General features: G+C 65.7%; 53 protein-coding genes and 1 tRNA gene. 26 read left to right on the forward strand and 28 right to left on the reverse strand.

All coding sequences use genetic code 11. From position 1 onward, the window contains the following. Nucleotides 1-129 precede the first annotated feature (129 nt). The 12 genes from rpiB to FBZ89_RS09480 all read left to right on the forward strand — a co-directional run bounded on the left by rpiB (nucleotide 130) and on the right by FBZ89_RS09480 (nucleotide 11246). Complete coding sequence (gene rpiB, locus FBZ89_RS09425) at nucleotides 130-564, forward strand: ribose 5-phosphate isomerase B (protein WP_145749734.1); 435 nt, start codon at nucleotides 130-132, stop codon at nucleotides 562-564. Nucleotides 565-635: 71 nt separating this feature from the next. Then, nucleotides 636-1916 carry a serine hydroxymethyltransferase gene (gene glyA / locus FBZ89_RS09430; protein ID WP_145749735.1) on the forward strand — a complete coding sequence of 427 codons (1281 nt, stop codon included), beginning with the start codon at nucleotides 636-638 and terminating at the stop codon, nucleotides 1914-1916. A 45-nt stretch (nucleotides 1917-1961) separates the two neighbouring features. After that, nucleotides 1962-2423 (forward strand): transcriptional regulator NrdR, encoded by a 462-nt coding sequence (gene nrdR / locus FBZ89_RS09435; protein ID WP_088871453.1) that lies wholly within the window; start codon nucleotides 1962-1964, stop codon nucleotides 2421-2423. 83 nt (nucleotides 2424-2506) lie between these two features. Then, entirely contained in the window at nucleotides 2507-3631 is a 1125-nt protein-coding gene (ribD, locus tag FBZ89_RS09440; RefSeq protein WP_246172109.1) for a bifunctional diaminohydroxyphosphoribosylaminopyrimidine deaminase/5-amino-6-(5-phosphoribosylamino)uracil reductase RibD, read from the forward strand. Between the two features lie 77 nt (nucleotides 3632-3708). Beyond that, the gene (locus FBZ89_RS09445; protein WP_145749736.1) at nucleotides 3709-4320 is read left to right on the forward strand and encodes a riboflavin synthase; all 612 of its coding nucleotides are present in this window, start codon (nucleotides 3709-3711) and stop codon (nucleotides 4318-4320) included. Next, nucleotides 4317-5453, forward strand: a complete 1137-nt coding sequence (gene ribB / locus FBZ89_RS09450) for a 3,4-dihydroxy-2-butanone-4-phosphate synthase (RefSeq protein ID WP_145749737.1) — start codon at nucleotides 4317-4319, stop codon at nucleotides 5451-5453. Before FBZ89_RS09445 ends, ribB begins: the two co-directional genes overlap by 4 nt. Nucleotides 5454-5465: 12 nt before the next feature. After that, nucleotides 5466-5930, forward strand: coding sequence for a 6,7-dimethyl-8-ribityllumazine synthase (locus tag FBZ89_RS09455; protein ID WP_145749738.1), 465 nt, complete (start codon nucleotides 5466-5468; stop codon nucleotides 5928-5930). Between the two features lie 300 nt (nucleotides 5931-6230). Next, on the forward strand, nucleotides 6231-6788 hold the full coding sequence (gene nusB, locus FBZ89_RS09460) for a transcription antitermination factor NusB (RefSeq protein ID WP_246172110.1): 558 nt from the start codon (nucleotides 6231-6233) through the stop codon (nucleotides 6786-6788). Nucleotides 6789-6822: 34 nt separating this feature from the next. Further along, a complete protein-coding gene (gene thiL, locus FBZ89_RS09465; RefSeq protein WP_145749740.1) occupies nucleotides 6823-7899 on the forward strand; it encodes a thiamine-phosphate kinase in 1077 nt (358 codons plus the stop codon). A gap of 144 nt (nucleotides 7900-8043) precedes the next feature. After that, complete coding sequence (locus FBZ89_RS09470; RefSeq protein WP_040847063.1) at nucleotides 8044-8496, forward strand: flagellar basal body-associated FliL family protein; 453 nt, start codon at nucleotides 8044-8046, stop codon at nucleotides 8494-8496. An 11-nt stretch (nucleotides 8497-8507) separates the two neighbouring features. Further along, on the forward strand, nucleotides 8508-8987 hold the full coding sequence (locus tag FBZ89_RS09475) for a GNAT family N-acetyltransferase (RefSeq protein WP_145749741.1): 480 nt from the start codon (nucleotides 8508-8510) through the stop codon (nucleotides 8985-8987). A gap of 135 nt (nucleotides 8988-9122) precedes the next feature. Next, nucleotides 9123-11246, forward strand: coding sequence for a sodium-translocating pyrophosphatase (locus FBZ89_RS09480; RefSeq protein WP_145749742.1), 2124 nt, complete (start codon nucleotides 9123-9125; stop codon nucleotides 11244-11246). 89 nt (nucleotides 11247-11335) lie between these two features. Here the strand turns inward: FBZ89_RS09480 and FBZ89_RS09485 are convergent, their stop codons facing one another. Then, the gene (locus tag FBZ89_RS09485; RefSeq protein ID WP_145749743.1) at nucleotides 11336-11821 is read right to left on the reverse strand and encodes an outer membrane protein assembly factor BamE; all 486 of its coding nucleotides are present in this window, start codon (nucleotides 11819-11821) and stop codon (nucleotides 11336-11338) included. Nucleotides 11822-11963: 142 nt separating this feature from the next. Here FBZ89_RS09485 and FBZ89_RS09490 point away from each other — a divergent pair, with 142 nt between their 5' ends. The 7 genes from FBZ89_RS09490 to FBZ89_RS31490 all read left to right on the forward strand — a co-directional run bounded on the left by FBZ89_RS09490 (nucleotide 11964) and on the right by FBZ89_RS31490 (nucleotide 17264). Beyond that, nucleotides 11964-12641: a ubiquinol-cytochrome C chaperone family protein gene (locus FBZ89_RS09490; RefSeq protein WP_211115162.1), complete on the forward strand. Its 678-nt coding sequence runs from the start codon at nucleotides 11964-11966 to the stop codon at nucleotides 12639-12641. A gap of 40 nt (nucleotides 12642-12681) precedes the next feature. Further along, nucleotides 12682-13332 (forward strand): YceD family protein, encoded by a 651-nt coding sequence (locus tag FBZ89_RS09495; protein WP_145749744.1) that lies wholly within the window; start codon nucleotides 12682-12684, stop codon nucleotides 13330-13332. Nucleotides 13333-13570: 238 nt separating this feature from the next. Further along, entirely contained in the window at nucleotides 13571-13762 is a 192-nt protein-coding gene (rpmF, locus tag FBZ89_RS09500; protein WP_145730284.1) for a 50S ribosomal protein L32, read from the forward strand. A gap of 36 nt (nucleotides 13763-13798) precedes the next feature. Continuing rightward, nucleotides 13799-14872, forward strand: coding sequence for a phosphate acyltransferase PlsX (plsX, locus tag FBZ89_RS09505; RefSeq protein WP_088871462.1), 1074 nt, complete (start codon nucleotides 13799-13801; stop codon nucleotides 14870-14872). 29 nt (nucleotides 14873-14901) lie between these two features. Then, entirely contained in the window at nucleotides 14902-15876 is a 975-nt protein-coding gene (locus FBZ89_RS09510) for a beta-ketoacyl-ACP synthase III (protein ID WP_145749745.1), read from the forward strand. Between the two features lie 260 nt (nucleotides 15877-16136). Next, complete coding sequence (locus FBZ89_RS09515; protein ID WP_040847058.1) at nucleotides 16137-16448, forward strand: integration host factor subunit alpha; 312 nt, start codon at nucleotides 16137-16139, stop codon at nucleotides 16446-16448. A gap of 48 nt (nucleotides 16449-16496) precedes the next feature. Then, a complete protein-coding gene (locus tag FBZ89_RS31490) occupies nucleotides 16497-17264 on the forward strand; it encodes a MerR family transcriptional regulator (RefSeq protein ID WP_246172111.1) in 768 nt (255 codons plus the stop codon). Nucleotides 17265-17295: 31 nt separating this feature from the next. Here FBZ89_RS31490 and FBZ89_RS09525 read toward each other — a convergent pair whose 3' ends face one another. From FBZ89_RS09525 to FBZ89_RS09535, 3 genes are read right to left on the reverse strand one after another with little or no spacing between them, the layout of a single operon-like run. Next, the gene (locus FBZ89_RS09525; protein ID WP_145749746.1) at nucleotides 17296-17730 is read right to left on the reverse strand and encodes a hypothetical protein; all 435 of its coding nucleotides are present in this window, start codon (nucleotides 17728-17730) and stop codon (nucleotides 17296-17298) included. Further along, on the reverse strand, nucleotides 17720-19171 hold the full coding sequence (locus FBZ89_RS09530; protein ID WP_145749747.1) for an RNA-directed DNA polymerase: 1452 nt from the start codon (nucleotides 19169-19171) through the stop codon (nucleotides 17720-17722). The genes FBZ89_RS09525 and FBZ89_RS09530 overlap by 11 nt, the downstream gene beginning before the upstream one ends. Further along, nucleotides 19172-20164, reverse strand: a complete 993-nt coding sequence (locus tag FBZ89_RS09535) for a hypothetical protein (RefSeq protein WP_145749748.1) — start codon at nucleotides 20162-20164, stop codon at nucleotides 19172-19174. A 557-nt stretch (nucleotides 20165-20721) separates the two neighbouring features. On the opposite strand from FBZ89_RS09535, the gene FBZ89_RS09540 reads away from it, so the two are divergent. The 3 genes from FBZ89_RS09540 to FBZ89_RS09550 all read left to right on the forward strand — a co-directional run bounded on the left by FBZ89_RS09540 (nucleotide 20722) and on the right by FBZ89_RS09550 (nucleotide 22062). Continuing rightward, nucleotides 20722-20798 (forward strand) — tRNA-Pro (locus FBZ89_RS09540). A 255-nt stretch (nucleotides 20799-21053) separates the two neighbouring features. Beyond that, the gene (locus tag FBZ89_RS09545; protein ID WP_145749749.1) at nucleotides 21054-21395 is read left to right on the forward strand and encodes a hypothetical protein; all 342 of its coding nucleotides are present in this window, start codon (nucleotides 21054-21056) and stop codon (nucleotides 21393-21395) included. A 241-nt stretch (nucleotides 21396-21636) separates the two neighbouring features. Next, the gene (locus FBZ89_RS09550; protein WP_145749750.1) at nucleotides 21637-22062 is read left to right on the forward strand and encodes a hypothetical protein; all 426 of its coding nucleotides are present in this window, start codon (nucleotides 21637-21639) and stop codon (nucleotides 22060-22062) included. Nucleotides 22063-22131: 69 nt separating this feature from the next. Here the strand turns inward: FBZ89_RS09550 and FBZ89_RS09555 are convergent, their stop codons facing one another. From FBZ89_RS09555 to FBZ89_RS09665, 23 genes are all read right to left on the reverse strand, one after another. Next, on the reverse strand, nucleotides 22132-22995 hold the full coding sequence (locus FBZ89_RS09555; RefSeq protein ID WP_145749751.1) for a hypothetical protein: 864 nt from the start codon (nucleotides 22993-22995) through the stop codon (nucleotides 22132-22134). 2 nt (nucleotides 22996-22997) lie between these two features. After that, a complete protein-coding gene (locus FBZ89_RS09560; RefSeq protein WP_145749752.1) occupies nucleotides 22998-23432 on the reverse strand; it encodes a phage tail terminator-like protein in 435 nt (144 codons plus the stop codon). Continuing rightward, on the reverse strand, nucleotides 23429-23827 hold the full coding sequence (locus FBZ89_RS09565; protein ID WP_145749753.1) for an HK97 gp10 family phage protein: 399 nt from the start codon (nucleotides 23825-23827) through the stop codon (nucleotides 23429-23431). The genes FBZ89_RS09560 and FBZ89_RS09565 overlap by 4 nt, the downstream gene beginning before the upstream one ends. Next, nucleotides 23824-24435 carry a hypothetical protein gene (locus tag FBZ89_RS09570; RefSeq protein ID WP_145749754.1) on the reverse strand — a complete coding sequence of 204 codons (612 nt, stop codon included), beginning with the start codon at nucleotides 24433-24435 and terminating at the stop codon, nucleotides 23824-23826. Before FBZ89_RS09570 ends, FBZ89_RS09565 begins: the two co-directional genes overlap by 4 nt. Beyond that, complete coding sequence (locus FBZ89_RS09575) at nucleotides 24426-24782, reverse strand: hypothetical protein (protein ID WP_145749755.1); 357 nt, start codon at nucleotides 24780-24782, stop codon at nucleotides 24426-24428. Before FBZ89_RS09575 ends, FBZ89_RS09570 begins: the two co-directional genes overlap by 10 nt. A gap of 13 nt (nucleotides 24783-24795) precedes the next feature. Further along, nucleotides 24796-26406, reverse strand: coding sequence for a terminase large subunit (locus FBZ89_RS09580; protein ID WP_145749756.1), 1611 nt, complete (start codon nucleotides 26404-26406; stop codon nucleotides 24796-24798). Next, a complete protein-coding gene (locus FBZ89_RS09585; RefSeq protein ID WP_145749757.1) occupies nucleotides 26403-26804 on the reverse strand; it encodes a phage terminase small subunit P27 family in 402 nt (133 codons plus the stop codon). The genes FBZ89_RS09580 and FBZ89_RS09585 overlap by 4 nt, the downstream gene beginning before the upstream one ends. Nucleotides 26805-26895: 91 nt before the next feature. After that, the gene (locus FBZ89_RS09590) at nucleotides 26896-27312 is read right to left on the reverse strand and encodes an HNH endonuclease (protein WP_145749758.1); all 417 of its coding nucleotides are present in this window, start codon (nucleotides 27310-27312) and stop codon (nucleotides 26896-26898) included. Between the two features lie 4 nt (nucleotides 27313-27316). Next, nucleotides 27317-27916, reverse strand: coding sequence for a head-tail connector protein (locus tag FBZ89_RS09595; RefSeq protein WP_145749759.1), 600 nt, complete (start codon nucleotides 27914-27916; stop codon nucleotides 27317-27319). Next, on the reverse strand, nucleotides 27906-28091 hold the full coding sequence (locus tag FBZ89_RS09600; RefSeq protein WP_145749760.1) for a hypothetical protein: 186 nt from the start codon (nucleotides 28089-28091) through the stop codon (nucleotides 27906-27908). Before FBZ89_RS09600 ends, FBZ89_RS09595 begins: the two co-directional genes overlap by 11 nt. Nucleotides 28092-28299: 208 nt before the next feature. Beyond that, entirely contained in the window at nucleotides 28300-28695 is a 396-nt protein-coding gene (locus FBZ89_RS09605) for a hypothetical protein (RefSeq protein ID WP_145749761.1), read from the reverse strand. A gap of 13 nt (nucleotides 28696-28708) precedes the next feature. Beyond that, nucleotides 28709-31165 (reverse strand): phage major capsid protein, encoded by a 2457-nt coding sequence (locus FBZ89_RS09610; protein WP_145749762.1) that lies wholly within the window; start codon nucleotides 31163-31165, stop codon nucleotides 28709-28711. Then, the gene (locus tag FBZ89_RS09615; RefSeq protein ID WP_145749763.1) at nucleotides 31158-32372 is read right to left on the reverse strand and encodes a phage portal protein; all 1215 of its coding nucleotides are present in this window, start codon (nucleotides 32370-32372) and stop codon (nucleotides 31158-31160) included. The genes FBZ89_RS09610 and FBZ89_RS09615 overlap by 8 nt, the downstream gene beginning before the upstream one ends. A gap of 141 nt (nucleotides 32373-32513) precedes the next feature. Further along, nucleotides 32514-32789 (reverse strand): hypothetical protein, encoded by a 276-nt coding sequence (locus tag FBZ89_RS09620; protein ID WP_145749764.1) that lies wholly within the window; start codon nucleotides 32787-32789, stop codon nucleotides 32514-32516. A gap of 9 nt (nucleotides 32790-32798) precedes the next feature. Further along, a complete protein-coding gene (locus FBZ89_RS09625) occupies nucleotides 32799-33104 on the reverse strand; it encodes a hypothetical protein (protein WP_145749765.1) in 306 nt (101 codons plus the stop codon). Beyond that, a complete protein-coding gene (locus FBZ89_RS09630; RefSeq protein WP_145749766.1) occupies nucleotides 33101-33304 on the reverse strand; it encodes a hypothetical protein in 204 nt (67 codons plus the stop codon). The genes FBZ89_RS09625 and FBZ89_RS09630 overlap by 4 nt, the downstream gene beginning before the upstream one ends. An 11-nt stretch (nucleotides 33305-33315) precedes the next feature. Beyond that, entirely contained in the window at nucleotides 33316-33657 is a 342-nt protein-coding gene (locus tag FBZ89_RS09635; protein ID WP_186457270.1) for a hypothetical protein, read from the reverse strand. Between the two features lie 11 nt (nucleotides 33658-33668). Continuing rightward, nucleotides 33669-34982, reverse strand: a complete 1314-nt coding sequence (locus FBZ89_RS09640; protein ID WP_145749768.1) for a DnaB-like helicase C-terminal domain-containing protein — start codon at nucleotides 34980-34982, stop codon at nucleotides 33669-33671. Continuing rightward, the gene (locus FBZ89_RS09645; protein WP_186457271.1) at nucleotides 34979-35680 is read right to left on the reverse strand and encodes a helix-turn-helix domain-containing protein; all 702 of its coding nucleotides are present in this window, start codon (nucleotides 35678-35680) and stop codon (nucleotides 34979-34981) included. The genes FBZ89_RS09640 and FBZ89_RS09645 overlap by 4 nt, the downstream gene beginning before the upstream one ends. A 69-nt stretch (nucleotides 35681-35749) precedes the next feature. Beyond that, nucleotides 35750-35947 carry a hypothetical protein gene (locus FBZ89_RS09650; protein WP_145749770.1) on the reverse strand — a complete coding sequence of 66 codons (198 nt, stop codon included), beginning with the start codon at nucleotides 35945-35947 and terminating at the stop codon, nucleotides 35750-35752. Nucleotides 35948-36034: 87 nt separating this feature from the next. Further along, nucleotides 36035-36235, reverse strand: coding sequence for a helix-turn-helix transcriptional regulator (locus FBZ89_RS30790; protein WP_186457272.1), 201 nt, complete (start codon nucleotides 36233-36235; stop codon nucleotides 36035-36037). A 284-nt stretch (nucleotides 36236-36519) separates the two neighbouring features. Then, nucleotides 36520-37800, reverse strand: a complete 1281-nt coding sequence (locus FBZ89_RS09660; protein ID WP_186457273.1) for a tyrosine-type recombinase/integrase — start codon at nucleotides 37798-37800, stop codon at nucleotides 36520-36522. Nucleotides 37801-38110: 310 nt separating this feature from the next. After that, nucleotides 38111-38443, reverse strand: a complete 333-nt coding sequence (locus FBZ89_RS09665; protein ID WP_145749773.1) for a hypothetical protein — start codon at nucleotides 38441-38443, stop codon at nucleotides 38111-38113. A gap of 213 nt (nucleotides 38444-38656) precedes the next feature. Here FBZ89_RS09665 and cutA point away from each other — a divergent pair, with 213 nt between their 5' ends. Then, entirely contained in the window at nucleotides 38657-38989 is a 333-nt protein-coding gene (cutA, locus tag FBZ89_RS09670; protein WP_186457274.1) for a divalent-cation tolerance protein CutA, read from the forward strand. A gap of 2 nt (nucleotides 38990-38991) precedes the next feature. On the opposite strand, the gene FBZ89_RS09675 is transcribed toward cutA, so the two are convergent. Further along, a complete protein-coding gene (locus tag FBZ89_RS09675) occupies nucleotides 38992-39465 on the reverse strand; it encodes a CoA-binding protein (RefSeq protein ID WP_145749775.1) in 474 nt (157 codons plus the stop codon). A 105-nt stretch (nucleotides 39466-39570) separates the two neighbouring features. On the opposite strand from FBZ89_RS09675, the gene FBZ89_RS09680 reads away from it, so the two are divergent. The 3 genes from FBZ89_RS09680 to rpsI all read left to right on the forward strand — a co-directional run bounded on the left by FBZ89_RS09680 (nucleotide 39571) and on the right by rpsI (nucleotide 41288). Then, complete coding sequence (locus tag FBZ89_RS09680; RefSeq protein WP_145749776.1) at nucleotides 39571-40053, forward strand: PaaI family thioesterase; 483 nt, start codon at nucleotides 39571-39573, stop codon at nucleotides 40051-40053. A gap of 287 nt (nucleotides 40054-40340) precedes the next feature. Continuing rightward, nucleotides 40341-40802, forward strand: a complete 462-nt coding sequence (rplM, locus tag FBZ89_RS09685; RefSeq protein WP_004273148.1) for a 50S ribosomal protein L13 — start codon at nucleotides 40341-40343, stop codon at nucleotides 40800-40802. 3 nt (nucleotides 40803-40805) lie between these two features. After that, on the forward strand, nucleotides 40806-41288 hold the full coding sequence (gene rpsI / locus FBZ89_RS09690; protein ID WP_050898408.1) for a 30S ribosomal protein S9: 483 nt from the start codon (nucleotides 40806-40808) through the stop codon (nucleotides 41286-41288). The last annotated feature ends 128 nt before the right edge of the window (nucleotides 41289-41416 follow it).

Raw genomic sequence — 41416 nt, forward strand, 5'->3', positions numbered from 1 at the left:
ACGGTTTTTAGCCCCCACTTCTTGTGGCGCCGCACTATTAGCGGGCGCCCGGGCCCGGGGGCGGCGCCGGAGGGGCGGGCCATGCGGGCGCGCCCCGGGTTCGCGCATTCACGAAACGGGTTGGGCCTCATGACCGCCAAGACGTTCGCCATCGCTTCCGATCACGCCGGCATCGAGCTGAAGGCCGCGCTGAAGGCGCTGCTGGAGGAGCAGGGCGTGACCGTCCTGGACCTGGGCACCGATGGCCCCGCCAGCGTCGATTACCCCAATTTCGCCGACGCCGTGGCGGCCGCCCTGGCCGACGGCCGGGCCGAGGCGGGCGTGCTGATCTGCGGCACCGGCATCGGCATCAGCATCGCCGCCAACCGGCACCGCCATGTCCGCGCGGCCCTGTGCCACGACATCACCACCGCCCGCCTCTGCCGCCAGCACAACGACGCCAACGTCCTGGTGCTGGGCGCCCGCATCGTCGGGCTGGAGGTGGCGCGCGATTGCACCTTGGCTTTCCTGTCCACGCCGTATGAAGGGGGACGTCACGCCCGGCGCGTTGCCATGCTGGGCTGAGGCGCTTCCCGGGACCGGCGCCCCGGCGCGGGTCCAGACGACGCGGATCCGCATTAGAGAGGGTTGTCAGAATGGCTTTTACTCAAAGCGCCGGCTTCTTCAGCGACACGCTCGCGGCGGCCGATCCCGAACTGGCCCGCGTCATCGGTGACGAGCTGCGCCGCCAGCAGGATCAGATCGAGTTGATCGCGTCGGAGAACATCGTCTCCCGCGCCGTGCTGGAGGCCCAGGGCTCCGTCCTGACCAACAAGTACGCCGAAGGCTACCCGTCCAAGCGCTACTACGGCGGCTGCGAGTATGTCGACGTGGCCGAGCAGCTGGCCATCGACCGCGCCAAGGCCCTGTTCAACTGCGCCTACGCCAACGTGCAGCCGCATTCCGGCGCCCAGGCCAATCAGGCGGTGTTCATGGCCCTGCTGAAGCCGGGCGACACCTTCATGGGCATGGACCTGACGCATGGCGGCCACCTGACCCATGGGTCCGCCGCCAACCAGTCCGGCAAGTGGTTCAACGTCGTCAGCTACGGCGTGCGGCCGGAAGACCACCGCATCGATTACGAGGCGATGGAGGCCAAGGCCCGCGAGCACAAGCCCAAGCTGATCATCGCCGGCGCCTCCGCCTACCCGCGTGAGATCGACTTCGCCCGCTTCCGCGCCATCGCGGATGAGATCGGCGCCTACCTGATGGTGGACATGGCCCATTACGCGGGCCTGGTCGCCGCCGGCGTGTATCCCAGCCCGGTGCCGCATGCCCACATCGTCACCACCACCACGCACAAGACCCTGCGCGGGCCGCGCGGCGGCATGATCCTGTCCAACGACCTGGACCTGGGCAAGAAGATCAACTCCGCGGTGTTCCCCGGCCTGCAGGGCGGCCCGCTGATGCACGTCATCTCCGCCAAGGCCGTGGCCTTCGGCGAGGCGCTGAAGCCCGAGTTCAAGGAATACGCCGCCCAGGTGAAGGCCAACGCCCAGGTGCTGGCCGACGTGCTGATCAAGGGAGGGCTGGACATCGTTTCCGGCGGCACCGACAGCCACATCGTGCTGGTCGACCTGCGTCCCAAGAAGCTGACGGGCCGTGATGCCGAGGTCAGCCTGGAACACGCCGGCATGACCTGCAACAAGAACGGCGTGCCCTTCGACCCGGAAAAGCCGATGGTGACCTCCGGCGTCCGCCTGGGCACCCCGGCCGCCACTACGCGCGGCTTCGGCACCGAGGAGTTCCGCCAGGTCGGCGAGATGATCATCGAGGTGCTGGACGCGCTGGCCAAGTCCAACGGCGACAACTCGGCCGCCGAGGCGCGGGTGCGGGAACAGGTTCAGGCGCTCTGCCGCCGTTTCCCGATTTACTGAAACAAGGCCGGTTGAACGGCCTTACACGGAGGGGGACCAGGAGTAATGCGCTGCCCGTTTTGTGGTAACGACGACACCCAGGTGAAGGATTCTCGGCCCACCGAGGATAACTCCGCCATCCGCCGCCGCCGCTTCTGCCCCTCCTGCGGCGCGCGGTTCACGACGTTCGAGCGCGTGCAGCTGCGCGAGCTGACCGTGGTGAAGGCGACCGGGCAGCGCGAACCCTTCGACCGCGAGAAGGTCTTGCGGTCGATGCGGGTCGCCTTGCGCAAACGGCCGGTGGATGCCGACCGCATCGACCGGGTGGTGAACTCCATCGTTCGCCAGCTGGAATCGTCCGGTGAGACGGAAATCCCGTCCAAGCAGATCGGCAGCATGGTGATGGATACGCTGGCCCAGTTGGACCAGATCGCCTACATCCGCTATGCGTCGGTCTACAAGGACTTCCGCGAAGTGGCCGATTTCAATGAGTTCGTCGGCCATCTTAAGACCGATCCTGAAGTCTGACGATACGTCCCACACTTTCAGGCGGGGCTTGAAACGGCCCCGCCTGACGGCCCATCCTGTGGACTGAGGAGAGGCCGCATCCCATGTCCACGCTCCATATCCAATTTGATTCCGACGATGTCGCGCACATGCGCGCGGCCTTGTCGCTCGCCGCGCGCGGCTTGGGGCGCTGCTGGCCCAACCCGGCGGTGGGGTGCGTCATCGTCAAGGACGGCCGCGTGGTGGGCCGGGGCTGGACCCAGCCCGGCGGGCGGCCGCATGCCGAGACCGTGGCCCTGGCCCAGGCCGGCAACGCGGCGGAAGGGGCCACCGCCTACGTCACGCTGGAACCCTGCAGCCATGTCGGCAAGACGCCGCCCTGCGCCGACGCGCTGGTGGCGGCCGGCATCAGGCGCGTCGTCGTCGCCATCGGCGATCCCGATCCGCGCGTCTCCGGCCGGGGCATCGCCCGCCTGCGCGACGCCGGCATCGCCGTGGAATTGGGCCTGCTGGAGGATGAGGCGCGGCTGGTGACCGAGGGCTTCCTGCGCCGCGTCACCGAGGGCCGGCCCATGGTGACCCTGAAACTGGCCACCACGCTGGACGGCCGCATCGCCACCAAGGCGCATGAAAGCCAGTGGATCACCGGGCCCGTCGCGCGCTCCTGGGGGCATGGCCTGCGCAGCATCCACGATGCCATCATGGTGGGCATCGGCACGGCCCTGGCCGATGATCCGGAGCTGACGTGCCGCCTGCCGGGGCTGGAGGACAGGTCCCCCATCCGCATCGTGGTGGACAGGCGCCTGCGCTTGCCGCTGACCAGCCGCCTGGTGTGCGACGCCCGCCGCGTACCGGTGTGGGTGGCGACCCTGGCCGGCGGCGACACCACCCGTCGCCGCGCCTATCAGGAATGCGGGGTGGACATCATCGAGATCCCGGCCGACGCCGACGGCGTCATGCCGTTGGCCGACGTGCTGGCGGCCTTGGGCACGCGGGGCCTGACCCGGGTGCTGGTGGAGGGCGGGGCGCAGTTGGCTGCCTCCCTCTTCAAGGAGGATCTGGTGGACCGCCTGGAATGGTATCGCACCGCCAAGGTCATCGGCGGCGACGGCTTGGCGGCGGCCCATGGCTTCGGGCTGGAGCGGCTGAACGCGGCCCCGCGCTTCACGCTGGTGGACGTGCGTCCCGCTGGTGATGACAAGGCCGAGAGCTATCGCCGCACCGGGTGACCGGTTTGCGGTTCTGCGCAAGAAACGCCGCCATTTTCTACTCGCCAGCCGGGGCGCCCCGGCCTAGTTTGTCGCCCATGTTTACCGGACTCATCACGGATGTCGGGCAGGTCACCGCTGTTGAACGGCGTGGCGATACCCGTTTCACCATCGCCACCGGGTTCGACCTGGACACGATCGCCATCGGCGCCTCCATCGCCTGCAACGGCGTCTGCCTCACCGTGGTCGAGAAAGGCCAGGGGGGCGGCCCGGGGGGAGGCCAGGGCTGGTTCAAGGTGGACGTGTCCGCCGAAACTCATTCCAAGACCACCACCGGCACCTGGCAGGCCGGCACGCCCGTCAACCTGGAGCGGTCCTTGCGCCTGGGCGATGAATTGGGCGGCCACCTGGTCTACGGCCATGTCGACGGCGTGATCGACATCGTCGACGTGCAGCCGGACGGCGGCAGCCAGCGCTGGTGGTTCGAGGCGCCGCCGCACCTGGCCCGTTTCATCGCCGCCAAGGGCTCGGTCGCCCTGGATGGCGTGTCGCTGACCGTGAACTCGGTCGAGGGCACGCGCTTCGGCATCAACATCATCCCCCATACCCAGGAAAAGACGACCTTTCAGTATCTGAAGGCCGGCGGGGTAGTGAACTTGGAAGTCGACATGCTGGCGCGCTACGTCGCCCGTCTCGCGGAAACGAAATGATGAGCAACACGCCGGTCTCCGTGGCCCTGTCCACCCCTGAGGAACTGATCGAGGAGGCCCGCGCCGGCCGCATGTTCATCCTGGTGGATGACGAGGATCGTGAGAACGAGGGCGACCTGGTCATCCCGGCGGAGTGCTGCGACGCGGCCGCCGTGAACTTCATGGCCCGTCACGGCCGCGGCCTGATCTGCCTGTCCATGGACACGGCCCAGATCAACCGGTTGAACTTGCCGCTGATGTCGCGGGACAACGCGTCCCGCCACCAGACGGCCTTCACCGTGTCGATCGAGGCGCGGGAAGGGGTCACCACCGGCATCTCCGCACCCGACCGCGCCCGCACCATCGCCGTCGCCATCGACCCCAACAGCGGCCCGCAGGACATCGCCAGCCCCGGCCACATCTTCCCGCTGGTGGCGCGCGATGGCGGCGTGCTGGTCCGCGCCGGCCATACGGAAGCGGCGGTGGACTTCGCCCGCCTGGCGGGCAAGCTGCCGGCCGGCGTGATCTGCGAGATCATGAAGGACGACGGCACCATGGCCCGCCTGCCGGACCTGCTGCCCTTCGCCGCCGAACACGGCCTGAAAATCGGCACCATCGCCGACCTGATCGCCTATCGCCGCCGCACCGAGACGCTGGTGGAGCGCACCTACACCACCGCCATCGAAAGCCGCCACGGCGGCCACTTCACCGTGCACGTCTACAGGAACCGCATCACCGGGGCGGAGCATCTGGCCCTGGTCATGGGCGACGTCGCCGACGGCCGGCCGGTGCTGGCCCGCATGCACGCGCTGGAGGTGGTGCACGACCTGCTGGGCGACGTGCGGCGCCAGGGCGCCGGCGACCTGGACATCGCCATGTCCACCGTGGCGCGTGAGGGCCGGGGCGTCATCGTCGTCATCCGCGACGCGCAGCCCTTCTCGCTGCTGGACCGGCTGCGGGCGCTGGACGGCGCCGGCGCGCCCGACGGCGGACAGCTGCGCGACTATGGCGTGGGCGCGCAGATCCTGCTGGATCTGGGGGTCAAGGAGTTGCACCTGCTGACCAACACCCCCAAGACCCTGGTGGGTGTCGAGGGCTACGGCCTGACCATCCTCAGCCAGCGCGCCATCCCGCCACGTCCGCCGGTCGCCTAAAGGAGCCGCCGCTTGGCCGAAGCCCCCCACATCATGATCGTCGAGGCCCGGTTCTACGAGGACATCGGCGAGGAACTGGTGCGCGGGGCCGTGGCCGAGATCAGCCGGGCCGGCGCGACGTACGAGCATTTCCAGGTGCCGGGAGCGTTCGAGCTGCCGGCGGCCCTGCAGTATGCCGTGAAGTCCATGGACTTTTATTCCGGCCGCCGCCGCTTCGACGGCTATGTGGCGCTGGGCTGCCTCATCCGGGGCGAGACCACGCACTACGATACCGTGGCCGCCGAATGCGCCCGCGGCCTGAACGAGCTGGTGCTGCGCCACACCCTGGCGCTGGGCTACGGCGTGCTGACGGTGGAGAATCGGGAGCAGGCCTGGGCCCGCGCGTCGGTGGCGCAGAAGAACCGGGGTGGGGAGGCGGCCCGCGCCTGCCTGGAGATGATCGAGCTGAAGCGGCAGTTCCGGCTGAACACGCGGTAGTCTGTGCGCCCTCAAGCGGCGGGCGGGGTTTGCTTCGCCCTCAAGCGCCGGGCGCCGACATCCGTCGGCTTGGCTCATCCTCGGCTCGCGTCCTTCGGTGCTCGCTGCGGCGGCCGCCGTCGCGGCCTACAATGGCATGAATTCCGTTGGTATTTTCTTTAGTTGGCAGGGGAGAGCGGCCGCTTTACGGGCAGGCCCGCTATGCCGGATGATTTTTCGGTTGGCCGGCGGGTCCGGCTGCCGCATCTTTCCCTACTTTCCGATTCCCCATCCTTCCTGGCGAAAAGCGTTCCCGACATCATGGCTCCCCGCAAAAAGGTCACCCCCCCCGCGCCCACGCCGGAAGTGAAACTTCCCACGCCCAAGCGGGCCGGTTCCGCCAAGGCGCGGCGCAGCGCTGCCCGCCTGAACGCCGTGCAGGCGCTGTACCAGATCGAGCTGACGGAAAGCTCGCCCGAGGTGATCATCACCGAGTACGCCAATTTCCGCCTGGGCCAGGAACTGGACGGCGACCGCTATGTCTCGGCGGATGGGGAGTTGTTCGCCGCCATCGTGCGCGGCGCCACTTCGCGCCAGCATGAGATCGATCCGGTGCTGAGCCAAGCGCTGGACCGCCAGCACCTGGACCGGCTGGAACTGCTGCTGCGCGCCATCCTGCGCGCCGGCGCGTGGGAACTGCTGGCCGGTGGCGACACCGCCGCCCGCATCGTCATCAACGATTACATCGACGTCGCCCACGGCTTCTTCGCCGGCCGGGAACCCGGCATGATCAACGGCGTTCTGGACAAGGTCGCCCGCATCGTCCGCCCGGATGAGCTGGCGTCCCGCGCCGGCGGCCAAGAGGGCGCCCAGGGCTGACGCCCGCCCCGACGTTGAGAGGTTGACCCAGCGGATGGTGGACACGGGTACCGATCCCTGCGCCCCGGCGCCTGCCGCCGCCAAGCCGGACAAGGGCGCCGACCAGCCGCTGGGGGAATTCGACCGCATCGCCCGCTATTTCCGCCCGCTGGCCCAGGGCTTCCCCGGGGCGCAGGGCCTGCGCGACGACGCCGCCTATGTCAGCGTGCCACCGGGCAAGGAACTGGTGGTCACCACCGACGCCATGGTGGCCGGCGTCCATTTCTTCCCCGACGACGCGCCCGGCCTGGTGGCCGGCAAGCTGCTGCGCACCAACCTGTCCGACCTGGCGGCCAAGGGGGCGGATCCCCTGGCCTACAGCCTGGTGACCAGCCTGCCGCGCACCCTGCCGGAGGAATGGCTGGCCGGATTCGCCAGCGGCTTGGCCGCCGACCAGGCGGAGTTCGGCATCCACCTGCTGGGCGGGGACAGCACCGTTACCGATGGGCCCATCACCCTGGCCATCAGCGCCCTGGGCCTGATCGACACCGGTACAGCCGTCCGCCGCGTCGGCGCCGGGCCGGGCGACCTGGTCTTCGTCACCGGAACCATCGGCGACGCCACGCTGGGCCTGGCCCTGGTCCGCCAGCGCAAGGGGCCCGTGCCCGAGGACGACCGCCAGTTCCTCCTGGACCGCTTCTACCGCCCCCGGCCACGCCTGGGTGTGGGCCCGGTGTTGCGCGCCGGCGCCACCGCGTCGGCCGACGTGTCGGACGGCCTGCTGGCCGACCTGGGACATATCGTGCGTGAAAGCGGCCTGGTGGCGGTGGTGGAGGCCGGACGCATTCCCCTGTCGCCGCCCGCCCGCCGCATGCTGGCCGGGCACGCGTGCACCATCACCGACCTGGCCACGGGCGGCGAGGATTACGAGGTGGTGTTCACCGTCCCGCCGGCCAAGCGCGCCGCCGTCATGGCCGCGGCGGCCAAGGCCAAGCTGACCATCACCGAAATCGGCAGCCTGCGTCCCCTGGCGGCCGGCGGCGGCTACACCGACGGCACCGGTCCCGCCCGGCTGGTGGACGCCATGGGCCGGGACATCACCCCCCGCGCCGCCGGCTGGCAGCACTTCTGATCCTGGTCTATTGTGGCGGTGGGGAGCCTTGCCCTTGGCTGGGCACGGTTTTTTAACGCCCTGGCGTCAGGATGGCGCCCAGGGGTGGGAATTCCGCCCCGTCGCGGTCTTTTCCCTGAATGCTTGTCCCCTGGATGCATATCGATGAAAAAAATTCTTTTCCTGGTGGTGGCGCTGCTGGCCCTGATCGGTGCCGGCGTGGGCGGTTACATCTTCCTGGTCCACAAGGATGGTCAGCCCAAGGCGGAGGAGGAGAAGAAGAAGCCCGTGGGCCCGCCGCAGTTCGTGGATATCGGCCCCTTCGTCCTGCCCGTCATGGGCGACAAGCAGATCGAGCAGAACCTGTTACTGCAGGTGCAAATCCAGGTGGCCAGCGACGAGGCCAAGGATAAGGTCAAGGAACGGCGCTACATCCTGCAGAACGCCTACATCGAGACTCTATACGGCAAGTTGGGCCAGCAGCAGATCAAGGCCGGGCAGGTCATCGACGTGGTGGCGGTGCGCCGCTGGCTGATCGAGGCCACGCCCAAGGTGATGGGCGAGGGCGTGGTCGATGATGTGCTGATCCAGGCCGTCAACCAGCACCCGGCCTACTGACGATGGCGGACATGGTCATCCGCCCCTACCGCCCCGGTGACGAGTCGGGCATCGCCGAACTCATCGTCCCCATCCAGCGGGAAGAGTTCGACATTCCCATCACCTATGCCGAACAGCCCGATCTGCGCGACATTCCAGGCTTTTACCAGCAGGGCGCCGGGGAATTCTGGGTGGCGGAGGAGGGGGAGCGCATCGTCGGCACCATCGCGATGAAGGACATCGGTGACGGCGCGGCCGCCTTGCGCAAGATGTTCGTGGCGGCCAGTCACCGGGGCGCGCCCCATCGGCTGGCCGCCCGCCTGTTGGCGGTTTTGCTGGCACATGCCAGGGACCGGGCGCTGCGGTCCGTGTGTTTGGGCACAACCGCTAAGTTCCTGGCGGCCCATCGATTTTATGAGAAATGCGGTTTTTCCCAGATTACCCCTGACGAGTTACCCCCATCCTTTCCACGCATGGCGGTCGACACCCGGTTTTACTTTCTGACCCTTTAGACGCCACCTTGCGGGGCGATTGCTTAAGCCCTGTTTCCATGTCACTTTTTTCAGGCTGAAACGGCGACCGACACCCAGCGCTCAGAATTGGGGCGGCGCCGGCTCTGGGAAACCAGTCTGGGAAAAGGAAACGACATGACAGGAGTGCTTCCCTTCGTGTGGGGGTGCGGCGCCTTGGCCGTGCTCTATGGTCTTTTCACCGCCAGGTCCGTGCTCTCCGCCAGCCCGGGCAATCCCCGCATGCTGGAAATCGCGGCGGCCATCCAAGAGGGGGCGGGGGCGTACCTCAACCGCCAGTACCGCACCATCGCCTTGGTCGGCGTCGTCATCGCCATCCTGCTGTACGTCACCCTGAAATGGTACGTTGCCCTGGGCTTCGTCGTGGGCGCCGTGCTGTCGGCGGCGGCGGGCTACATCGGCATGAACGTCTCCGTCCGCGCCAACGTGCGTACGGCGGAGGCATCGCGCCATGGACTGGCGGCAGGCCTGTCCATCGCCTTCCGCTCCGGCGCCGTCACCGGCATGCTGGTGGCGGGCCTGGCGCTTCTGGGCGTCTCCGGCTATTTCGGACTGCTTTCCCAACTGGAGATCACGGGGCGGCCGTTGGTCGATGCGCTGGTGGCGTTGGGCTTCGGCGCCTCGCTCATCTCCATCTTCGCGCGCCTGGGCGGCGGCATCTTCACCAAGGGGGCGGACGTGGGCGCCGACCTGGTGGGCAAGGTCGAGGCGGGCATCCCCGAGGATGATCCCCGCAACCCCGCCGTCATCGCCGACAATGTGGGCGACAACGTGGGCGACTGCGCCGGCATGGCCGCCGACCTGTTCGAGACCTATGCCGTCACCACGGTGGCGACCATGGTGCTGGCCTCCATCTTCTTCGCCGGCACCGACCTGCTGGCGCCCCTGATGCTGTACCCGCTGGCCATCGGCGGCGTCTGCATCATCACCTCCATCATCGGCACCTACTTCGTGCGGCTGGGCGCCAGCGGCAACATCATGGGCGCGCTCTACAAGGGCCTGATCGCCACCGGCGTGCTGTCGCTGGCGGGCATCTGGGCCGTCACCTACTGGGTGCTGCCCGACCATCTGCAGACCGCCTTCTCCGTCAACGGCAAGGAGTTCACCGGCCAGACGCTGTACGGCTGCGCCGTGGTGGGGCTGGTGGTCACGGCGCTGATCGTCTGGATCACCGAGTACTACACCGGCACCAACTACCGCCCGGTGAAGTCGGTGGCGCAAAGCTCCACCACCGGCCACGGCACCAACGTCATCCAGGGCCTGGCCATCTCCATGGAGTCGACGGCCCTGCCGGCCGTCGTCATCTGCGCCGCCATCCTGGTGACGCACCTCATGGCCGGCCTGATGGGTATCGCCATCGCCGTCACCAGCATGCTGGCCCTGGCCGGCATGATCGTGGCCCTGGACGCCTACGGCCCCGTCACCGACAACGGCGGTGGCATCGCGGAGATGGCGGACCTGCCGGCGGAGGTGCGGGTGACCACCGACGCGCTGGACGCCGTGGGCAACACCACCAAGGCGGTGACCAAGGGCTATGCCATCGGCTCGGCCGGCCTGGGCGCCCTGGTGCTGTTCGCCGCCTACAACGAAGACCTGCATTACTTCATGGCCAACCCGACCGACTATCCCTACTTCGCCGACCTGTCGGGCAAGCTGGACTTCGGATTGGATAACCCCTTCGTCGTCGTGGGCCTGATCCTGGGGGGGCTGCTGCCCTTCCTGTTTGGCGCCATGGGCATGACGGCGGTGGGCCGCGCCGCCGGCTCGGTGGTGGAGGAGGTGCGGCGCCAGTTCCGCGAGAACACCGGCATCATGGCCGGCACGTCCAAGCCGGACTACGGCCAGGCGGTGGACCTGCTGACCCGCGCCGCCATCAAGGAGATGATCATCCCCTCGCTGTTGCCGGTGCTGGCGCCGGTGGTGCTGTACTTCGTCATCAACGCCATCGCCGGCAAGGGGGCGGCATTCTCGGCGGTGGGCGCCATGCTGCTGGGCGTCATCGTCACCGGGCTGTTCGTCGCCATCTCCATGACGTCAGGCGGCGGCGCCTGGGACAATGCCAAGAAGTACATCGAGGAAGGCCACCATGGCGGCAAGGGCTCGGACGCGCACAAGGCGGCCGTGACCGGCGACACCGTGGGCGATCCCTACAAGGACACGGCCGGCCCCGCCGTGAACCCCATGATCAAGATCACCAACATCGTGGCGCTGCTGCTGCTGGCCATCCTGGCCCACGGCTGACGGGCACCGTACAGCCTCAAACAAAAACCCCGGGGCGGCCGCTCCGGGGTTTTCTTTATCTCGAAGACTGAAATGACGGGCAGGGCGCCTCAGCTGCCGCCACCCTTCTTCTTCTTGTCGTCCTTCTTCTTCTCGCGGTTGAGGTTGCCCATCAACTGCTCCAGGAAGGTGACCTCATGGCCGGCCGTCGGGGTTTCGCGATCCTCGGGGCTGATGTCCTGCTGCTGCGTCAGGTCCACGTCGCCGACGGTGCTGACCACGCCTTGGTCGTTGAAGCTGACCTGCAGCACCCGCTGCTGCACGACATCGGGATCGAAGAAGGCTTCGTTCTCGGTGATGGCGCCGATGTAGTACCAGACGTTGGCGTCCAGCGTGCTGGTGGTGCTGGGCGAGCCCAGGGCCTTCTGGACGTCTTCCTTGGTGCTGGTCCCCGGATGGACGTCGGCCAGGCGGCGGTCTTCCACCAGGTTGCCGCGGTTGTTCACCGTGGGGGTGCAGGCCGTCAGCCCGATCCCGAGCAGGCCCACGCCAATCAGGCCGGCGGGAGACAGCAACTTAAGGGTCTTGTTCGGCATGGTCTAAGACGTTAATCCCAAGAACGTTGATCGCGGGTCGGCCCCGTTCCACGATTGAGGCACCGCCCGTCCGTCGCGGGGGATGCGATAATCCGGAGATTGAGGACCAACCGGCCCGGGTTCCAGGCCATCCCCGTCCGGCGTGACATCCCGTGTCACGCTTGACCGGTGGACGACCACCCCCCATCTGGCCGGTGACAATCGCACCAGCCGCTTTGTCCTGTCAACGAAAGCCGGGTTCCGCGCCGTGATCGCCTTGCTGAAGTCCCTGTTCAGCCGCAACCGCCACCAGGCGGCCGTGTTGCGCCTCTATGCCGGCATCGTCGATCAGGCGCGCCAGCCCCAATTCTACACGGCGGCGGCGGGCCACGCCCGCGGGGTGCCCGACACGGTGGAGGGCCGGTTCGAGGTGATGACCCTGCACGCATGGCTGGTGATGCGCCGCCTGGCGGCCGAGGGGCCGGATCTGGCGGGCCTCAATCAAGCACTGTTCGACCACATGTTCACCGACCTGGACTTCAGCCTGCGCGAACTGGGCGCCAGCGAGATGGTGGTGGGCAAGAAGGTCAAGGACCTGGGCACACATTTCTATGGCCGGGCCGATGCGTACGAATCGGGCCTGAAGGAGGAGGCTGAGGGGGACAGGACGGTGCTGGAAGAGGCGCTGGACCGCAACCTTTTCGGCTCCACCCTGCCAGATGGGCCGGAAGTAACGGCAATGGCCGACTATGTCATGGCCGCAGCCGCCCGTCTGGCGGCGTACCCACTTGAATCTTTGCTGGCTGATGGTCCGGCGTTCCCCGCCGCACCCCGGCTATGAAGCCCTACCATTGTTTCCTTGTGAGTCTGGAGCATGCGTCATGGCCGACATGGCCCCTGAATTTTCCCGACCCGTCATCGCCGACAAGGTGTCCGCCCGCGAAAGCGTGGAGAAGATCACGGCCGGTCCGGCGGAGCGCGCCGCGCTGGCCAAGCGCCTGGATCTCGTGTCGCTGGACAGCCTGACGGCCCTGGTGCGCCTGCGCCGCATCCGGGGCGGCCAGATGGTGCGCGTCACCGGCGAGTTGGAGGCCGAGGTGGTGCAGAGCTGCGTGGTGACGCTGGAACCGCTGCCGGCCCAGGTGCGCGACACCTTCCAGGCCCTGTTCGCCCCGGCCCACCTGGTGCCCAAGGACGAGGACGAGCTGGACAACCTGGGCCTGGACGATGAGGCCGACCCGCCCGAACCCATCGAGAACGGCCGCATCGACATCGGCGAACTGGTGGCCCAGCACCTGTCGCTGGCTCTCGACCCCTATCCCCGCAAGGCGGATGCCGAGCGCTTCGTGCATGTCGAGGATTGGGAGGGCGAGGGCGAATTCCCCGACGCGCCCAACGAGCCACCGCCGGATATGGACGGTGGCGAGGACGCGGAGTCGCCCGCAAGTGGCGCGCCGCCCGCCCAGGACGCCGACGGTGGGGAGAAGCCGAATCCCTTTGCCGCCCTTGCGAAGCTGGTGCCTAAGACTTAATTTGGTCTTTGGCGCTTGCCCTTGCCGGGGATTTCGAGTACTTAAGGCGCCCTGTTTGATCCGGTCCAGGGTTGGGCCGGGTTCGTTGTCGTTTGACCCCGTATCGTTTTCCGCAAGCCCGTCCCCAGTAAATTGGGGGTGGGAAAAGGATGGCGGTTTCGCTAAAGCATGGGGCCTGACGATGGTTAGCAAGACGGCACGCGAGTGGTCGTCTTAATCGAGTAGAGAGTAGACGATCATGGCCGTTCCTAAGAAAAAGACCTCCCAGTCTCGCCGCAACATGCGCCGTTCGCACCACGCCATCAGCGCCGGTGCGCACCACGAGTGCAGCAACTGCGGTGAGCTGACCCGCCCGCACCACGTCTGTGGCTCCTGCGGCCACTACGACGGCCGTGAGGTCGTCGTCGACACTGCTGCCGCTGCCGCCTGATCCGGTTCGCCCGGTGCTTGAGGAGGTCGCCGTCCGGTGAGCACACGCCTGCGAATCGCCCTGGATGCGATGGGCGGCGATCATGCCCCGGACATGGTGGTGGACGGCGCGGATATCGCGCGCGAACGCTGCCCCAACGTCGACTTCCTGTTCGTCGGTGACGAGCAGCGCATCAACGCGCTGCTCGACGCCCGGCCGGCACTGAAGGCGATCTCTCAGGTTCGCCATACAGCTGACGTTGTGGCCATGGACGCGAAGCCGTCCGTGGCCCTTCGTTCTGGCCGCGGTTCCAGCATGCGTCTGGCCATCGACGCCGTGGCGTCGGGGGAGGCGGCCAGCGTCGTCTCCGCCGGCAATACCGGCGCGCTGATGGCCATGGCCAAGTTCGTGCTGAAGACCCTGCCGGGGATCGACCGGCCGGCCATCGCGTCTATGCTGCCCACCATGCGGGGCGACTGCGTGATGCTGGATCTGGGCGCCAACCTGGAATGCGACGCCGACAACCTGGTGCAGTTCGCCGTGCTGGGCACCGTGTTCGCCCAGACGGTGCTGGGCCTGCTGGAACCCACCATCGGCCTGCTGAACGTGGGGTCGGAGGAGCAGAAGGGCCATGAGGCCATCCGCACCGCCGCCTCCGCCCTGCGCGCCACGCCGCTGGCCCGCAACTTCCACGGCTTCGTGGAAGGCACCGACATCGCCGCCGGCACGGTGGACGTGGTCGTGACCGATGGGTTCACCGGCAACGTCGCCCTGAAGACGGCCGAGGGCACCGGCAAGCTCTTCGGCGAATTCCTGCGCCGCACCTTCCAATCCTCCCTGCTGGCCAAACTGGGCTATCTGCTGGCCCGCACCGCCTTCAACAAGTTGCGCCAGCGCATGGATCCCCGCCGCTACAACGGCGCGATGTTCCTTGGTCTGCAAGGCGTGTGCGTGAAAAGCCACGGCGGCACCGACGGGCTGGGCTTTGCCAACGCCATCTGCGTGGCGGTGGATCTGGTCCAGCACGGCTTCAACGAGAAAATCCGCAAGGAGCTGGCCTTGCTGCAGGAAAGCCTGCAGGCGGCATCCGCCGCCGCTTCCGGTTCCGACCCCCAGGCCGTCGCCCAGTGACGGCCCATCCCCTGACGGCTGGTTGAACGATGGTAATGCGCTCCGTGATCGTGGGCTGCGGCTCTTACCTGCCCGCCCGCGTCGTGACCAACGACGACCTCGCCAAGATGGTCGACACCTCGGACGAGTGGATCACCCAGCGCACCGGCATCCGCAGCCGCCACATCGCCGCCGAGGGCGAGAAGACCTCCGACCTGGCGCTGGCCGCCGCCAAGGCCGCCTTGGCCCACGGCAGCGTCGCTGTGGATGAGGTGGACCTGATCGTCCTGGCCACCGCCACCCCCGACCAGACCTTCCCCGCCACCGCCGCCAAGGTGCAGGCGGCCTTGGGCATGACCCGGGGCGCCGCCTTTGACGTGCAGGCCGTCTGCTCCGGCTTCATCTACGCCCTGTCGGTGGCCGACAACTTCATCAAGGCCGGCCAGGCGCGCACGGTGCTGGTGATCGGCGCCGAGACCTTCTCCCGCATCCTGGACTGGAACGACCGCGCCACCTGCGTGCTGTTCGGCGACGGCGCCGGCGCCGTGGTGCTGCGCGCCGAGGACGGCGAAGGCACGGCCGCCGATCGCGGCATTCTGTCCACCCACCTGCATTCCGACGGCCGCCATCACGACCTGCTGTATGTCGACGGCGGTCCGTCCTCAACCCAGACCGTGGGCCATGTGCGCATGGCGGGGCAGGAGGTATTCAAGCACGCCGTGGTCAACCTGGCCGAGGTGGTGGGCGAGGCGCTGGCGGCCAACGGCCTGACACCCGCCGACCTGAACTGGCTGGTGCCCCACCAGGCCAACCGCCGCATCATCGAGAACACCGGCCGCAAGCTGAAGATGGACCCCGCCCAGGTGGTGATGACCGTGGACCACCACGGCAACACCTCGGCCGCGTCCATCCCCCTGGCCTTGTGCGAGGCCGTGGCCGATGGTCGCATCCAGCGGGGCGAGCTTGTCCTGCTGGAGGCCATGGGCGGCGGTTTCACCTGGGGCGCCGCGCTGGTTCGCTTCTAGGCCGGGCCGCTGGCCGTCAATCCGCTTACCGACGTATTCAAGGGCGGTCCCGCAGGGCCGCCCCTTTGCCATCGCGGGGACCGCCCTACCGCTTTCGCGGCGCACCATTCTTGGGTGCTCTGCAGCAGCCGTTTCGCCCTGACGGATGGTCTAGCCGAATCTGACAAAACTTTGGCAAACCTTTGGAATTGACGGCTTTCCCGGCTGGCATTACCGTTCCCGCAGTTGGCGAAGGGGCCACTGGTTGAGGGAGGGCACCCATGGGAGATCACACCGTCACGCGCGCTCAGTTGAGCGAGGCCGTCTACCAAGAGGTAGGGCTGTCGCGGAATGAGTCCGCCGATCTGGTGGAAAGCGTGCTGGATGAGATCGCCTCCGCCTTGGGGCGGGGGGAAATGGTCAAGATTTCTTCCTTCGGCAGCTTCTCCGTGCGGTCCAAGGGCGAGCGCATCGGCCGCAACCCCAAGACGGGTGAAGAGGTGCCGATCCTGCCCCGCCGCGTCCTGGTGTTTCGCGCCAGCCACGTGCTGAAGAACCGCATCAACGAAGTCCTGTCGGCCAACGAGCACTAAGCCATGTCTGGCATGCCCGCGCCTGAGCCCCGGATACCGGCTGAAGACATGTCGGCTGATGCTGTCGAGACCGGGGACGATCTCGTCGCGCCCGACATGACGGATGCGGCCGACGGGGTGGAGGCGGACACGGACATTGAATCCGACACCCTGGATGAGGTGGGCCCGGATGAGGCGGGAAACGAGACGCCGGTGGCTGATCGCGGCCGCGCGGGGGCCAAGTCGCCCACCGCTTTCCGCACCATCAGCGAGGTATCGGCGGAGTTGGACGTGCCGCAGCATGTGCTGCGCTTCTGGGAAACCAAGTTCCCCCACATCCGTCCGCTGAAGCGCGGCGGCGGCCGGCGCTACTACCGCCCGGACGATGTGGAACTGCTGCGCCGCATCCAGGTGCTGCTCTATAAGGAAGGGTACACCATCAAGGGCGTGCAGCGTCTGCTGCGCGCCGGTGGCGGCCGCGCGTTGTCCCCCAATGGCTCCGCCAGTGAGCCCGCCGGCGGCGGCGAAGAGGCCGCCGAGCCCGCGGATGAGAGTTGGGCCGAACCGGCACCGCCATCCCCGCCGCCCGCGCCCCGCGCGCAGCCGGAAGAGAAGCTGCGCATCATCGGCCTGTTCGATCACGATCCCGAGGCCGACCCCGAATGGTCGCGCACGCCGCCATCCGCGCCGGAGCCCACGCTTCCCCGCGCCCATGAGCCGCGCCGGGCCCCCACGGAGAAGGTGGAGAGGGGCCTGTCAGCCCCGAAGCGTGAGGCGCTGGGCCAGGTGCTGGCGGACCTGGAAGATATTCGCGACCTGCTGCGCCGGGTTGTTTGAAGAAACGCCCCTCGCCGGGCAGCGATGAGGGTCACGTGTCCAAAACCAGCTTGTAACGTTTCCAGGGCACGGTGTTGTGGTCGGCGATCAGAACATGGGCAGAGTGCTCCCCACCACTGGCCGGTGACAGCGACATAAGCGCGGCGATCTCCCCCTTGGGCACGAAGCCCACCCTTATCCCCATGGTGGTAAGGACGGTATAGCTGCGGGCGCCGTCGAACGTGCCGGGAACCACCCTGACCCGATCGCCTTCTTGCAACCTCACTGCCACCTTTTGATAGCGCACACCGGCCACGAAGAAGGACAGCGGCGAGGCTTGGCCCCCGCTGTCTAGGCAGATGCGCCGTGGCAGCAGCAGAAGGGAACCGGCGGCGATAGCGGCTGTCAGGACGGCGCGCCGGCGTGGATGGCGTTTACGGCCCTTCAAGGCATATGGTGCCGCAGGGGGAGGGATGTTAGCGCGCATACCAGAGACGGCCTCCTTCCTCATAATCAGCGCGATGGACGCGTTCGATCAGTTGCAGGGTTTGGATGTCATCACCGGCTTCGACTGGCTTGGCGGCCCATGCCCTGATGACACCGGGCACAGTTGAGGATGTGCTGAGCGACTCCATGATGGCAACGATCCGGTCCCTTGTTGCCTGGAGCGTCGCCTGGCCGTCCCCTTCAACCTCGGGCGTGTCCGCCCATTGGTTGGCTGTTGCTGACAGGAGATTCCTGCAGAGGTAAAGAACCCAAATCAGGCGCCATGTGTGTTGATTATCCTTGGAGTACTCCTCCAACAGCTTGCAGGCCAGAACCAGGGCTTCCGGGCTGCGGTACAGCAACGCGTCGAGTTGTTCACTGGGGGACGGCGACATAGCGTTGCCGCGCTTCCCGATGTAGGCGCCTTCCGTGCGTAGCCGGCGGATCGACGCGATCAGCAGGCGTCCGAAGCCTTGGTGCAAACGCAGATCGGGTTCCTCAAGACAGCCCATTATCAGCTTGAACAGCGCTTCGACTTTTTTCTGACCGGGTATCTCCTTATCGCCACCTCCGCCAGCGTAGTCGGCGGACTGGAGCGTTTCCGAATATTGTTGGCTCGCTACTGCGTCCAGGAACTCCTCGTCGGTTCCCAGTCTTAACTTGTCGTCATTGATGAAGAAGCCAAGTTCTCCCAGTTGTGTCCTAAGATCATGCAGAAGACGTTCCAATCGATCGGTCGATTCAGCGAAAATTTTATAGTCGTCGGCAAAGCGAATGAAACGAAAGCCGTGCTTCCTGACGACGGTATCGATTTTGCTGAAATAAGCATTGCCGAGAAAAAATACGGAGTCATTGATAAATGGCAGTCCCCGCCCCTTGGAATAGGCTCGGATCATGGTGTCGAGAATGGGCACCGCAGCATGGCGGTCGGTGTTATCATGAAGAAAGTCGAAAAAATTATCCAGATTGATGGAGGCGTAAGCGGCACGGATATCGAGCTGGAGCAAGCACTGCTTTTGCCGGCAGATGCCTTCTATTTTCGTCTTGAACGTGGCCCAGGCGCCGACCTGATTTTCGATGAAGGCAAGGCTTTCCGGCACTGTATTCAGACGGCTGCTGTACGTGGAGCGGTCTATGCATCTGTTTTCGATGAGTGGGGCGATCGCAGACACACAGGCATGCAGGGCGATCTGGTCGTTGATGGACGGAACCACCCAGACATTGTCGCCACCCGTCTTCTTGGGAATTGGGATCTCAAAAGCGGCGTCTGGGCTTCGACCGGAGTGGTATTGGACGAGAAGATTTCTGATAACCTGTTCCCGAGTGTTGTAATCGATCACCAGCGGATCCACCCAATCAGGAACGGCATTGCTATAGGATACGTAATCGATTAACTGTCTTATCGCCAGAGAAATAGGGAATTTCGTGAGGTCTATATTCATTTAATGGTTCCTACGAACGAAGATTTTTTCAGGAGTGTTCTTGATAATTGCGGGAAGAAACACAGATATGACGCCAAGTCCCAGGATAATAAATGTTGTTTTTGGCCAGCCACTCTGCGATTCGGTAATATTTTCGGTGAATTCAATGAAGCCATACGCGGCAGTAAAAAATGCCAAAACCGCAAACGGCATATTTCTTACCTCTATATTCAAATGAAAGATGCACGTGGCGAGGAAAATTATAAGAAAAAGCAGTATCAATCGCAAATCCCTATGATGAAGCGCGATACCGGATATCTCGTTAGCGGATATTATTTCCCATTGCTGATTAAATGCTGCTGTCATCTCTTCAATTTTTATGGATGGAAAAGATTTATAGATAGACACGTATATATTTGGCGGATTTTCAGCGACAGAGACACTAGAGAGCAAAGTCATAAAATAAGTATTAGATTTAATATCTTTAATATTATTTGAATTTTTCCATTTAACGGCAAGACCAGGAACGATAACGTTATTGATTGAACTGTCATCAGCGACCGACAGCGCCTTCTTGGCCCCTGCCTCCAAGGATTCTTTGATATCCGTGGATGGAAGGGTGACCGCGATGATGGCATCCAGCGGTAGTTGCCTTCGGTGTTCCGGTGGGACATGCACCGGGAACAGATAGGCTTGGCCCGGGGCTCTTCCATGCAGCCTTTCCACCAGTTGCATAAATCCTATTCGGTCCCCAGGCGATAACGGCTCCAGGCGGGACAGGACCCCTCTAGCAAGGGCGCCAAGAAGATAAGCAGGGGCGGGCCCATCCTCCTCGTCTTGAGCCTGCTGAAACACCGTGACGACTAGGGCATTTTTACCGGGACCGACAGTGGCCAGGAAATCGGGGTCAGCCAAGTCATCCACCGAAACGAAAATCGGATGGCCGCGCAGATTCCCTATATGAACCGCGCCCTGCCGCAGCACCGCTGATATATCGACGTGTTCATGCTCCACGAACGTATCCAACAGCACTGGAGACAGCGCGAAGTCAGCGCAAAGGCACGCGACGACCAATAGGCTGGCTAGGGCGAAGCGCCAACACCTATGGCTCGGAATGCGGAATTGCAACGCTAGGTTCCTTAGAGGATAGGTGAGTAAATTCTCCTTTTAGAGGCATTTCATAGGGAACCGGATCAATCAATGATTTTTTCTAGTCGTATATTCGAGATGCTGAGCTACGCCTGATTGTCTGAGCAGGCCTAGCGGCAGTAGGTGCTTACCAACCCGATCCCAAAGGCAAAGAGAGCTAGTCACCCGGGCGTATAATTTGGGCAGCGCAGCTTGGGGCCGTGCCGGAATCCTTTATGGAAATTTACGCCGCCCTCAGCGCCCTTTTGCTGCGAAGTGATGGTCTGGCTCTTGGAGAGTCCGGGCTAACTTATTGATAAATAACATATTAATGAGAGGGCGCATTTTTTTTGCGATAAGTGTTCCAACGCCGTTGCATCTGGTGAATCTCGTGGCTATAGTCCGCGCCCGAACCGCAGCCCACCGCGGTTCACTCGAGAGGTCGGAGCGTAGCGCAGCCTGGTAGCGCATCAGACTGGGGGTCTGGGGGTCGCAGGTTCGAATCCTGTCGCTCCGACCATTCTCGACAAGGACTTAGCGGTTTCCCCCAAAACCGCCGGCAGCCAAGCGGACCCACAGCGGACCCGGCCAGCCATCCCTTCCTGACATATCCTGTCGCATGACATTGCTCCCCGGGACCAGCCCGAGAGCGGACCCAGGCGCTGAAATCGCGCCCGGCACCCCGAATTATTCTCGAATCGCGTCGCCAGCGGAGGGTTGTGTCCGCCCGGGGTTTTCCGGACACTCGCTGGAGAACACCAGCGGAGGCGACGCCTTGGACGACCGTTCGACGATATGGGGCTGGACCGCCATCCTCGCACGCACTGAGCGGGACGCCCGGATAGCCGGCACGCCTGAGGCGAGGGCCAAGGCCGATCAAGCCATCGCGGAAACCATGGCCAAGATCAAGGACGCGTTCCCGGGCGAATCGCGGACGGCCAGCATGGTCCGATCAATCATCGACAGGGTAGGGGCCGACGCCCTGGGCTTCATTGTCGAGGCGCAGTTCGCCGGCTTGATCGATCACGCCAGCGGGATGGAAGCAGCACGCGCCATCAATACGGCTGAGCCGGCGCGGGAACACGCGAACGGTGCAGCGGGAGGGGGGGCGCTATGAAGATCGTTTTCGATGATGGTGAGGAACAAGTTTGCTCCGAAGACGATACCCGGCAGGTCTGCAATTCAGGTCTCCGAGATGAGCACCCAGGGAAGCCAGGATGGAGCGCGGTGTCGGTGGTCCCCCGGCTCTGGGGAAAGCTGGTCACTGTAAGGTGTTCGGCGATCGGAGTAGGAGCCCATGTTATGACCGCAAGGGGCCTACGTACCGTGGTAAGGGTCGAGTACCTGGGCGGTAACGATTGAGCGAATCCATGATATTTTACCTACACGGCACGCCTTTCGAGATACCAGACGAGTGGTGGGCTGGAACCGGCATGAAAGGCTTCGGGGCCAATGGCCGGTCTTACCGCTGTGACTGTGACAAAGCGCAAACATTGCCTATGAGCGAGGTATGGACCTTAGTCAGGGCGCGGGGCTTTGATGAAGCTCGGATGCGTTCGGTGCTGAAGGGGATCGCAGATGGCGATCCACTCCCCCCGGTAAAGGTGGATCGTCCTCCCGGAGTTGGACCAGCCGTATTCAGGCTCAAGGATGGCTATCACCGCTTCATGGCGTCAGCGGCTGCGGGGTTCGGCGCTATCCCCGCTCTGGAAGTGAGCTATTTTGATTTGCAGGATGACGCGGGCATTGGATGGGACGTGCTTCTCGGGATTCGTGACTCATAGTCACGTAGACGGTTCAACCCGGATGGCACACAAATACCGATCCGGATCCGTGTCCAGCGCCCCTTTGTGTCACACCAGCTCTTCGACCTGCAGCGTAAGTCCCCACGTCCCGTTCTCGTTCGCCGCCATCTCCGCCGTGTCGGTCAGGGCGCAGTACAGGGTGAGGCGGTTGCGGACGGGCGCGGCGTCGTCCGGGTCCCAGATAACCAGCATGTCGCCAGCGACGCCGCGGCGGACCATGAAGTCGTGGTAGGTGGTCATGGCCGCCGCTTTGCTCTGGTTGGCCAGCACGATCTTGAATTGGCGGTAGCGCGGGCGGCGGGACACGATGCGCCGGCCGCCACGGGTCCGGCTCCTACTCGACGGGTCCACCACCGTGACGCTGCTGCCCGCGCTCATGTTGATCGGCGGCGTGAAGGGCACGCCGGCCAGGAAGCGGCCGCACTGCCAGCCGCCGGCGGTGGTGTCGTTCTCGAACACGGTCACCTTGATGTACCGGCCGACATAGAGCTGGCCCAGGTTCAGGAACGCGATCGGCATAGTGGGGAACGCCTCCAGGTCGATGCCGTCGAACGGGAACTCGCCGAAGGGACGGGAGCCCCAAAGCTCCGTCTGCTGCCAGAATTTGTTCCCGACCGACTCATAGACCTGCGTCGCGAAGTCCGGACTGTTGGAGATGACCAGGCTGAAGAAGGCCGTCTTACTGGCGTTGTGGTTGACGAATGCCACCTCACCGATGGCGCGGGGCCGGCCCAGGTCGATAGTGAAGGCGAAAGGCAGCGGGCCGACGGCGGTGTTGCGCGCCATGGCTTGAACGTCGTCGGTCACCAGGTTGCGCACGCTGAAGCCGCCGGTCTCCACCCAGCCGGCACCGAGGCCGGTGAAGGTGCCTTGGTCGGTGATACTGTCCATCAGCATTGAGAGCGCGGCCATGGTCACCCCGCCGGATGGCAGACGAAGGGCACCAGCACGGGCAGGCCGTACCAGGCCGGGTCCGTATCCAGGACGGGCCCGTCATATGGCGTGGTGATGATCACGTCGATGCCGCTGCTGTGCAGGGCCTGGCCGCGGTAGAAAAGGCCCTGGGCGCCTACGGCGGCGTCGCCACGCAGCAGGGCCGCTCGCTCCTCGGCAGCCTGGGGGCCGCCGCCGGCGGGCGTCCAGACGGTGATGTGGAACACCCCGGTCCACTCCTGCGGCGCCGTGGCGCTGAAGCCCAGGGCGCGGGTCTGCCCGAACAGCACCTTGGCCCGCTGCCAGGGAACGCCCTCCACCGGCGTGAACGGCACGTTTTCCCAGGCGGTGGGCCAGGCCGGCGCCAGGGTGGCCAGCTGGGCCTCCAGGGCCGCGCGGATGGCGATCCGGCTCATTTGGCCACCTTCTGGGCAGCCTGTTGAGCGATGGCGGCGAATTCCTGGACGGTGACGGACACCATCCCGGAAGGCGCCTGTTTCGAGCTCCCGTGCTCCAGGTCCAAGATATAGGCGCTGCTGTTGGTGATGTAGATCAGGTCGCCCGCCTTCATCCCGCCAACGGCTTCGGTGATGTGCGCGATGGTGTCGGCGCCGTCCGGGTCAAGCCGGCCGGTGGGGCGTACGGTGAAGCCACGCGCGTCCGCCCGCCAATTGCCACGGGCAGCGCCGGTGTCGACCGGAGTTCGCTCCACCACGCGGGTGGCGACTTCAACGGCCACCTCGCGAACCGCTTTGTCGATGTTCCCCTTGGCCTTGGCCACCCATTTTGCGATGTCCGCGTCGAAGCTCATAGCGCGTCCTCCAGATGCTGTAGACCAATGCGCAAGCTGTCGACCGCCACGCGGCCAAGCGGATTGTCCCGCGGGTCCAGCTCAATCCTCTCCCGCCCGACAGCCACGTTCCAAACGACTAAGCTGGCGGTGGGGTATCTCGGGCGGAAGCTGTCGGTCTCCGCATCCGCGGCTGCCAGGGCACGCCAGCACGCGGCAAGGGCTGGCGGCCACAGGCGTGCGACGTAGGAAGGCGGAAGCCGCCCCGGATAGTCGCCATCAGCCGCCACAGCTCGCAAGGCGCGGCCCGCTTCCACTTCCCGGCGGGTAATTCGCCCGGCTTGATGCAACTCCGCCAAGGGGTCACTTGGCGCTGATCGTGGCATGCCAGTCCTGGGCACAAGGCGCCGGTCGGCATTTACCTCGAACGCAACCATTACTCCTGTGCTTGCCCGTATCGCCTCCGCAATCTCAGCAGCCCGCCCCGCTGAGACGGCACCTTTGGCGAAGTCGTGCATCGCGTTGAACGCAAGCCCTGTAGCCCGCTCGAAGGCGGTTAAAGTCTTGAACTGCACCTTGATGGCCGATTTTACCCGGGCAAGGTCAGCTTCGTGGATCGTCACCGGCATTGCAGGCTCCAAGTCGCGCCGGCGGGATCGGATTTGGCGGTGACGATCGTGAGGGTCCGGCCATCGGCCTGCACCGTGTCCGTCGCCGGCGTCGGCTTGATGTCCATGCCGGCCGCCAGCAGCGTCACCTTCACGTCCGAGGGCTGCACCAGGCCGTTGGCAATCTCGTAGGCGCTGAAAGCGCCCAGGAAGCCCCGGGCGGCGTGGTCTGTCGTCGTGCCGGGCGTGACACCCACGCCAGGAACGTAGGTGCCGGCGGTGGTGCGGCGGATGGTGATCGGGTAGACGATCCCGCCCAGGGCGGTTGCGATGGTGGCGGCCAGCTTGCCATCGGTCAGCAGGGACATAGTCGGGTCTCCCTCACAGGATCAAAATGCCGTCGGGGCGGGCGGACTCGTCGTCGTAAATCGAGCGGCCGCTATCGCCGGCCATCGCGCGGCTGACGGCCATGGCGCACGCCACGGCGCCGTCGATGCGGTCGCGGGCCTTCCCCTTGTTGAAGGCCTTCAAACCGGCCTTGTCGGTCTCGACCACGACGTTCGCGAAGTTCCACCGCAAGATGGGGTGGCCGCCGTGGGCCAGCCGGCCGCCAACAATCGCGTGCTCCAGATCGCGGATCGCCGGGCCCATTGTCAGGGCACCTTGGCGCATGGCCACCACGGGCAAGCCATCGTCACCCAGCGCGGCCATCATCTGCTGGCCCAGGTAGGGGTCGAACGCTATTTCGCGGACATCGAATCGGTCGCTCAGGTCGCGTATACAGTCCTCGACGGCACCGTAATCGACGACATCGCCGGGCGTTGGGGTGATGTGGCCGGCTTCGGCCCAGGTCACATAGGGCACACGATCCCGCTCCGAGCGTTGGCGCAAGGCTTCCGCTGGGCAGAAGAACCACGGCCACACGGCCAGGCTGTCGTCGTCCAGCCGCCAGCAGGCGAGCACCACGGTCAGGTCGCGCACGCTGGACAGGTCCACCGCCAGCCAGCAGGGGAAATCGCGGATGGCTTCCAGGTCCACCGGCCGGGCGCCGCGGTCGTACACAGCGGCGTCGACGAAGGGCGTGGCGCTGTGGTCCAGCCAGACGTTCAGGTGCAGTTGCCGGAACGCCTCGCGGTCGGCGGGCCGCTGTTCGGCCTCGCGGGCGAGCTGGCGCAGCCCGTCGATGTCGGGAAAGCCCAGCTCCAGGCCCGGGTTGACCCGGCGCCACACCGACTCGTCCCGCCAGTCCTCGTTCGGCCCGGTCTCAAACAGGATCGGCAGGAAGCCTTCGTCCTCGATCTCTCCCGTCGCCACCTTCACCGCGTAGCTGTAGAGGTCGAAGGCGATATTCGCCTGGCCCTTGCCGGCTGTGGTGATCACCACCAGCAGCGAGCCGGCCGTCTTCACCAGGCCGGTGCGCAGCACGTCGAACAGGTCGCGCTTTGGCCAGGCATGCAGTTCGTCCAGCAGGGCGAACACGGGCGTGCTGCCATGCTGGCGGCCGGCGTCGCTGCTGACGGCGCGCAACACCGCCCCCGACTTCGGGTGCGATAGGCGGTGACGGTAATCGACGATGTCGACCTTGTCCGCGATCCGGGGGTCCTCGCGGCAGATCATGGCCGCCTCCTCGAAGGCGATACGGGCCTGTTCCCGATCGCTTGCGGCGTTCAGCGCCAGTCCACCGGGGGTGCGCTCCGGGCCAATGGTGTGCAGCAGCGACAGGCCAGCGCCCAGCGTCGTCTTCCGGCCGCCCCGAGGCAGCAGCATGAACACCGTGCGGACCTTCCGGCGGCCGTCGTCGTGGCGGGGGCCATAAATCCGGCGAACGATCCGTTCCTGGAAATCGGCAAGCTGGAATTGTCTGCCCCGGGCGGTGCTTTTCGGATGCTTGAGCACACGGAGGAAATCGACGGCCCGCTGCCCGTGTCCCAGCGGGTCGGGGATGGGGCTGTCGTCGAACACCCATGCAGGGAATGTCGCGGGCACGGTCACAGGTCGTACCCCGCGATATCATCGTCATCACCGGGGTCGCGGGCCACGGCCTTGTTCCTGCTGGCCGGGGTCAAGCCCAACTCAGCTGCCAGGCGCCGCGATTCCGTCATGGCTTGGAACATCGTTTGGAACGCGGGGTGACGCTTTGGGCCGGTCGGCCCCTTCACGGTATCGCCTTCAACCGCGATGGTTGCCTGGGCCCGGCGGACTGTGCCGATGGCCAGGGCGTAGGCTTCCACCATGGGCAGATCTTCCCGCGTGACCGTGCGGCGGGCCAGCAGGCCGGGCCAGATCCGGCGCCATTCCGCCTTGGCCTCGACCGGCAGCCAGGACGGCGCCGGGGGCGCCTTGGCAAGGCCCCCGTCAATCGCCCGAAGCTCTGGTTTCCGACCGCGCATGACCTCTGACCTCGATTTGCTCAATTCCTGAAAATCGCGAGCGACACTCCCCGTCGCGCAAAACGCCCCCCAAGCGAAATTCTGATCCCCCCTACCCGGGGCGGTTCCATGGGTGGGACGGGTCCAGCGGTCGGCCGGTCGCATCGCAGCCGTCGGGCCGGTCGTTGGCCAGCGGGTTGCCGAAGCCGCCGTCTTCGCCCGCCGTCTTGGCGCTGTGGCAGGACCGGCACAGCGACTGCAGGTTGGCCGGGTCCAGGAACAGGCGGCGGTCGCCGCGCCACGGCCGGATGTGATCCACGACGCTGGCGCGTGTGCCGCAGCGGCAGCACACGGGGTTGGCCTTCAAGTGGACCGTCCTCAGCGCCTTCCATGCCGGATCGGCGTAAGGCCGCGCCCGGTCGACGTTGCCAGGGTCGGGCGTCCGTGCTGCCGGCGTGCAGGTGCAGCGCTGGCCAGCCGGCTTAGGCTGGCGGCAGCGGGGGCACAGCGTGGGCGCGCGGAACGCCATGGCGTCACCCGATGCCCGGGATGCGGTACGGCGCCAGCAGGCTGGCGACGGTGTCGACGGACGGCTGGGCGGTGGGCGCCAGGTAGGACAGGCTGATGTCGCCGATGCCGATGCTCCGCAAGCCTGGGTCGCGGCCTCGCGCCGACCAGGCAGCGATGATCAGCTGCAGCACGGCGTCTTGGATGTCCGCCGGCGCCGTGTCGAAGCCGGCCGTGTATTCCACCACCAGCACGGCGCGGCAGGCCCAGGACCAGGGCCGCGACCGGCCAGTGCTGTCCAGGCGCGCCAGCGTGCCCGTGTCGCCGTCCAGGCGCGCAGCGGTATCCACGTCCAGCGCGTCGCCGTCCACGGTCACGGCGGTCAGGGTGGTCACCGGCCAGCGGGACAACACCAGTTCCTTGGCCAGCGGCGGCAGCTCGATGGTTTCGCGGTAACTGCCCGCCAGGACCTGCCTACCGATGTAGGAGGTCACTGCGGCGCTGGCGCGGCTGATGGCGGACGACAGCAGGTCGTCGGTCGAGCTGTCGGTGATGTTCAGCCAAGCCTTTGCATCGGCCAGGGTCACGAGGTCGGCGGCGGGCGGCGTCAGGACTTCAAGCATCATCGCCGTCCATCTTCTGCAGCTCGCGGCGCAGGCGCAGAAGGCCAAGAATGATGCCGATCAACAGGGTTGCGCTGGTCAGGATGGCATTCACATTGGCCAGCAGCGCCGCCCATGCGGGACTGGTGAGAAGCCCGGTAATCAAGGCCGCGTCGGCCACCTTGGCGAACTGATGCATCGTGCGGCCCTTCTTCAATTAGGTGCGCCGGCCGGCGACGCTGGGGGAGACGCCGCCGGCCGACTTGCCTGTCCACCTCCTGGGGCGAGGGACAGGCCGTAGCGGGTGCAGCCCTGAACCGTTTCGCCTGGATGGAGTAGGGAGCGGCGACGGTTCTTGGTTTGCTGGGCCAGGCTGCGGCGGCCCCTTTCCCCTGCTCCCTATCCGGTTAAGCCACCGGCGCGCTGGCCGGGTGGCCCAGAACGGCGACAGCGGCGTAGGTCCCGCCCGACGTGGCGCCCGTCGGCGTCAGCGTCAGGCGGACATACCGGCGGGAGCCGGAGTAGCCCACCCGCTTGGTCTTGTTGTCGTCCGTGGCGGCGAAGGTGGGCAGCGTGCCCAGGATGCCGTCGTTGGTCACCGCGGCGCCGTCGGACAGGTTGGCCGCGTCACCCTCGGTCAGGGTGGCGGCCACCGTGCCATCGGTGATGGTGCCGGCGGTGACGACGAACTCCAGGCCGTTGAAGCCCAGGGTGTCGATGATCGAGCCGTTCACGGCCGACGTGGTGATCACCTGGGCGGACAGGGCCGTGACGGCCCCGATGTTGTTGTGCAGGTCGCGCATGGTCAGGGCCTCCTTACGACGTGGCGATTTTCAGCTTCCGGATCGCTTCCGGCCGGCGGACGCCCGCAGCGACGCGGCGGCGGCCGTGGAACCGAACCCGGCCCTTCGTCCGTTGGGTGAAGTCGTCCCGGACGATTGAGAGAGCCACGCGGTCATACACGCTAAAGCCGATCCCGAAGTCACCGAAGGCGATGGGGAAGGCCCCGCCTGCCACGTCCGGCATGTCTACCGCCTCGACCACCGGGCGGCCTAGCAGCAGGGTTGAGGGCGCGTTGGCCATTCCGCCGATGTCCACCAGGTAGCGGCCCTGGCTGTCCTTCAGCTTCCGCACGGCGGCCAGGGTCGTGCTGTTCATCAGCCACACACCATTCTGCCGGTAGGCCGGCTTGAGCGCGTGGAACAGGTCGATCAGGCCATCCGCCTTCACCGCGCTGGCGTCACCACCGGGGGTGTAGGACAGGTTGGGATCGGCCATGAAGCCCATCGGTTTCAGGGCGCCGTCGCCGTTGACGAACGCCTGGCTTTCGGTCACGCCGAAGGCTTCGGCGAACTCGCTGGCCAGCTCAGCCGCCACGTCCACGGCGGCGTCTTCGAGGAGCGATAGGCTGCAGTCAACGAACGTCGCGAGTTCCTTCACCTGGAATGACTGCTGACCGTACTTGACCTCGGTCTCGGGGCGGTCGTCGTCTTCCCCCACCCACGTCGCCGCGGCGGGGCTGGTGCGCCGCAGAGTGTTGACCTCGCTCCGGCCCGTCGTGCGGACGGTGGCCAGCGCCCGGATGGGCGAGAACAGGGTCAGGTCCTTGTCGATTTCGGCCTGGAAGTCCGGGGGGGCCAGGTAGCCGGCGGCCTCGTCGTCGGACAGGCGCAGGGCGCGGGTTTCGTCGGCACCCATGCCGGCGGTGCCGGTGCGCAGGTAGCGAGCGAAGGCGCGGCGCTCCAGGTCGGCGGCGGCGTCGGTGCTGGCATCACCGCCGCCCAGGCCGGTGCGGGCCGAGCGGGCCTCCAGGCGGTCCAGGCGCTTGGCCAGGGCCTCGACGGCGGCCTGGGCGGCGCCGGGGTCCTGGCGGGTTTCAGTCTGGCCGGTGCCGGCCGTCGTCTCGTCGGCCATCACGGCCTCCTCTCGATTGTGGTGATGATGGTGGCAGTCGGGGGCGCACACCGGGTCGGGGCCGGCGTTTGGCGCGGCGCGGACCTCATTGACCCGCGCCGATGCGTTCGATGGGATGCCGACCAGGCTGATCTCAGCGAGGTCGGCGGCGGTGATGGTGCGGCCGCCACCTGGGCGGGCCTGGTCACGGAGACGGCGGAAGCCGACGCTCAAGCCGTTCAGAGCGCCGGCCTTCAGCAGGGCATAGGCCTCGGCACCGGCGCGGGTCTCGGTGACCAGCCTGCCGGCGACCTTCAGGCCCTTGCCGTCTTCCTCGACAGCGTCCCACGATCCGATCACCTGGTCGGGGGAGTGGTTCCAGAGCATGGGCAAGCGAGAATTGCGTGCACGATGCTCCGCCAGCGAGGAGGAGAAGGCACCGGGCGCGAAAGCGGTGCCGTGTCGGTCCAGCTCACCCCACGTGGCGGCATAGCCCGTGAAGGTCCCGGGCTCACCCTGGGCAGGCGCAAACCGGACCTCCAGATGCTCAACCGCACGACCCTCCGCCTGTGCCTGGTCGGCGGCGGCCTGGCGCTGGAGACGCCGATAGACGGCCCAATCCTGCCGATCAATCTCCTTCGCCGTGGCGCCTGCCTTGCGCTTGATGCCCATGACCGCCGCAAGATGCGACCTGCATCCCGGATGAATCGGCGGCTGGGGGATGCCGTTGGCGGTGGTGGAGAAGGTGGCGCCGTCCAGATGCTGGCAGACTTGGGAGGTCTTCGAGTCCTCGATCGCGGTGAAGCGCAGCTCCGGCACGACGTCGCTGTTGTCCCGGAACACCGCCATGCGACTGTCGCCGACGGCACGGGCTGCAGCGGTATCACCTATCGGGCCCACCTGGGTCACCGCGTCGGCCGCAGCGGCATTGACCGCGTCCAGCGCGGCCTTCACCTGGCCGGCGGTGTCCGATGCGACCTTGCCGTCGGCCGGCGTGGTGGCATCGGTTGCGGCCTTCACCAGCGCGGCGACCAGGGCCGTGGCGGCAGTGCTGGCCCAGCCGGTAAAGTCGCCGGGCGTCGGCCGGGCGGTGGGGGGATAGGGCTGGCCAGATTCATCCCGGGCTTGGGCGATCTCGACCTGGGCCAGTTCGATGGCACGGTCGGCGATGCCGGGCAGGGCGTCCGCTATGACCGCGACCAGCGCCGGCGGCAGGGTTTCTGTGAGCCCCTGCAAGGAGTTCACCACATCGGGCACGGTGACGATCGCGCCGGCCTTCAACGCATTGGCAACTGCGGATTGCGCCACTTCGGCCAACCGCTGGGCCAGAGCGCGGGCCTCATCCTCTATCTGCTGGGGCACGCTGGTTGGGTCAGCCATTCGCGGCCCCCGGATCTGTGGCGGGCGCGGCGCCGTCGGCGGCGGTGTTCAACGGGAAACGCAGCTTGGCTGCCTCGCCACCTTCGGGCGGCAGGTTCTCACGGGCCCGGCACTCGTCGGCCGTCATCAGGCCGCCCGCGATGCTCTTCACGTAGGCGTCGACCCGGTTGGCAAGGTCGGCCATTTCGAGGCCAGCGGTCAGGAATTCAGCGTAATAGCTGGCCTGCTCATCTTCGTTCAGTAGGTCACGGGCGATGGTTTCGCACCACAATCGCAGTATCGGGAGTAGGGTCAAAGTCAAGAACTGCTGACCAAGCGATTCAGCGTTCGCGTGGGTCACGCGATCCATTTCGGACAGCAGGGACAGCGGCACGCGGAAGAGCCGCGAGACCTCCGCGACCTGGAAACTCCGCATCGCCGCGAACTCGAGATCCGTGCTGGCGAACGTCAGCGGCGTAAAGGTGCTGCCCTCTTCCAGGACCAGCGTTCGCCCGCTGGCCGCGCCAGCGTGTGCCGCCTCGATGCTGGCGCGCATACGGGCAATCGCGGGATCACTCAGCTTGCTGGGGGTCGAAACGACACCGGCTGGCCTGGCGCCGCGCTTCATCAGATTTGCCGCGTGTTGCTCCAAGGCCAGACCCAGGCCGATTGCATCGGCGCCTTCGACAACAGGGGACAGGGGGCGGCCGCACCCGTGGGACATGCCCCGCAGGTGGAAGATCTCCGACCGGTCCAACACCCGCTGGGCGCCGCTGGGCATGGTAAGGGTGTAGATAGGCGACATGTCGTCGGCCGTCGTCACGCAGACGGCACCGCGGCGGAGCGGGATCAACTCCAGCACCCGACCATCGGCGGCCCTGGCCACCAGCCCGAAGGCTTCGCCCCTGGTCAGCAGTTGGGAAGTCAGGTCCGACTTCACCTGCCAGGGCGTCGACCAGGGGTTCGGTCGCCGGGCGATGATCGCCTCGACCGGGTGGTCGTCGGCCCGCTGCCGTCCTTCGCCGTCCTTCTGGAAGAGGTGGACAGGGAGTTGGGCCACGCTCTCCGAGATGAGCCGTACGGCGGCCAACACCGGCGGGTATCTCAAGGCCGTTTCGGGGTCGACGCCGATACCCGCCGCCGTGGACCGGGCAGCGGCCAGGAAGGCCTCCAGCTCATCAAAGCCGCTGCGCTTTTCAAGTCCGAAGAATTGACGGATACGGCCCATTTTGCGCCCCAGATTTCTGGTCAATTCTGGGGCATAGGATCTCGGTTAGCAAGTTGTTATGCGCCGGCAGCGCATTTTATACTATGAACAAAACTCATATTCACTTGTACGCCCTAAGTACAAGCAATCCATAATTGCAGATTACTGCACGACCCGAAGGCCGGCGGTGATACGGCGCAAGTCGGCAAGCTCCTTCGATAACGTCGGGATGGATTCAGGGTTCTCCGCAAGCTCGCCAAGCAATTCGACGAGCAGGATCCGAATGACCTCGGTGCGTCCGATCTCCTCCCCCACGACCACCTTGACCGCCTCGAGGAAGCAGCCGGCGCGAAGGCCTGCGGGAATTTGGGCATTAGCCCTGAGCATGTTCACGGCCCACGCGGTGATGGTCGAAATGGTTTGGTCTTGTTCGTTCATGGTGTGCTTTCAATTCAACAGGGCGCCGGCGGGCGCCGTGACTGTGGCGGCCAGGATGGCGGTGCGGAGCCGGTCGAGATCGCGGGCCAGCGCCACGGCCAGCGCCGGCTCAGCTTCAATGGCCGCTGCGGTGCAGACCACGAAGGCCCGAAACGCCGCGGCCTGACCGTCGACAGTCGCAGCATGGAGGTCGATGGCCGTCTTGACGCTGGCCGCCAGCGCGACCTCGACCGGCTGGTTGGCGCCAACGGTGGCGGTCTTCAGCACGCCGGCCAACTCCGCCACGGCGGCGGCGAAAGTGTTGCGGTCGATCACGGCTTGGCCTCCTCATCGACGGTAGCGCCGGCCAGGCGGTCGGACAGGTCCAGGACCGCGAGGTGGGCGCTGCCAAGGATGTGCGTGCGGTCCAGATCCAAGCCGCCGGTCAGGGCGAAGCGGCCGAAGGCGGCCCGAAGTTCGGTCAGGGCCTGGGCCTGCTCGGCGGTGGCCGGCTGGAAGATGTAGTTAGAAGTCATGATAGTTCCTTTCAAGTTGCCCAGGTGCCGATCCCGTTGAAGGCACTGTCGATAATGGAAACCCCCTTGTGGCCGAGTTCGTTTTCAACATAGTCGCTGGCCTTCTGCAGTTCTTTCATGCCACCAACTGCATGAAGGGCGATTCCTGCCGTTCGAATTGCGAGCTTTAACCCCCAGTCGGCTATACCAACTCCGTTTTCTGGCGGGGTGTAGCGCCCTGCGATTGAGCGCATAGCTGCCTCTGCAAAGCTGATGCTTTCGACTTCCGCTTCCGCTTTCGGTCTAGTTGCTCGGTGTTCGACCAACGCGCGGGCCAGCAACAGAATTTCCTCGTGGACTGGAGCCAGTTGCATCTACATCACCATCAGAAGGTTGCGCTCGAAAGCGAGCTCAGGTCTCGGAAGTGTGGACCAGGGCCCTCAATGACGAAAGCGGGACGATCCCTCGAACCAACATCAGCGGTTGGCGTGAAGCGGCTGGCGCGCATTTCCATCCACCGTGTGTTGCCGTCCTGGTCACCACGGATGAAAAAGATCTGATCGGCGTTGCGGGTCAGGCCGGTGCGGCTGACTGCCGTCGCCTCCCCGTCATCTGCGAGCTGGGCCAGCACCAGCACCCAAATCCCAAGGCGCTTGGCAGCGGCGGCCAGCCATTCGGCGACGCGGCGAAGGTGCTCCTCCTCGGTCACAGCGCGGTCCCGGCCGCCCACCAACTGCCAGTAATCCAGGATGACACCGATGCAGCCGTGTCGGTGCTTGGCCGTCAGGATCTCGCTCCGCAGCCGGTTGGCAGTCCCGCCCGGCAGGTCGACGTACCGGACGTGATCCGGCGTGTCGGCCGCATAGCGTCCGGCCCTGCTCACTAACCCCGTCGGAACGTTGCCGCGAAGCGACAGGCTGTTCACACCCAGGTCGCGCGCCATGCTGCGCATTTCAATTTCCTGAGCCCCCATCTCCAAGGCGATGTAGGCATGGGGTATACCGACGCGGTTGAGGTTGGCGGAGATAGTGCCCGCCAGCAGGCTCTTGCCACTTTTGCCCTTGCCGGCAAAAGCGTAGACCCGGCCCGCCTCCAGACCACCCCCCATCGCGACGTCCAGCTTCGGCAGACCGGTGGCGTAGACAGCGGCCGGACGTTCCATCCCAGCCACCACAGCGCGTAGGACTTCCAAGCGAGACCGGGAGCCGCCGCCATCGATGAGGGATTCGGCCGCTGAAATCGTCGCTGAAATGGTGTCGTTCACATCCTCCCCCTCGACCGCCGCCACCATCGCAGTCAACCCCGCGTCCATCAGGCGCCGACGCCGCGCCGCATCTCGCACCTTGGCCGCATAATCAGGAACCGCCATCGGGGGGCACGCGGCGCTGACGACTTGGGCCAGGTAGGCAATGCCGCCGCCATGGTCCCGCAACTCGCCATCCAGGGCCCTCGCCATGTCCGCCATCAGCGCCGCATCCGCCATCCTGCCGGCGCCCCGGCGCTCTGCGATCCCGGCGAACAAGCGGGCGTGGACAGGATCGAAGAAATCGTCGGCGTCAACCCGGCCCAGCGCTTTGCTGTAGGCGGTCGGAAAGTTCAGGAGCGCCCCCAGCAGCATCTGTTCCACGTCATTGCACGCGAGGGCGGCGACCAAGCGCTGTATCGCGGGGGTAGAGGAAATTTCATCAGCGACGGTCATCGCGGGGCGAACTCCGGCAGGTCGGTGATCTGAGGCCGGCGCTTGGGCGTCGGCGGTGCTGCGGCAAGGCGTTCCTGATGTTTGCGGCTGAGCATGCCGGGGACGCTGTGGAACCACCCTTTGCGCTTCGTCTCGGGCTGGCCAACCAACCAGGCGTCTATCGCTGCCAATTCAGCTTTCATGTCAGGGATGGCGTGGTACGTGGCGGTCCAGTTGTCGAAGTCCGAATAGTTCAGCCGGACGACTTTTCCCTCGAAGGCATAGGGCCTGACGCCCTGACGGTTCTCTAACGGTTCTATGACGGATCTGGGGGCATCTGGTGCCCCCCTAGGCGGCACGTCGTGCCCCCCGACCCGGAACGACGTGCCGCCCGGAACCTCATTCCGCCCGGCACCAGCTTCCGGGCGGCACGTGCTGCCCCCCGCGAAGAACGAGAGTTCAATGCGGTATTCGCGCGCGCGGTGCCTGCCCGAGTCCTCCTTCGCCACTAGGCGCAAGGCGCCTGTATCCTCGAGGCGCCGGAGAGCTTGGCGAACGGCGCGTTCGGACAGCCCGGTGTCATCGGCGACGCGCCCAACGGACGGGAAGATCTGGCCGCCTGTATCGTCCGAGAAATCGGCAAGGCGGAGCAAAACAAGTTTCGCTGTGGCGTCGAGCCCCCGCACTGCCCAGACCAAATTAAGAACCTGGATACTCACCGGAAGCTCCCGCTGACGAATTTCTTGATGTTCGCTCCCGTGGTAGGGGTTCGTGCAGTACGAAATATTTCAGGGGGAGAACGCGCCAGCCTTCGCCGCATGATAAAAACAGTGGAAGCCTTCACACAGCGATCGGCGACGGTCGTCATGCGACTTGCTGCTATCGGCAGCCTGGTCGGCGTGATAGTCGAGCGCCCGCAAGGCCAGCTCGCCAATCAGCGAAGCCGTGATGTCGCCCAAGTGATCGAAATTATCGCGAGAATTCATGATGGGACTCCTCCAAGTTGGGGTCCCCACCCGGCCACCGACCGGTGACGTGCTGCGCCAGCCCCGCCAGCGCGCCCGCGGGATGTATCAGGCAGCCGACTGGCTGGGAGAAGTGCGACGACGCGACATGATCCACGCGGTGTAATCGTCCTCAAGGACGCCAACGCGCCGGTTGGAAAGAACAACCGTAGCCGGGCCGGTCCCATCAGCGATATAGCGGTACAAAGTCCTCACAGAAATGCCGGTGCGCTCTGCGACATCTTTCATGGAGTTAATACGCTTGGTCATTTTAGCCTCGTTTGTGTCATTTTGTGTGTCAGAGGCTAAATAATTGCCAAAACTCAGGCAAGACGAACATTTCCGCTTAAATTCTACAACAGGTAGATGTGTCGGCTTACTCCAAGATATGAGCATCATTCTTTAATGAGTTTTGACCGATAAGACGATGAATTTGAACATTGTACTTTCTGCGTATATTCGATAAATCGCGATTTTCAATTCTGGTATGCCAAAAATGCAAAAGGCCAGGAGTTCATGCCCCTGACCTTTAATTTGCAATCTGTGTTTGCCTTTTACGCTCTCAACTTCACGACGTTGCCCGCCACTGCCTGGCCGGTGACCACGGCGGCAACGTGCGCCGCCCAGGCCTCGAGCGCGGCCGCCTTCTCCTCCCGCCAGTCGTGGCGCTGGTACACCCCCACGATCCCACTCCGGCTGCCCGAAGTGTGGTTCAGGACGGCTTCCGTCACCTCCAGCCTTACACCCAAGCGCTGGAGGCCCGTGGCCAGAGTCCGGCGCAGGTCATGGAGCACCCACGGTGCCATCGGCTTCACCAGCGCCGGGTCTTCGCCGGCCTCTTCGGAGGCCTTGACCCGGGCAGCGTTGATCGCGGCGTCGAGCCTTTCTTTGCACCGGCTCCAGCCCGAAAACTGCCCCACCCGCCCAGGGAATACGAAATCGTCCTCACCGGCTTTTCGAACGAGCCGGGGCTGTGCCGCGATGAGTTCGCGGGCGGGGGCGGGCAGGGGCACCAGGTGCGGAGTGCTGTTCTTCACGCGGTCGGCCGGCAGGGTCCAGGTGGCCAGGTCAGGCGCCAACTCGTCCCATGTCATGCCGGCCACTTCATCCCGGCGCTGGCCGGTAAGCATCAACATCCTGATGATCGCACCGAAGGTGGTGTCAGCCCCAGCCTGGGCCCAGATCTCCGCGAGTTCGGAGTTAGACAGAACGCGATCGCGCTCCTTTGGTGCCTGAACTGGCTGGCCCAGGAAGGGGTTCAGCGACAGCGTGCCGCGCTTGTTGGCCCAGGAATAGCAGGCTTTCCCATACGCGACGACGCGGGCGGCGGTCGTGCCCTTGCCGGCCGCCACCATCTTGTCGTGCACCTTCAGCACCAGTTTCCGATCGATGTCCGCCGCCGGCTTCGCCAGGTGGTCGGCGTAGGCCTTCCTTAAGGCCCGGACGGCTTCGGCGGCGTAGGCTGGCTTATTGGCCGCCAAGCCGAGCCGGTGCCATTCCGCGATCAACACGTCCAACGTCAGGGCCTCGTGGGCCTTCTGCGCCTTCACTGCGGCGGCGGCGGCTTTCCGGTTGGCGGCGGGGTCGTTGCCCTTGGCCACTTCGCCCAGGATGGCCTGTACGGCCTCGCGGGCGGCGGCGAGGGATATTGCGTCGACAGCACCAAGGGGCACCCGCTTCTTGGCGCCGGCCAGGGTGTACTGGCAGAGATAGGTCTTGCTGCTGCCGGCGGTCACGCGCACGGCCAAGCCCCGCTGAACCTCATCAAAATAGAGCTTGTCGCGCGCACCTTCAGGGCAGGTCAGCCCGTCGATTACCCGTGTCGTGAACCGCATTTCGACCCCCGTTTCAGCGCACCAGATTTCCCGCCTTTCCCGGGTCCGCTCCGAATGAGCGGACCTATAGCGGACCCCGCCGGACGACATTTTTTGTCGCGTCTCGTCACGACGTGTCTGGTGCGATACGCTGAAAGGCGCAGTATGCCAAGGGTTTTGTCGGGTCCGCTCACATCGTGTCGCGAGCTGTCATCCATGACTATCAGACTGGGGGTCTGGGGGTCGCAGGTTCGAATCCTGTCGCTCCGACCATCTCTCGATACCATGAAGACGGCGCCGGTCCCGTGATGGACCAGGCGCCGTTTCCATTTCAGGCGCTTGTTTCCTCTGTGGCCACCATTCCGTCCGCCTTCCTGCGCGCCGGGGCCCTGCCGCACACGGCGCGGCCGGCGTCCGTGAGGCGGCAGACCAACCAATCGGGTTTCAGCGGGTTGCTGAACCAGGGGGTGGCCCAGCCGGCCTCCAGGCAGGCCTTCACCGTGGCGGCGGTGACCTTGCTACCATCCGCCCAGAACAGGGGCAGCTTGCCGCCGGCCTGGTCCAGGCCGCGCCGCAGCCAGCGTTTCTGTACGGGCGTGGGAAGAAGCGGGGGCGGGGCCTCGTGCGTGGGTGTTTCAGGAACAGCTGCCTTGCCGCGCGCCATGCCCACTCTCCCCATCAGTTGGGCCCCATCACCAATCGGCCCATTCAATCGGCCCATTCGGAATCGCCACTCCCTTTGGGCATGGCGCGGGGCCTGCCGGTATCTTACGCTGACGGGACCGGGCGTCAAACGGCCCCCTGCGCCAGGTGCTTGCGGCACCGGACGGCTAGCGGCGGCGTTCGGGCGGAATATCTTCGAACCGAGAGGTGGGTGATGGCGGCGTTCCTGGTCTATATGACGGCGGCCTCGCGGGAGGAGGCGGAGACCATCGGCCGGGCGCTGGTGGAGGAGCGGCTGGCCGCCTGCGTCAACATCCTGGGCGCCAGCCAGTCCATCTATCGCTGGAAGGATGGGGTGGAGACGGCGGCGGAGGTGGCCTTCATCGCCAAGACCCGCGCCGACCGGTTCGAGGCCTTGACCAAACGGGTCAAGGCCCTGCACAGCTACGACACGCCCTGCATCATCGCCCTGCCGGTGGTGTCGGGAAATCCGGGCTTCCTGGAATGGATCGCCGCCTCGGCAGCACCCGCCCCCACCGGGGACTAGGGTCAGTCGCGCGTCGGCAAGCTCCTGTTGGGCAGACCACCGGGGAACAGGCGGGGCAGGTCGATCTTGGGGCAGCGGTCCTGGATGACCGTGGCGCCCAGTGCCCGCGCCTGGGCGGCCGATTCCTCATGGCTCACCCCCAGCGGCATCCAGATATAGGGAATGCCGCGCTGCGCCGCCTCCACCACGAAGGGAGCGATGGCCGGGGCGGCGCGGAAGATCTCCACAAAGTCCACGCCGGTACCATCCTCTTGGGGGAGGATGTCGGCCAGGGTGGCCACCACCGGTTCCCCCAGGATGGTGGTGCCGACATGGGCCGGGTGCACCGGGATGATCTTGTAACCGTATTCCCGCTGCATGAAGGCCGGCACATAGTGCGAGGGCTTGGCCGGGTCGGGCGATATGCCGACGATGGCCACCGTCTTCGTCTTCAGGAAGACGTCGCGCAGGATGTCATCGGTGATTTTCTCGCTCATGGCTTACGGGATCCTTATGCGATAGGCCGCCACAGCAGGGTGTGCAGGGCGCCGGGGGACGGGTATACCGGACACCATAAATGGGATGAGGGGAGGGGTTTTGGAATGACGGATGGCCCGGATGCGGAACTGGACAGCCCGGCGGACGACAAGTTGGCGGCCATGGGCAAGGCGCCCGTCTTCACGCCGGTGGATTTCGACCGCTTGCTGGAAAAGGGGCTGCCCCAGGCCCATCGCGCCGGCATCCGGACCAAGGAGATGGGGCACGGCACCATCACCCTGACCATGCCGGTGTCGGAGGATTTCCTGCGGCCGGGCGGCACCGTTTCCGGCCCCACCATGTTCGCGCTGGCCGACGTGGCGCTCTATGGCGCGGTGCTCAGCATGGCGGGGCACATCGTGCTGGCCGTCACCAGCAACATGACCATCACCTTCCTGCGCCGCCCGCCGGCCAAGCCCTTGCTGGCCTACGCCCGCATTGTGCGCATGGGCCGCAGCCTGGCCTACGGCGAGGTCACCGTCCATTCCGAGGGCGAGGACGATCCCGTGGCGCACGCGACGGGCACCTATGCGATTCCGCGGGGCTGACAGGGAGCGGAGGAGGGCACCGCCGGACCATTTCGCCAATAGCCTGGATTCATTGGGGAAAACGGAAACAGCGCCGTTTCATCAGCTTTAAAAAAAGCCAATGAAATCAAGGGGATTGTGGCATGGGTATTATGATACCGCAGTGATAAGCATTTGACGGATGGTGTCTTTTTCCCGTTGACACCCGACCGTCACCGACATAAAAACCGCCCACTTCGGTGCCGGTCCCAGGAGCGGTGCCCCTGGGGCCCATTTGGGCCCGGACCTCATTTTGAGTGAGTGCGCGGATGAAAACCTTATCTCTCAAGCCGTCTGAGATCGAGAAGAAGTGGCTTCTCATCGACGCCGACGGCCTCGTGCTGGGCCGCCTGGCCAGCATCATCTCCATGCGCCTGCGCGGCAAGCACAAGCCGACCTACACCCCCCACATGGATTGTGGTGACAACGTCATCGTCATCAATGCGGAGAAGGTGAAGCTGACCGGCAACAAGCGCAGCGACGAAATCTTCTACTGGCACACCGGTTACGCCGGCGGCATCAAGCAGCGCAGCCTGGGCCAGATCCTGGACGGCAAGTACCCGGAGCGGGTCATCGAGAAGGCCGTCGAGCGCATGATCACCCGCGGTCCGCTGGGCCGTCGCCAGATGGGTAACCTGCGCGTTTACAAGGGTCCGACGCATCCGCATGAAGCGCAGAACCCCGAGGTGCTGGACGTCGGCGCCCTGAATCCCAAGAACAAGGGGGCCTAATCCATGGCTCAGACCATCAACAGCCTGGCCGACCTGAAGCAGGGCGCCGCCGTCGTGACGACCGAGGCCGCCGAGCCGGCTCAGCCGAAGATCGACGCCCAGGGCCGTTCCTACGCCACCGGCAAGCGCAAGGACGCGGTCGCCCGCGTCTGGATTAAGCCGGGCAAGGGCCAGGTCACGGTCAACGGCCGTGACATCACCGTCTACTTCGCCCGCCCCGTGCTGCGCATGATGATCAACCAGCCGTTCCAGATCGTCGGCCGCGTTGAACAGTACGACGTCGTGTGCACCGTGTCCGGCGGCGGCCTGTCCGGCCAGGCCGGCGCCCTGCGCCACGGCATTTCCAAGGCCCTGACCTACTTCGAGCCGGCCCTGCGCCCGCCGCTGAAGGTCGCCGGCCTGCTGACCCGCGATCCGCGCGTGGTCGAGCGTAAGAAGTACGGTAAGGCCAAGGCCCGTCGTAGCTTCCAGTTCTCCAAGCGCTGATCCCTCAGCCGTTTGGCCCCAGTTGTTTCGACTGGATCGGGTAGGGGGAAGGTTCACACCTCCCCCCTCCCACACCACCGTACGTACGGTTCCGTATACGGCGGTTCATGAAGCGTGGTTTAGGCGTT

The organism is Nitrospirillum amazonense (assembly GCF_007828045.1).
Taxonomy (GTDB): Bacteria; Pseudomonadota; Alphaproteobacteria; order Azospirillales; family Azospirillaceae; genus Nitrospirillum; species Nitrospirillum amazonense_C.

What these genes read in the sequence shown, in the direction of transcription:
- rpiB (WP_145749734.1), top strand. Translation starts at nt 130, where the DNA reads ATGACCGCCAAGACGTTCGCCATCGCTTCCGATCACGCCGGCATCGAG.
- glyA (WP_145749735.1), top strand. Translation starts at nt 636, where the DNA reads ATGGCTTTTACTCAAAGCGCCGGCTTCTTCAGCGACACGCTCGCGGCG.
- nrdR (WP_088871453.1), top strand. Translation starts at nt 1,962, where the DNA reads ATGCGCTGCCCGTTTTGTGGTAACGACGACACCCAGGTGAAGGATTCT.
- ribD (WP_246172109.1), top strand. Translation starts at nt 2,507, where the DNA reads ATGTCCACGCTCCATATCCAATTTGATTCCGACGATGTCGCGCACATG.
- FBZ89_RS09445 (WP_145749736.1), top strand. Translation starts at nt 3,709, where the DNA reads ATGTTTACCGGACTCATCACGGATGTCGGGCAGGTCACCGCTGTTGAA.
- ribB (WP_145749737.1), top strand. Translation starts at nt 4,317, where the DNA reads ATGATGAGCAACACGCCGGTCTCCGTGGCCCTGTCCACCCCTGAGGAA.
- nusB (WP_246172110.1), top strand. Translation starts at nt 6,231, where the DNA reads ATGGCTCCCCGCAAAAAGGTCACCCCCCCCGCGCCCACGCCGGAAGTG.
- thiL (WP_145749740.1), top strand. Translation starts at nt 6,823, where the DNA reads ATGGTGGACACGGGTACCGATCCCTGCGCCCCGGCGCCTGCCGCCGCC.
- FBZ89_RS09470 (WP_040847063.1), top strand. Translation starts at nt 8,044, where the DNA reads ATGAAAAAAATTCTTTTCCTGGTGGTGGCGCTGCTGGCCCTGATCGGT.
- FBZ89_RS09475 (WP_145749741.1), top strand. Translation starts at nt 8,508, where the DNA reads ATGGTCATCCGCCCCTACCGCCCCGGTGACGAGTCGGGCATCGCCGAA.
- FBZ89_RS09480 (WP_145749742.1), top strand. Translation starts at nt 9,123, where the DNA reads ATGACAGGAGTGCTTCCCTTCGTGTGGGGGTGCGGCGCCTTGGCCGTG.
- FBZ89_RS09485 (WP_145749743.1), bottom strand. Translation starts at nt 11,821, where the DNA reads ATGCCGAACAAGACCCTTAAGTTGCTGTCTCCCGCCGGCCTGATTGGC.
- FBZ89_RS09495 (WP_145749744.1), top strand. Translation starts at nt 12,682, where the DNA reads ATGGCCGACATGGCCCCTGAATTTTCCCGACCCGTCATCGCCGACAAG.
- rpmF (WP_145730284.1), top strand. Translation starts at nt 13,571, where the DNA reads ATGGCCGTTCCTAAGAAAAAGACCTCCCAGTCTCGCCGCAACATGCGC.
- FBZ89_RS09510 (WP_145749745.1), top strand. Translation starts at nt 14,902, where the DNA reads ATGGTAATGCGCTCCGTGATCGTGGGCTGCGGCTCTTACCTGCCCGCC.
- FBZ89_RS09515 (WP_040847058.1), top strand. Translation starts at nt 16,137, where the DNA reads ATGGGAGATCACACCGTCACGCGCGCTCAGTTGAGCGAGGCCGTCTAC.
- FBZ89_RS31490 (WP_246172111.1), top strand. Translation starts at nt 16,497, where the DNA reads ATGTCGGCTGATGCTGTCGAGACCGGGGACGATCTCGTCGCGCCCGAC.
- FBZ89_RS09525 (WP_145749746.1), bottom strand. Translation starts at nt 17,730, where the DNA reads ATGCGCGCTAACATCCCTCCCCCTGCGGCACCATATGCCTTGAAGGGC.
- FBZ89_RS09530 (WP_145749747.1), bottom strand. Translation starts at nt 19,171, where the DNA reads ATGAATATAGACCTCACGAAATTCCCTATTTCTCTGGCGATAAGACAG.
- FBZ89_RS09555 (WP_145749751.1), bottom strand. Translation starts at nt 22,995, where the DNA reads ATGGCCGCGCTCTCAATGCTGATGGACAGTATCACCGACCAAGGCACC.
- FBZ89_RS09560 (WP_145749752.1), bottom strand. Translation starts at nt 23,432, where the DNA reads ATGAGCCGGATCGCCATCCGCGCGGCCCTGGAGGCCCAGCTGGCCACC.
- FBZ89_RS09565 (WP_145749753.1), bottom strand. Translation starts at nt 23,827, where the DNA reads ATGAGCTTCGACGCGGACATCGCAAAATGGGTGGCCAAGGCCAAGGGG.
- FBZ89_RS09570 (WP_145749754.1), bottom strand. Translation starts at nt 24,435, where the DNA reads ATGCCGGTGACGATCCACGAAGCTGACCTTGCCCGGGTAAAATCGGCC.
- FBZ89_RS09575 (WP_145749755.1), bottom strand. Translation starts at nt 24,782, where the DNA reads ATGTCCCTGCTGACCGATGGCAAGCTGGCCGCCACCATCGCAACCGCC.
- FBZ89_RS09585 (WP_145749757.1), bottom strand. Translation starts at nt 26,804, where the DNA reads ATGCGCGGTCGGAAACCAGAGCTTCGGGCGATTGACGGGGGCCTTGCC.
- FBZ89_RS09590 (WP_145749758.1), bottom strand. Translation starts at nt 27,312, where the DNA reads ATGGCGTTCCGCGCGCCCACGCTGTGCCCCCGCTGCCGCCAGCCTAAG.
- FBZ89_RS09595 (WP_145749759.1), bottom strand. Translation starts at nt 27,916, where the DNA reads ATGATGCTTGAAGTCCTGACGCCGCCCGCCGCCGACCTCGTGACCCTG.
- FBZ89_RS09600 (WP_145749760.1), bottom strand. Translation starts at nt 28,091, where the DNA reads ATGCATCAGTTCGCCAAGGTGGCCGACGCGGCCTTGATTACCGGGCTT.
- FBZ89_RS09605 (WP_145749761.1), bottom strand. Translation starts at nt 28,695, where the DNA reads ATGCGCGACCTGCACAACAACATCGGGGCCGTCACGGCCCTGTCCGCC.
- FBZ89_RS09610 (WP_145749762.1), bottom strand. Translation starts at nt 31,165, where the DNA reads ATGGCTGACCCAACCAGCGTGCCCCAGCAGATAGAGGATGAGGCCCGC.
- FBZ89_RS09615 (WP_145749763.1), bottom strand. Translation starts at nt 32,372, where the DNA reads ATGGGCCGTATCCGTCAATTCTTCGGACTTGAAAAGCGCAGCGGCTTT.
- FBZ89_RS09620 (WP_145749764.1), bottom strand. Translation starts at nt 32,789, where the DNA reads ATGAACGAACAAGACCAAACCATTTCGACCATCACCGCGTGGGCCGTG.
- FBZ89_RS09630 (WP_145749766.1), bottom strand. Translation starts at nt 33,304, where the DNA reads ATGACTTCTAACTACATCTTCCAGCCGGCCACCGCCGAGCAGGCCCAG.
- FBZ89_RS09635 (WP_186457270.1), bottom strand. Translation starts at nt 33,657, where the DNA reads ATGCAACTGGCTCCAGTCCACGAGGAAATTCTGTTGCTGGCCCGCGCG.
- FBZ89_RS09640 (WP_145749768.1), bottom strand. Translation starts at nt 34,982, where the DNA reads ATGACCGTCGCTGATGAAATTTCCTCTACCCCCGCGATACAGCGCTTG.
- FBZ89_RS09650 (WP_145749770.1), bottom strand. Translation starts at nt 35,947, where the DNA reads ATGAATTCTCGCGATAATTTCGATCACTTGGGCGACATCACGGCTTCG.
- FBZ89_RS30790 (WP_186457272.1), bottom strand. Translation starts at nt 36,235, where the DNA reads ATGACCAAGCGTATTAACTCCATGAAAGATGTCGCAGAGCGCACCGGC.
- FBZ89_RS09660 (WP_186457273.1), bottom strand. Translation starts at nt 37,800, where the DNA reads ATGCGGTTCACGACACGGGTAATCGACGGGCTGACCTGCCCTGAAGGT.
- FBZ89_RS09665 (WP_145749773.1), bottom strand. Translation starts at nt 38,443, where the DNA reads ATGGCGCGCGGCAAGGCAGCTGTTCCTGAAACACCCACGCACGAGGCC.
- cutA (WP_186457274.1), top strand. Translation starts at nt 38,657, where the DNA reads ATGGCGGCGTTCCTGGTCTATATGACGGCGGCCTCGCGGGAGGAGGCG.
- FBZ89_RS09675 (WP_145749775.1), bottom strand. Translation starts at nt 39,465, where the DNA reads ATGAGCGAGAAAATCACCGATGACATCCTGCGCGACGTCTTCCTGAAG.
- FBZ89_RS09680 (WP_145749776.1), top strand. Translation starts at nt 39,571, where the DNA reads ATGACGGATGGCCCGGATGCGGAACTGGACAGCCCGGCGGACGACAAG.
- rplM (WP_004273148.1), top strand. Translation starts at nt 40,341, where the DNA reads ATGAAAACCTTATCTCTCAAGCCGTCTGAGATCGAGAAGAAGTGGCTT.
- rpsI (WP_050898408.1), top strand. Translation starts at nt 40,806, where the DNA reads ATGGCTCAGACCATCAACAGCCTGGCCGACCTGAAGCAGGGCGCCGCC.